The sequence below is a fragment of the Bradyrhizobium sp. CER78 genome, assembly GCF_029846235.1.
Taxonomy (GTDB): Bacteria; Pseudomonadota; Alphaproteobacteria; order Rhizobiales; family Xanthobacteraceae; genus Bradyrhizobium.
In genome coordinates this window covers 56476-111709 of record NZ_JARVWP010000021.1, presented here as the reverse complement: position 1 = coordinate 111709, position 55234 = coordinate 56476, and the positions used below count along the sequence as shown (strand labels likewise).

Annotated in this window: 57 protein-coding genes and 1 riboswitch (1 of these 58 cut by a window edge); of the genes, 22 read left to right on the top strand and 35 right to left on the bottom strand. The window is 65.3% G+C overall.

The features are described 5' to 3' along the window. Positions 1–87: 87 nt before the first annotated feature. Both QDT69_RS32300 and QDT69_RS32295 read right to left on the bottom strand, forming a co-directional pair. On the bottom strand, positions 88–363 hold the full coding sequence (locus tag QDT69_RS32300) for a YiaA/YiaB family inner membrane protein (RefSeq protein WP_279710504.1): 276 nt from the start codon (positions 361–363) through the stop codon (positions 88–90). Positions 364–419: 56 nt separating this feature from the next. Beyond that, entirely contained in the window at positions 420–1115 is a 696-nt protein-coding gene (locus QDT69_RS32295) for a PspA/IM30 family protein (protein WP_279710503.1), read from the bottom strand. 112 nt (positions 1116–1227) lie between these two features. On the opposite strand from QDT69_RS32295, the gene QDT69_RS32290 reads away from it, so the two are divergent. Continuing rightward, complete coding sequence (locus tag QDT69_RS32290; protein ID WP_279710502.1) at positions 1228–1836, top strand: TetR-like C-terminal domain-containing protein; 609 nt, start codon at positions 1228–1230, stop codon at positions 1834–1836. 330 nt (positions 1837–2166) lie between these two features. Then, positions 2167–3300, top strand: coding sequence for a fatty acid desaturase (locus QDT69_RS32285; RefSeq protein WP_279710546.1), 1134 nt, complete (start codon positions 2167–2169; stop codon positions 3298–3300). Between the two features lie 24 nt (positions 3301–3324). On the opposite strand, the gene QDT69_RS32280 is transcribed toward QDT69_RS32285, so the two are convergent. Then, a complete protein-coding gene (locus QDT69_RS32280) occupies positions 3325–3690 on the bottom strand; it encodes a cupin domain-containing protein (protein WP_279710501.1) in 366 nt (121 codons plus the stop codon). Positions 3691–3881: 191 nt separating this feature from the next. Here QDT69_RS32280 and QDT69_RS32275 point away from each other — a divergent pair, with 191 nt between their 5' ends. Further along, on the top strand, positions 3882–4277 hold the full coding sequence (locus QDT69_RS32275) for a hypothetical protein (protein WP_279710500.1): 396 nt from the start codon (positions 3882–3884) through the stop codon (positions 4275–4277). A 43-nt stretch (positions 4278–4320) separates the two neighbouring features. Here QDT69_RS32275 and QDT69_RS32270 read toward each other — a convergent pair whose 3' ends face one another. The 4 genes from QDT69_RS32270 to QDT69_RS32255 form a co-directional block, all read right to left on the bottom strand. Continuing rightward, entirely contained in the window at positions 4321–5145 is an 825-nt protein-coding gene (locus QDT69_RS32270; protein ID WP_279710499.1) for a molybdenum storage protein subunit alpha, read from the bottom strand. A gap of 14 nt (positions 5146–5159) precedes the next feature. After that, the gene (locus QDT69_RS32265) at positions 5160–5972 is read right to left on the bottom strand and encodes a uridine kinase (protein ID WP_279710498.1); all 813 of its coding nucleotides are present in this window, start codon (positions 5970–5972) and stop codon (positions 5160–5162) included. Positions 5973–6104: 132 nt separating this feature from the next. After that, the gene (locus QDT69_RS32260) at positions 6105–7409 is read right to left on the bottom strand and encodes an ATP-binding protein (protein WP_279710497.1); all 1305 of its coding nucleotides are present in this window, start codon (positions 7407–7409) and stop codon (positions 6105–6107) included. Next, positions 7406–8068 (bottom strand): response regulator transcription factor, encoded by a 663-nt coding sequence (locus tag QDT69_RS32255; RefSeq protein ID WP_279710496.1) that lies wholly within the window; start codon positions 8066–8068, stop codon positions 7406–7408. The genes QDT69_RS32260 and QDT69_RS32255 overlap by 4 nt, the downstream gene beginning before the upstream one ends. Positions 8069–8331: 263 nt before the next feature. Here QDT69_RS32255 and QDT69_RS32250 point away from each other — a divergent pair, with 263 nt between their 5' ends. The 3 genes from QDT69_RS32250 (at position 8332) to QDT69_RS32240 (ending at position 10392) form a co-directional block, all read left to right on the top strand. Further along, on the top strand, positions 8332–9087 hold the full coding sequence (locus tag QDT69_RS32250; protein WP_279710545.1) for a hypothetical protein: 756 nt from the start codon (positions 8332–8334) through the stop codon (positions 9085–9087). A 54-nt stretch (positions 9088–9141) separates the two neighbouring features. Then, complete coding sequence (locus QDT69_RS32245; RefSeq protein WP_347952177.1) at positions 9142–9537, top strand: hypothetical protein; 396 nt, start codon at positions 9142–9144, stop codon at positions 9535–9537. A gap of 87 nt (positions 9538–9624) precedes the next feature. Continuing rightward, entirely contained in the window at positions 9625–10392 is a 768-nt protein-coding gene (locus tag QDT69_RS32240) for a hypothetical protein (protein WP_279710494.1), read from the top strand. 6 nt (positions 10393–10398) lie between these two features. On the opposite strand, the gene QDT69_RS32235 is transcribed toward QDT69_RS32240, so the two are convergent. Beyond that, entirely contained in the window at positions 10399–11382 is a 984-nt protein-coding gene (locus QDT69_RS32235; RefSeq protein ID WP_279710493.1) for a zinc-dependent alcohol dehydrogenase family protein, read from the bottom strand. Between the two features lie 125 nt (positions 11383–11507). Here QDT69_RS32235 and QDT69_RS32230 point away from each other — a divergent pair, with 125 nt between their 5' ends. Beyond that, positions 11508–12083: a TetR/AcrR family transcriptional regulator gene (locus QDT69_RS32230; protein ID WP_279710492.1), complete on the top strand. Its 576-nt coding sequence runs from the start codon at positions 11508–11510 to the stop codon at positions 12081–12083. A gap of 161 nt (positions 12084–12244) precedes the next feature. After that, positions 12245–12580: a hypothetical protein gene (locus QDT69_RS32225; protein WP_347952176.1), complete on the top strand. Its 336-nt coding sequence runs from the start codon at positions 12245–12247 to the stop codon at positions 12578–12580. A gap of 24 nt (positions 12581–12604) precedes the next feature. Here the strand turns inward: QDT69_RS32225 and QDT69_RS32220 are convergent, their stop codons facing one another. The 5 genes from QDT69_RS32220 to QDT69_RS32200 form a co-directional block, all read right to left on the bottom strand. Then, positions 12605–14680 carry a pyridoxamine 5'-phosphate oxidase family protein gene (locus tag QDT69_RS32220; protein ID WP_279710491.1) on the bottom strand — a complete coding sequence of 692 codons (2076 nt, stop codon included), beginning with the start codon at positions 14678–14680 and terminating at the stop codon, positions 12605–12607. A 61-nt stretch (positions 14681–14741) separates the two neighbouring features. After that, positions 14742–15359: a glutathione S-transferase gene (locus tag QDT69_RS32215; protein WP_279710543.1), complete on the bottom strand. Its 618-nt coding sequence runs from the start codon at positions 15357–15359 to the stop codon at positions 14742–14744. 130 nt (positions 15360–15489) lie between these two features. Beyond that, positions 15490–15903: a Rieske (2Fe-2S) protein gene (locus QDT69_RS32210; protein ID WP_173638671.1), complete on the bottom strand. Its 414-nt coding sequence runs from the start codon at positions 15901–15903 to the stop codon at positions 15490–15492. Between the two features lie 222 nt (positions 15904–16125). After that, complete coding sequence (locus tag QDT69_RS32205) at positions 16126–17238, bottom strand: amidohydrolase family protein (RefSeq protein WP_279710490.1); 1113 nt, start codon at positions 17236–17238, stop codon at positions 16126–16128. A 74-nt stretch (positions 17239–17312) separates the two neighbouring features. Beyond that, positions 17313–18377, bottom strand: a complete 1065-nt coding sequence (locus QDT69_RS32200; RefSeq protein ID WP_279710489.1) for an amidohydrolase family protein — start codon at positions 18375–18377, stop codon at positions 17313–17315. Between the two features lie 235 nt (positions 18378–18612). Between QDT69_RS32200 and QDT69_RS32195 the strand changes: the two genes are divergently transcribed. After that, complete coding sequence (locus QDT69_RS32195; protein ID WP_279710488.1) at positions 18613–19092, top strand: hypothetical protein; 480 nt, start codon at positions 18613–18615, stop codon at positions 19090–19092. Here QDT69_RS32195 and QDT69_RS32190 read toward each other — a convergent pair. Then, complete coding sequence (locus QDT69_RS32190; RefSeq protein WP_279710487.1) at positions 19089–19814, bottom strand: DJ-1/PfpI family protein; 726 nt, start codon at positions 19812–19814, stop codon at positions 19089–19091. The two genes, QDT69_RS32195 and QDT69_RS32190, sit on opposite strands and share 4 nt — an antisense overlap. Positions 19815–19867: 53 nt before the next feature. Between QDT69_RS32190 and QDT69_RS32185 the strand changes: the two genes are divergently transcribed. After that, a complete protein-coding gene (locus QDT69_RS32185) occupies positions 19868–20863 on the top strand; it encodes a GlxA family transcriptional regulator (RefSeq protein WP_279710486.1) in 996 nt (331 codons plus the stop codon). Positions 20864–20909: 46 nt separating this feature from the next. Here the strand turns inward: QDT69_RS32185 and QDT69_RS32180 are convergent, their stop codons facing one another. Both QDT69_RS32180 and QDT69_RS32175 read right to left on the bottom strand, forming a co-directional pair. Then, positions 20910–21458 (bottom strand): carboxymuconolactone decarboxylase family protein, encoded by a 549-nt coding sequence (locus QDT69_RS32180; protein ID WP_279710485.1) that lies wholly within the window; start codon positions 21456–21458, stop codon positions 20910–20912. A 157-nt stretch (positions 21459–21615) separates the two neighbouring features. After that, positions 21616–22533, bottom strand: coding sequence for a LysR family transcriptional regulator (locus QDT69_RS32175; protein ID WP_279710484.1), 918 nt, complete (start codon positions 22531–22533; stop codon positions 21616–21618). Positions 22534–22645: 112 nt separating this feature from the next. Here QDT69_RS32175 and QDT69_RS32170 point away from each other — a divergent pair, with 112 nt between their 5' ends. From QDT69_RS32170 to rnk, 3 genes are all read left to right on the top strand, one after another. Further along, complete coding sequence (locus tag QDT69_RS32170; protein WP_279710483.1) at positions 22646–23212, top strand: chromate transporter; 567 nt, start codon at positions 22646–22648, stop codon at positions 23210–23212. After that, positions 23209–23739, top strand: a complete 531-nt coding sequence (locus tag QDT69_RS32165) for a chromate transporter (RefSeq protein WP_279710482.1) — start codon at positions 23209–23211, stop codon at positions 23737–23739. The genes QDT69_RS32170 and QDT69_RS32165 overlap by 4 nt, the downstream gene beginning before the upstream one ends. A 284-nt stretch (positions 23740–24023) precedes the next feature. Then, complete coding sequence (rnk, locus tag QDT69_RS32160; protein WP_279710481.1) at positions 24024–24443, top strand: nucleoside diphosphate kinase regulator; 420 nt, start codon at positions 24024–24026, stop codon at positions 24441–24443. A gap of 306 nt (positions 24444–24749) precedes the next feature. On the opposite strand, the gene QDT69_RS32155 is transcribed toward rnk, so the two are convergent. Further along, complete coding sequence (locus QDT69_RS32155) at positions 24750–24947, bottom strand: hypothetical protein (RefSeq protein WP_279710480.1); 198 nt, start codon at positions 24945–24947, stop codon at positions 24750–24752. Positions 24948–25088: 141 nt separating this feature from the next. Beyond that, entirely contained in the window at positions 25089–26153 is a 1065-nt protein-coding gene (locus QDT69_RS32150; protein ID WP_279710479.1) for a hypothetical protein, read from the bottom strand. Positions 26154–26275: 122 nt separating this feature from the next. On the opposite strand from QDT69_RS32150, the gene QDT69_RS32145 reads away from it, so the two are divergent. The 6 genes from QDT69_RS32145 to QDT69_RS32120 all read left to right on the top strand — a co-directional run bounded on the left by QDT69_RS32145 (position 26276) and on the right by QDT69_RS32120 (position 32872). After that, positions 26276–27499, top strand: a complete 1224-nt coding sequence (locus QDT69_RS32145; RefSeq protein ID WP_279710478.1) for a TetR/AcrR family transcriptional regulator — start codon at positions 26276–26278, stop codon at positions 27497–27499. Positions 27500–27797: 298 nt separating this feature from the next. Then, positions 27798–29036, top strand: coding sequence for a branched-chain amino acid ABC transporter substrate-binding protein (locus tag QDT69_RS32140; RefSeq protein ID WP_279710477.1), 1239 nt, complete (start codon positions 27798–27800; stop codon positions 29034–29036). A 158-nt stretch (positions 29037–29194) separates the two neighbouring features. Continuing rightward, a complete protein-coding gene (locus QDT69_RS32135) occupies positions 29195–30142 on the top strand; it encodes a branched-chain amino acid ABC transporter permease (protein WP_279710476.1) in 948 nt (315 codons plus the stop codon). Further along, positions 30139–31431, top strand: coding sequence for a branched-chain amino acid ABC transporter permease (locus tag QDT69_RS32130; protein ID WP_279710475.1), 1293 nt, complete (start codon positions 30139–30141; stop codon positions 31429–31431). The genes QDT69_RS32135 and QDT69_RS32130 overlap by 4 nt, the downstream gene beginning before the upstream one ends. Further along, positions 31428–32177, top strand: a complete 750-nt coding sequence (locus tag QDT69_RS32125; protein WP_050423451.1) for an ABC transporter ATP-binding protein — start codon at positions 31428–31430, stop codon at positions 32175–32177. Before QDT69_RS32130 ends, QDT69_RS32125 begins: the two co-directional genes overlap by 4 nt. Then, positions 32177–32872, top strand: a complete 696-nt coding sequence (locus tag QDT69_RS32120; protein WP_229184575.1) for an ABC transporter ATP-binding protein — start codon at positions 32177–32179, stop codon at positions 32870–32872. The genes QDT69_RS32125 and QDT69_RS32120 overlap by 1 nt, the downstream gene beginning before the upstream one ends. A 63-nt stretch (positions 32873–32935) precedes the next feature. Here QDT69_RS32120 and QDT69_RS32115 read toward each other — a convergent pair whose 3' ends face one another. Continuing rightward, positions 32936–33928 carry an AraC family transcriptional regulator gene (locus QDT69_RS32115; protein ID WP_279710474.1) on the bottom strand — a complete coding sequence of 331 codons (993 nt, stop codon included), beginning with the start codon at positions 33926–33928 and terminating at the stop codon, positions 32936–32938. A gap of 524 nt (positions 33929–34452) precedes the next feature. On the opposite strand from QDT69_RS32115, the gene QDT69_RS32110 reads away from it, so the two are divergent. Both QDT69_RS32110 and QDT69_RS32105 read left to right on the top strand, forming a co-directional pair. Continuing rightward, positions 34453–34632: a hypothetical protein gene (locus QDT69_RS32110; RefSeq protein WP_050423453.1), complete on the top strand. Its 180-nt coding sequence runs from the start codon at positions 34453–34455 to the stop codon at positions 34630–34632. 122 nt (positions 34633–34754) lie between these two features. Continuing rightward, positions 34755–35963, top strand: coding sequence for an OpgC domain-containing protein (locus tag QDT69_RS32105; RefSeq protein ID WP_279710542.1), 1209 nt, complete (start codon positions 34755–34757; stop codon positions 35961–35963). Between the two features lie 29 nt (positions 35964–35992). Here QDT69_RS32105 and QDT69_RS32100 read toward each other — a convergent pair whose 3' ends face one another. The 3 genes from QDT69_RS32100 to QDT69_RS32090 form a co-directional block, all read right to left on the bottom strand. After that, positions 35993–36169 (bottom strand): acetyl-CoA carboxylase biotin carboxyl carrier protein subunit, encoded by a 177-nt coding sequence (locus tag QDT69_RS32100; RefSeq protein ID WP_279710541.1) that lies wholly within the window; start codon positions 36167–36169, stop codon positions 35993–35995. A gap of 3 nt (positions 36170–36172) precedes the next feature. Further along, positions 36173–36316 carry a hypothetical protein gene (locus QDT69_RS32095; RefSeq protein WP_279710473.1) on the bottom strand — a complete coding sequence of 48 codons (144 nt, stop codon included), beginning with the start codon at positions 36314–36316 and terminating at the stop codon, positions 36173–36175. 144 nt (positions 36317–36460) lie between these two features. Beyond that, entirely contained in the window at positions 36461–37408 is a 948-nt protein-coding gene (locus QDT69_RS32090; protein WP_279710472.1) for a LysR family transcriptional regulator, read from the bottom strand. Between the two features lie 43 nt (positions 37409–37451). On the opposite strand from QDT69_RS32090, the gene QDT69_RS32085 reads away from it, so the two are divergent. Then, positions 37452–38060 carry an N-acetyltransferase gene (locus tag QDT69_RS32085; protein ID WP_279710471.1) on the top strand — a complete coding sequence of 203 codons (609 nt, stop codon included), beginning with the start codon at positions 37452–37454 and terminating at the stop codon, positions 38058–38060. Between the two features lie 46 nt (positions 38061–38106). Here the strand turns inward: QDT69_RS32085 and uca are convergent, their stop codons facing one another. The 13 genes from uca to QDT69_RS32020 all read right to left on the bottom strand — a co-directional run. Beyond that, positions 38107–41649, bottom strand: coding sequence for an urea carboxylase (gene uca / locus QDT69_RS32080; RefSeq protein WP_279710470.1), 3543 nt, complete (start codon positions 41647–41649; stop codon positions 38107–38109). Positions 41650–41652: 3 nt separating this feature from the next. Beyond that, positions 41653–42288 carry an urea amidolyase associated protein UAAP2 gene (locus tag QDT69_RS32075; RefSeq protein WP_279710469.1) on the bottom strand — a complete coding sequence of 212 codons (636 nt, stop codon included), beginning with the start codon at positions 42286–42288 and terminating at the stop codon, positions 41653–41655. Beyond that, positions 42285–43130, bottom strand: coding sequence for an urea amidolyase associated protein UAAP1 (locus tag QDT69_RS32070; RefSeq protein WP_279710468.1), 846 nt, complete (start codon positions 43128–43130; stop codon positions 42285–42287). The genes QDT69_RS32075 and QDT69_RS32070 overlap by 4 nt, the downstream gene beginning before the upstream one ends. After that, positions 43127–43960 carry an ABC transporter ATP-binding protein gene (locus tag QDT69_RS32065; protein ID WP_279710467.1) on the bottom strand — a complete coding sequence of 278 codons (834 nt, stop codon included), beginning with the start codon at positions 43958–43960 and terminating at the stop codon, positions 43127–43129. The genes QDT69_RS32070 and QDT69_RS32065 overlap by 4 nt, the downstream gene beginning before the upstream one ends. Continuing rightward, positions 43957–44775, bottom strand: a complete 819-nt coding sequence (locus tag QDT69_RS32060) for an ABC transporter permease (protein ID WP_279710466.1) — start codon at positions 44773–44775, stop codon at positions 43957–43959. The genes QDT69_RS32065 and QDT69_RS32060 overlap by 4 nt, the downstream gene beginning before the upstream one ends. Positions 44776–44821: 46 nt before the next feature. Then, the gene (locus QDT69_RS32055) at positions 44822–45895 is read right to left on the bottom strand and encodes a putative urea ABC transporter substrate-binding protein (RefSeq protein ID WP_279710465.1); all 1074 of its coding nucleotides are present in this window, start codon (positions 45893–45895) and stop codon (positions 44822–44824) included. 78 nt (positions 45896–45973) lie between these two features. Beyond that, positions 45974–46084, bottom strand: a riboswitch (guanidine-I (ykkC/yxkD leader). Between the two features lie 286 nt (positions 46085–46370). Continuing rightward, positions 46371–47015 (bottom strand): glutathione S-transferase family protein, encoded by a 645-nt coding sequence (locus QDT69_RS32050; protein ID WP_279710464.1) that lies wholly within the window; start codon positions 47013–47015, stop codon positions 46371–46373. Between the two features lie 4 nt (positions 47016–47019). Then, positions 47020–47760 carry an SDR family NAD(P)-dependent oxidoreductase gene (locus tag QDT69_RS32045; protein ID WP_279710463.1) on the bottom strand — a complete coding sequence of 247 codons (741 nt, stop codon included), beginning with the start codon at positions 47758–47760 and terminating at the stop codon, positions 47020–47022. A gap of 64 nt (positions 47761–47824) precedes the next feature. After that, positions 47825–49021, bottom strand: a complete 1197-nt coding sequence (locus QDT69_RS32040; protein ID WP_279710462.1) for a CaiB/BaiF CoA-transferase family protein — start codon at positions 49019–49021, stop codon at positions 47825–47827. Positions 49022–49144: 123 nt separating this feature from the next. Next, positions 49145–50017 carry an AraC family transcriptional regulator gene (locus QDT69_RS32035; protein ID WP_279710461.1) on the bottom strand — a complete coding sequence of 291 codons (873 nt, stop codon included), beginning with the start codon at positions 50015–50017 and terminating at the stop codon, positions 49145–49147. 122 nt (positions 50018–50139) lie between these two features. Further along, on the bottom strand, positions 50140–50853 hold the full coding sequence (locus QDT69_RS32030) for a hypothetical protein (RefSeq protein ID WP_279710460.1): 714 nt from the start codon (positions 50851–50853) through the stop codon (positions 50140–50142). A 79-nt stretch (positions 50854–50932) separates the two neighbouring features. Further along, entirely contained in the window at positions 50933–51502 is a 570-nt protein-coding gene (locus QDT69_RS32025; RefSeq protein ID WP_279710459.1) for an invasion associated locus B family protein, read from the bottom strand. Positions 51503–51507: 5 nt separating this feature from the next. Then, positions 51508–55234: the 3' portion of a calcium-binding protein gene (locus tag QDT69_RS32020; protein WP_279710458.1), read on the bottom strand. Its footprint extends 1304 nt past the window's final position; only the last 3727 of its 5031 coding nucleotides appear in the window; its start codon lies off the right edge, out of view — the gene reads right to left on this strand; it ends in the stop codon at positions 51508–51510.

The window sequence follows — 55234 nt, the reverse complement described above, 5'->3', positions numbered from 1 at the left end:
AGGGGATCGGGAGTTCGCGTCTTGGGACGAAATCGGCGGCTGAAGAACACCCGCCGCCTTCGTCTTGGGTCCGGCTCAGGCCACTCCTCAACCCGCCTTGGAGACTTCCATCAGCAGGCGCTCGGCCTTGGCGTCCTCGATGCGGTTCACGAGCCTGCTGCTCTCGTGGTTGTCGCGCACGGTCTTGGTCAGCGTGATGCAGGTCTGGATCAGCATCACGATGCCCATCGTCAGATAGCCCTGCATCCAGGGGCTGATCGGCAGGAAGAACACGCCGATGGCGACGAGGAAGGCGGAAGCCGCAAAGGACGCGTAGGTGAAGGTGACCCAGGCGCCGCTGTGGGGTTGGATGGTCTGGTTCATGGTCGTCTCCTTGATGTTGCGAGGTTTGAAGATGGTTCAGTTGCAGGCGTGAAATGTCAGGCGGCCGGCGGGCGCTTGGCTTTCAGCCGCGCCAGCACGTCGTCGGCAGTCGATTTCATCCGCGGACCAAAACCCTGCTCCGCGAGTTTCTCGGCGATGACGACCGGTCCCGAGGCGGTATCGATCTCGAACAGCGCGTCATCGGCCGCCTGGATCTCCATCTGCCGCTCGCGCAGCCGCTTCAGCGTCGCCTCGGCTTCCGGCAGCGTCGACTCGTAGGGCCGCGCAGCCTCGATGCCGCTCCGGCGCAGCGAACGCACCGCCTCCGAGGCACGTGCGAGGCGCCGGCCGCGATCCAGCTCGGCAATCCGCGCCTCGGCATTGGCAACGTGGCGCTTCAGCCGGGTGATTTCGGTGGCGAACAGCGTGCGCGCGGTCATTGCGGCATCGCGTTCGGCCTCGAGGTTGGCGATCGCCTGCGCGGCTTCGCGGGCGAGGTCTTCGCGGCCGCCCTCGAGCGCCGCCGAAGCGCGCACCTCGAGATCGGCGATCCTCCCGTTGGTGGCCTCGAGCCGCCGGCCCTCCTGCGCGTCGCCTGCGATGGCGAGCGCCAGCGTCCGCTTCGAGCGGTCGACCGCGGCGGCCGCGTCGCGCATCTGCTGGTCGAGGACGACCAGCGCGGTCCGGTCTTGCAGTTCCTCCTCGGCCGCCGCCACGCTGCCGCGGAAAATTGTCAAAACAGTTTTGAACATTTGATCGCTCCCTGTTATGAGCATCGCTCATGAATCTCTTGTACCACATAATGAGCATTGCTCAAGAATTATTTGAGCGGCGCTCAGCCTTGTGGTTAACGGTGGGTGAAACATGTCCAAGGCATTGGAACGACGGGCAAAACTGCGCGAAGCGCTGATCGAGGCAGCGGAACGGGCGATTGCGGCGAAAGGTCTCGGTGGCCTGAAAACCCGCGAACTGGCCCAGGAAATCGGGGTCGCCAACGGCGGCGTCTACAATCTGGTCGAGGATGTCGATGAGCTGATCCTGCGGGTCGGCTCACGCACGCTGGCCCGGCTGGACGCCTCGCTGTCGCTGGCCGAGATCGGCGGAGTGGCGGCGCCGCGCGAGATGCTGGTGCGGATCGCGGTCGCCTATTGCGACTTCGCCGCCGACAATCTCGAACTGTGGCGCGCGCTGTTCGAGCATCGCATGCAACCCGGCAAGCCGGTGCCGGAATGGGCGATCACCGAGCAGATGGAATTGTTCCGCCACATCTACAAGCCGCTCGCCGCGTTGTTTCCGCAGCGCTCGCCGGCGCAACTCGGCGTCACCGCGCGCAGCCTGTTCTCCGCCGTGCATGGCATGGTCGCGCTCGGACTGGAGCACAAGTTGATCGCCGTGCCGATCGGCCAACTACGCAGCGAGATCGCGACATTGACGCGCGCGATGGTCGACGGGCTGACGGCGAAGAAGGAGTAGCGCACGTGCCCGCACCGCCCAATGTGTCCGATGTGTGGTCAGGTCGACGGCTTGCAGGCCGCCGGACTGGCAAATTCGCTGCGGAAAATCTTCGCGCGCTGCGGTAATCTGCGCCATATCGCTTTGACCACGGATGTACTAGCTAAGTTTCAGATTTTCGCGCCCCCGCGACTGGTCGACCGGCGCGGGGTTCTCTTTGTCACACCACGCGCAATGTCCGCCGAGACCGCGACTTGAACCGTCCGCCGGTGAGACGTCCCGCACATTGCAGCAATCGAGGTCACGAGCGTGTCCACCAATATCGATCCAGAACCGCAACACGACGACATCATGTATCCGCAGGTGCTCCCGTTCCTGCTGGTCCACGTCGGGTGTCTGGCGGCGATCTGGTCGGGCGTCTCAGGGCCGGCAATCGCAATCTGCGTCGCGCTGTATTGGCTGCGCATGTTTGCGATCACGGCCGGATATCATCGGTACTTCTCGCATCGAGCTTACGCGACGAGCCGGGTGTTTCAGTTCGTCCTCGCATTCCTTGCCCAAAGCAGCGGCCAGAAAAGCGTCCTCTGGTGGGCTGCGAAACATCGACATCACCACCTTCATTCGGACACCGAGCAGGATGTGCATTCACCCCGTCACAAAGGCTTCGTGTACAGTCATCTCGGCTGGATTTTCTATCGAGAGCACGATGCAACCGACCTGACGAAAGTTTCGGACCTTGCCTCGTATCCGGAGTTGACGTGGCTGCACAAATTCGAGGTCTTGCCGGCGGTCGTGGTCGCAGGTCTATGCTTCCTCATTGCCGGATGGCCGGGGCTTCTGGCCGGTTTCTTCTGGAGCACGGTGCTGCTGTATCACGCAACGTTTTGCATCAACTCCCTCGCACATGTTCACGGACGCAAGCACTATGTGACGGGTGATGACTCCCGCAACAATTGGCTGCTGGCGCTGGTTACGATGGGTGAGGGTTGGCACAACAATCACCACGCCTACCAAAGCAGCGCGCGGCAAGGCTTCCGCTGGTGGGAGATCGACGCGACCTATTATGTTCTGGTGGCCTTGTCCTGGCTCGGTATCGTCTGGGATCTCAAGGCGCCGCCCGCGCAGGTTCTCCGCAACGAGCAACGCCTGGGATCACGTGTGATCAAGCGAACGGCCGAGCAGCTCGCTGGTCGCTTCAATCCCGAATACATCGCGCAGGCCATCAAGTCGTCGGTCCACGAAACCGGACTGTCGGTGCGAGAGGCGCTTGTCTTGTTACAGCATCGCGCCGACCTGCATCTGCCCAGCATCCCGACGCGTGAGCGGTTGCTGGCGGAAGCCCAGGCCATGTTCGCGAGGACGAGTTCATTGGACGATATCGTCGATCGTGCACATGAGCTCCTGGTGGAATCGGTTTGCCTGCTCCTGGCCGTTCCACCTGCGCTGGCCGGAGCAACCCCAAAACCGCAAGCGAATAAACGGTAGTATTTGCATCAAACCTCGCGGGCCTCACGGCTCCATCGTGTAGGCGCGCCCGGGTTCGAGCGCGTAGATGGTCAGGAAGCGCAGCGGCCGTTCCGGGTCGCAATTGCGAAACAGCGTGTGCGGAACGTCAGCGCGATCCTGCAAGGTCTCGCCGGCCCGATATTGTCGCGGGGCCTCGTCGCCATAGGCGGACTCGGCGGTGCCTTCGACGATGAAGACCACGCCGCCGACCGGATGGCGGTGCAGCGGAGCAACGCCGCCGGGCGGATAGGTCACCTCGGCAACGACGAGCTCGCGGTGATCGCCGGGCAATGCAAGACGCTCGAGGGTCTTGCGCGTCACGCCGGCAAATCCGGCCTGCCGGGCGTTTGCCTGGTTGCCTTCAGCCATGGGAACCCTTCCTTGTCATGCGAACGAATGTGTCCCGATCAGATCGGGCTGCGATGATGATGGGGACGCTTCGGCGGCACAACAAGCGCCCACGCATTTCAATACGTGTCACACAACTGAGTCGAAGTCCTTGCCACCCCTGCTCCGGCGTTGCAGGATTCCTGTGCGAAATCTTCAGCAGTGGGCCTTGCATGAAAATGAGTATCGTCACGCGGTCGTCAGGGAGAGCCGCCCTGGCGCTCGTCCTTGCAGCATCAGGTGTCACGCCGGCGCTGTCGGCGCAGGCTGTGCCGGAATGCTCGATGTCGGTGACATTGGCGGATTGGGGCGAGAACTCGACCGGCGATATCGACATCGCCTCCGGCGAAAGCTGCCAGATCCCGATCGGAATCCGCGGCACGGTGACGGATTCGTCGATCTCGCAGAAGCCGGCCTATGGCAAATTGAAGAAGATCAACCCGTCGACGTTCGAGTACAGGGCCAAGGCCAAGTACAAGGGCAGCGACAGCTTTGCCATCAAGGCGACGGGCAAGGGGCCGAAGGCCTCCGGCACCTCGGTCATCACCGTGCACGCGACGATCAAGTAATCGCGCGCCAGGCGGACCCAGCGCGCGACCATTGCATTCGGGATCAGGCTGGGCGCGCGCCGGTGCGGATGATCGATCCGACATGCTGACCGCGCAGCGCGGCGGTGAGCCGGCCGGGAGCCAGGCCGTTCACGACCTGCACGCGCTCGATGTGCCGCGCATTGGCCATCACCTCGAGCAGTGCGGGATCGAACGGCAGCGTCCCCTTCAGCTTGGCGAGATCCGCGAAGCTCGTCTCGCGCAGCAGCTGCGCCTTCTTAGCCTCGGGACCATTGGGATCGTCGGTGTAGACGCCGTCGACATCCTCCACGATGGTCAGCCCGGCGGCGCCGAGCGCATCGGCGAGCAAGAACGCGCCGGTGTCGGCCCGATGCAACGGGATGCGCGAGTTCGGAAACTCGTGATGGTGATAGGGCGGGAAGGCGCTGCCCACCACCGCGCGCGATGCGGAGAGATGGATCGCGAGCTGGCTCGCGATGGTCGGATGCTCGATATAGGACACGCCCTCCGGCGCGAGCAGGCAGCCGAGGATATGGCCGTTCTGCCCGGCCTCGCTGGCCGCGAGCGGCTGAAGCGAGCCGACCGGCAATCCGAGGTCGAGACCGACGCTGTAGAGATGGCGGGCGCGGACGCCTGCGCCGGTCAGGATCAGCATGCGGTGCTCGGGCAGCAGCGAGCGCAATTCGTCGACGATCGGCAGGATCGCCTCATGGCCGCGATCCATGATGGAGCGGCCGCCGATCTTGATCACCTGCACCCATGGCAGCAGCGGGATCGGGCGTCCGCCGGCGACGGGACGGGTGAGATCGCTGTCGAGCAGGGTCTGGCGCGCGAGCGGCGAAGCGACGTGCTTGATGGTGTCATCCATGGTCGTGTCTCTGCTCAGTTCGCGGTGATGATGGTGCCGACATGCTCGCCCGCGAGCGCGCGGGTGAGATTGCCGGGGACGAGGCCATTGATGACCTGCACCTGGCGGACATGGCGCGCGGAGGCGAGCAGATCGAGCACCGGGAATTCGAGGATCGAATCCTGCAATCCCTTTGCCTTCATCTCGGCGACCGATATTTTTGGAATGAAGGTCGCGCCCTTTGAGGTCTTCGGGTTCGCGGTGTAGAGACCGTTCTCGTCCTTCACATAAATCATCGCCTTGCAGCCGAACTGTTCGGCAACCAGGAAGCATCCGGCGTCGGTGCGATAGGGCGGGATCATGCCCTCGGCCGCGGGCCGCATCCACAGCCCGTAAGGCGGCATGCCGCTGAAGATCACGGCGTTGACCTCGGCGAGATAAAGCGGCACCGCCGACAGACCGGCGCCGCTGACCGCGGAGATGCCGTGCTTGGCCAGCAGCTGGCCGAGCATCACCGCATTCTGATCGGCGACCGAGGCGCCGAGTTGCGAGAGCACGCCGGCCGGCAGCCGAAGCCCGGCCGCGATCGAGTAGAGATGCCGGGCGCGGGTGCCGGCACCGGTCCCGATCAACAGCTTGTGCGCCTTGCGAGCCGCGACGATCTCGTCCACCAGCGGATAGACGGCGGCGCGGCCGCGGTCGATCACGCTCTGGCCGCCGATCTTGACGACCGTGGCATCCGGCAGGATGCGGAAGTCCGGCGCGGCCTCCGCTTTCGCCAAGAGCTGCGGATCGGTCAGCGACCGCTGCATCAGGAGCGCTTCAAGCTCCGCCGTGGTGTTTGCCATGAGAAACGTCCTTATCTCCAATGCGCCCGGGCATCGCTTTCGGACTGCACTGGTAGCGATAAGCGGCGCGGGTCTCAAGACGCAATGGCAATGATGCCGCGCGCTTTGCCGCATTTTGCCGGCCGCCCGGCGTTACGGATCGGCCACCGGCAGCTTGACCGTCACGCGCAGGCCCGAGCGTCCGGCGCCGGTGACATTCTCGAACAGGATCGAACCTGTGGCACGATCGACAATTCGCTTCACGATCGAGAGCCCGAGCCCCGCCCCTTCGCCGCTCGGCTGGCCGCCGCGAAAGAACGGCTCGCCGGTCCGCGCCAGATCCTGCGGCGGGATTCCCGGCCCGCTGTCCTCGATCTGGATGATCGCCATTGCGTCCTCGCGATGGACGCTGAGATCGACAGCCCCACCATTGGGCGTGAACTTGATCGCATTCTCGACCAGGTTCCGGATCGCCGAGATCAAGGACGTCGGATCACCGTTCACTGCGACCGCCTCAACGGTCGCAAAACCGAGATCGATGTTGCGCGTCGCCGCCTCCGGCAGCAGATCGGCGACGACGCCCTTTGCCATCTTGTCCAATTCCACCGCGGTGTTCACGGTGGACGGCGCGGCGTCCTGACGCGCCAGCGCCAGAAGTTGCTCGAGCAGATGCTTGGTGCGCCGCATGCCGCTCTTCAACGCATCGAGCCGGTCGCGCGTCTCCGCGGGCATGTCGAGCGAGGCGAGATTTTCCGCCTGCAAACTCAGCGCGGTGACCGGCGTTCGAAGTTCATGGGCCGCGTCGGCGATGAAGCGCCGCTGCTGATCCATCATGACGCGCGTCCGCCGGAGCAACCCGTTGATCGAGCCAAGGAACGGCTGCAGCTCGCTTGGCGCGCCGGTCGCCGGCAGCGTGCCGATGTCGTCCACCCTGCTCGCGTCGAGATCGCCGGCGAGGCGCAACATCGGCCGGAACGATCGGGCGATCACGAATGCGGTCATCAGCAGCAGGCATGGCACCAGCGCGGCGATCGGCAACAGCGTGCGCACGGCCATGTCGCCCGCGATCTCGGTGCGGATCTCGGTCTGCTGCGTCACCGCGAAGCGGCTGCCGTCCGGCCGCGTCCGAAGCAGCACGCGGACCGGCTGTCCGTGATAGACGTCATTGTGCAGCCCATCCGTCAGACCCCACAGCCGGCGATCATCAGTGGCGCCGCGCGACGCCTCGCCCAGCTCGACGACGGCAACCTCGGCTTCGGCATCGACACCGGTGACCGGGCGGCTCTGCCGGAGCGGAGCGCTCAGCGCAAAGCTGCCGATCTGGATCAGGACGGAGTCCTGCATCTCGATCGCTTCGCTGTAGGCCCACCGGTACGCCAGGATCCCGCCGACGGCGCCCGTCAGCAGAATAATCGCCGTGAGTCCGACGAACAGGCGGCCGCGCAGCGATCCCATCATCTCGAACGATCCACCATCCATCCGACGCCGCGCACGTTCCTGATCGCGCCGGCGCCGAGCTTTCTGCGCACCGCGTGGATCAGGAATTCGACGGCGTTGCTCTCGACCTCCTCGCTCCAGCCATAGATCTGGCGCTCAAGCTCGGCGCGGGACAGGATCGTTCCCGGGCGATTCAACAGCGCCTGAAGCAGAGCGAACTCGCGCGCGCTGAGCACGGCTTTTTCGCCGCAGAAGTCCGCTTCCCGCGTCGCCGGGTCGAGGTGAAGCTCGCCGTTGGTCAGCACCGGCGGCGCCCCGCTGCCCTCGCGCCGCAGCACCGCCCGCATGCGCGCCAGCAATTCCGCGATCTCGAACGGCTTGACCAGGTAGTCGTCGGCGCCGAGATCGAGCCCCTGGATGCGATCGTTCAGCGCGTCGCGCGCGGTGAGAATGATGACGGGAAGGCGCATGGAGGTCGCGCGGATCGCCTTGAGGACGTCGAGGCCATCGGTCAATGGCAGTCCGAGATCGAGCAGCGCGATGTCGTAGGTCTCGCTGCGGCTGGCCTCGATGGCGAGATCGCCATCGCGCACCCAGTCGACGGCATAGGCGGCATCCCGCAACGCCTCGACGACGGCGGCGCCGATCATCCTGTCGTCTTCGACCAAGAGCACACGCATCGCCTGGCAATCCATCCCGATCCACACCGGGGGTGACCCGGCGAAACTGCGTCGCATCGCTCAACGCGCGACACAAGCGCGATCATATCAGCTTCGACTTAGCCGGAACTTAGGGCTTCCGGCGCCTGCGTGGCGGCCACTCAGCCCGGCTAAGCCGGAGCTAAGTCTCGCAGGGCACGCTCCGTGTCGAACCCGGCGGAACCGCCGGCGATCTCACAGCGGAGTTCACCACCGTGCAGGTTACCCGACGCCTCGGCCGCAGCATGCTGAACAAGGTGCCCGAAGTCACCCTCGTCTTCTGGCTGATCAAGATCATGTCGACCACGGTCGGCGAGACCGGCGCCGACTATCTCGCCGTCCATGTCGGCCTCGGAACAAGCGTGACCGGCCTGATCATGGCCGGGCTGCTTGCGGCCGTGCTGGCTCTCCAGCTGCGAAGGGACCGTTACGTGCCATGGATCTATTGGCTGACGGTCGTGCTGGTCAGCATCGTCGGCACTCAGATCACCGATGTGCTGACCGACAAGCTCGAGATCAGCCTCTACGTCAGCACGGCCGTCTTTGCGATCGCGCTGGCCGCGACCTTCGCAATCTGGTTCGCGCTCGAGCGGACGCTGTCGATCCACAGCATCGTGACCACGCGGCGCGAATTGTTCTACTGGGCCGCGATCCTCTTCACATTCGCGCTCGGCACGGCGGCGGGCGATCTTGCCACCGAAGCGCTGGGCCTCGGCTTCAACGTCGGCGTCCTGGTGTTCATGGCGCTGATCGCAGGCGTCACTGCGGCCTACGCGCTCGGCGCCAACGAGGTGCTGGCGTTCTGGATTGCCTACATCCTGACCCGGCCGCTCGGCGCCTCGTTCAGCGACATGCTGTCGCAATCCCGCGACTATGGCGGCCTCGGCTTCGGCACGATCTACACCAGCCTCGCCTTCCTCGCAGTGATCATCGCGCTGGTCGGCTGGCTGTCGTTCGAAGGCGGCAGCGAACAAAACCCCGAAGCATCGCCCGGCGCATGAATAGGTCGCGTCCAAGAGGACGCCGGCCGAAGCCCCCCCAACAGGAGAACCATGATGAACAGAACGATACTCGCACTTGCCGCAATCCACGCTCTCGTGGTGACTTCACCATTCCCGCATGCGAGCGGAGGCCTGACCCTGCTGCCGCGCGCGCAAGCGGCCGCATCCAAACTCGGCGATCTCGCGCCGTTCCGCAGCATCGCTGCCGACGTCGCTGAAATGGTCGACAAGAATGACCTCGCCGGCGCCAAGACGCGGATCAAGGATCTCGAGACCAAATGGGACGAGGCGGAAGCCGGTTTGAAGCCGCGCGCGGCCGCGGACTGGCACACGGTCGACAAGGCGATCGATCGTGCGCTCGAGGCGGTGCGTGAGACCAATCCGGACGCCGCCAAATGCAAGAAGGCGCTCGCCGAATTGCTCTCGATCATGGACTCGATGAAGGCCTGATCTCTCCGTCCATCATTCGACCACCCGCCGGCGGTATCGTCCGCCGGCGATGTCTCTTGAAGTGACGAATCTTGGAGTGACCACCCCATGGATATGCTGCTCGACAACGCCACCGAGGACCGCGCGGGCAAGGTTCCCGCCGTCACGCTCGGCTTCTGGATCATCAAGATTCTCGCCACGACGCTCGGCGAGACCGGCGGCGACGCGGTCACGATGTCGATGAATCTCGGCTATCTCGTCGGCACCGCGATCTTCGCGGTCATCTTCGTTGCTGCCGTCTCAGCACAGATGGCGGCAAGGCGCTTTCATCCGCTGCTCTACTGGACTGTCATCATCACGACCACGACGGTCGGCACGACCTTTGCCGATTTCGTCGACCGCTCGCTCGGGATCGGATATCTCGGCGGCTCGTCGCTGCTCGCCGCACTGCTCGTTGCATCCCTCGCTGCATGGTATCGCACCATGGGAACGGTCTCGATCGCATCGATCGACAACAAGGCGGCCGAAACCTTCTACTGGATCACGATCCTGTTCTCGCAGACGCTGGGCACCGCGCTCGGCGACTGGATGGCCGACTCTACCGGCCTCGGCTATGGCGGCGGCGCCATCGTGTTCGCCGCCGGCATCGCCATCGTCGCCGCGGCCTATCTCTGGACCCGGGTGTCGCACACGGTGCTGTTCTGGATCGCGTTCGTCCTGACCCGGCCGCTTGGCGCGACCGTCGGCGATTTCCTCGACAAGCCGCTGGATCACGGCGGCCTCGCGCTCAGCCGCTACACCGCATCCGTTGCTCTCGCCGCAGCGATCGCGGCTCTGGTCTTCATCCTGCCGCAACGCGCGGGCAAGCACGCGTGAGTTCGATCAGGCCTGGTTCGGCGTGAAGATGACCTTGCCCTTGAATGCCGACGCCTGCGCGATCGCCTGCGAAAAATCCTCCAGGCGATAGGACCCGACCACCGGCGCGCTGATCGCCCCCGAGGCGACCATCGGCACGAGATGGTCGTACATCGTGGCCATCGCGTCATCGGTTGCGGTCTTGCTCCAATGGGCGAGCCAGAAGCCGCGCACCGACACCTCGTTGAAGATCACGCTCAAGGCCGAGCCGGAGAACGGCTGTCCGCTCATCGCGCTGTAAATGACGAGGACACCCTTCGGCGCCAGGCAGTTCATCAGGTTCAAGGCCGACGAGCCGCCGACGACGTCGAGCGCGAGCTGGATCGGCGCCTTGCCGGTCTCCTTGGCGACGCGTTTGGCGAGATCCGGCCCGTCGACCAGCACGATATCGCCGCCGACCGCCTTGACCTCATTCACGACCTCCTCGCGGCGGACGATGTTGACCGTCTTGAGGCCAAGCGACCTAGCGATGGCGATCACCGCGCGCGCCGTCGCCGAATTGGCGCCGTTCTGGATCACCCAGCCGCCGCGTGGGATTTTGACGAAATCGGTCAGCAGCAGATAAGCGGTCGCCGGATTGACCGCGATCATCGACAGCTGCCGGATGTCGGCAGTCTCTGGCAACGGACGCTGCCAGGACGGCGCGAACTTGAGCCGTTCGGTCCAGGTCGGGATCATGAACGGAACGAGCGTGCGGTCACCTTCCCTGAGGTTCTTGACCTGCGCCCCCGCGGCGATGACGCGCCCGACGCCCTCGATCCCGAGCGTCGCCGGCGGCGTCGGCAGATAGCCGTAGCGTCCGGCCATGATCATGAAGTCCGAGTTGTTGATCGGCGCGGCCTCGACCGCGACCACCACTTCGTTCGGCCCGGGGCTGCCGACATCAGGCACCTCGTTGAGCTTCACCACCTCCGCCGGACGTCCGAACGCAACAACCTGAACCGCCTTCATGGCATCATCTCCCGATTTTATTCTGTACTTATAGGTACAGAATCAAGGCGGCGTCAATGACTGGAGATTACTTCACAGCAAGGTGAAGGCTTCACATCGGACGCGAGAGTACATAAAACAGCGCCATGGCAAGGCCGCGCAGCTTCGATCCGGACGACGTCCTGGAAATCGCCCGTCAGGTATTCTGGCAGAAGGGGTTTCAGGCGACCTCGCTCGACGAGATCACGGCCGCGAGCGGGATCGCGAAGCCGAGCCTTTACGCGGCGTTCGGCGACAAGCACGCCCTGTTCCTGCGCGTGCTGGACCGCTATCACGACGGCATCCTCGGCTGGGCCGAGCGCACCCTGGCGCAGCCGGGGCCGGCCCGCGAGGCGATCAGGCAGTGGCTGACCGGCTTCATCCCCTATTGCTCGGGTGAGAAGGGACAGCGCGGCTGCCTGTCGATCAATTCGGCGACCGACGGCTCGCTCGATCAGGCCGCGCTCCGCAAGAGCATCGAGCGCTACAACCGGCGGCTCGAAGAGCTGCTGCGCACGCGGCTGCGCGCCGACCGCGCGCAGTTCAAGAAGGGCTTCGATCCCGACATCACCGCGCACACGGTGATGGTGGTGCATGCGGGGCTGATGGCGCTCGCGCACCAGACGCCGGATTCGAAGCAGGTGAAGGCCGTGATCGAGCAGGTAATGGGCCTGCTCGCCTGACCTTGTCAGCACTGCGTTCCCCCCGCGCCCGCTGTGCCTCTCATGAATGTGATTTATATGATAAATATCATCTATTGATGAAATGAACTCTGTGACCATTTCCGGATTGGCAGACACGGGCTTCCGGAACTGGGAACCAGATGAACAGATCGTTTTGGCGTATGACGCTTACTGTACTCACCGTCCTGCTGCCGATGCCGGCGATCGGTCCGGCCCGGGCCCACGATCATCAGCATCCCGAACTCAACGGCTGGTATGAGAGCCTGCACAGCGGCAAGGGACCCTGCTGCGACGGCACCGACGCGACGCGCGTCGACGACGCCGATTGGGACACCAAGGACGGCCACTACCGCGTGCGCCTCGAGGGCGAGTGGGTCGACGTTCCCGACGAGGCCGTCGTCACCGGCCCCAATCGCGCCGGCCACACCGTGGTCTGGCCGTATTACCTGAATGGTCACCCGAGGCCGCGCTGCTTCATGCCCGGCAGCATGGGTTGATCAGGCGCCGCACGGGCTCAGCGATCAGAGATCAAGCTGGATCCGGTCGTCGCCTTCCGCCTCCGGCTTTGCCGGCACGGCGCAGCAGATCAGGACCTCGTCATCAGCCACCTCGGCGGTCGGCTCCTTCACATAAGTGACAGACCCCGCCTGCAATCTGGTTCGGCAGCTTCCGCAATTGCCTTCCCGGCAACTGAACACAGGACTGAGGCCGCGCGCTTCGGCCAACTCGAGCAACGTGCCGGATTCCGGCGTCCAGCGCGCTTCCTTCAGGGACACGGTGAAAGCGACCGGGACCGGCGCGGTCGCGGGCGGCCGGCGCGGCGGCGCCGCGCTGACGGCGTCGGGCTTCCTCGCCAGCGACGATGGCCCGAAGGCTTCGGCGTGAATCCTGTTATCGGCAATGTTGTAGCCGCGCAGGGCATCATAGAGCGATTGGGTGAACTGCGGCGGGCCGCACAGATAGAAATCGTAGTCGTTGAACGGCAGGACGCGCGACAGCAGCGCCATGTCGATCCGTCCCGAGGCGTCGTAGTCGGTGCCCTGCTCGGCGCCAGCGACGTCACTCAGCACGCGAATGATCCGGACTGCGCCGCCTGCGGCCTCAGCCAGTTGCTGCAATTCGTCGCCGAACGCGCGGTCCGCCTTCGTACGCGCGGCCTGGAGCAGGAAGGTCGGCCGGATGCCGCGGGTACGCAGCCCCTCATAAACCACATGGCGCAGCATCGCGAGCAGCGGCGTGATGCCGACACCACCGGCGAGCAGCACTGCGGGCCGCTTCTCGCGCGCATCGATGGTGAAGCCGCCGCCCGGCGCACGCGCCTCGATGATGTCGCCGACACGGATGTGGCCATGCAGATGCTGCGACACCGCGCCGTCACGCTTCACGCTGATGCGATACATGCCATCCGACGGCGCGACCGACAGCGTGTAGGTGCGAATGATCGGCTTGTCGGCGCCGGGGAGCGCGATGCGGATCGGCAGGTGCTGTCCCGCCCGGTGCGGCAGCCGCCCCGCGCCGTCATCCGGCAGCAGATGAAACGAGCGGATCGAGCGGCTCTCGTCAACGATCTTGGTGACCTTGAACGGACGCCACTGCGTCGCAAGCTTGGTTGCCCGAATGCGATCTGCGGCCTGCGTCCAGTCGCTGGTCATCAGCGCATTCGGCGACCAGCCCTCGGCCCGGAACGCCCAGCGCAGCGGCAGCGCGCCGCGCCTGCGCACCACGCGACGGGCGCGAAAGCTCCAGAGCCGTTCGGCGCCCTGAAACGCCGCGATCTCCGGCGAGTCCAGGATCACCTCGGCGTCACCGGTCAGTTGCAGCATGTCGCCGGTTTCGAAATCGACAAACGCCAGCCCGGCCTTGCCGTTGATCAGGATGTTGCCGAGCGTGTTGAAGAACAGATTGCCGGCGAAATCCGGGATCGTCAGCGTGCCGTCGGCGGCGACGCGAACGAAGCCCGCTCTGCCGCCGCGATGCGACACGTCGACCTGACGGCGGTCCTCGCGCTCGGCATAGGACGCCACGAAGAACGTGTCCGCCGCCGCGATCATCTCGCGCGCGCCCTGATCGAGCGTCGTGCTCGTCTCGATCGCTCCGCTGAACGGCTGATCCGGCTCGCGCACGAAGGCGAAGTCGCGGAGCTGGATGTACTGCGGGCAGTTGCCAAAGCTCTGATCGAGCTCGAAGCTGAGCGCCTTGCCCGACGATGCGCGGAGCAGCCCGTTGGCACGGTTGCGGCGCCGCGTGTGCAATTCTATGCCCAGCAATGCGATGGCGTCGTCCTCGCGCATGCCGTCGCTGACGGGATCGCTGACGTCGGGCCGCGCATCGATCTCGAGACTGCGCGGTGTCGGCGATGAGATGAAGCCGGGCCGGCCGGCCAGCAATGAGGCCCATGCGTCGCCGCTGCCGTCGACGCTGCCGACCACGATGAAGGGAATCTGCGCGAAGAAGTCGCGATGCTGGTCGGGCATGAAGTCGCGCACCGCGCGCTGGCCGACGGCCTCCATCTTCTCGGCGACGCCGGCCCGCTGCTGCATCGCCCTTTCGCCGGCATGCCAGGCCGACAGCTTGCTCTTGGTTCGCCTGTCGCTCATCTCGTCGCCCTCCCTTCTCGGGATTGGACGGGCGTGCCCGCGGGCACGCCCGATCAGCACATCACGCAGCCGCAGCCAGACCGACCGGGGTCTTGGCGAAGGGCACGAAGCCCGGCAATGCCTCGATCCGGCGCAGGAACGCGTTGACGCGCGCATAGCCGGAGAGATCGACGTTGCCCTCGGGCGCGCTCGACAGATAGCTGTAGAGCGCCACATCGGCGATCGTCGGCTGCGCACCGACCAGCCAATCGCGATCGGCAAGATGAGCTTCGAGCCGCTTCAGCATCATATGCGCGCGGGCGATCACGTCTTCCGGATTGAACTTGGCGCCGAACACGGTGACGAGTCGCGCCGCGGCGGGTCCGAACGCGAGATCGCCGGCGGCAACCGACAGCCAGCGCTGCACGGCGGCAGCGCCCTTCGCATCCTGCGGCAGCCAGTCGGTGCGGCCGAGCTTGGTCGCGAGATAGACCAGGATCGCGTTGGAGTCGGGAATGATGGTGCCGCCATCGTCGAGCACCGGCACCTGGCCGAACGGATTGAGCGCGAGGAATTCCGGCGTCTTCTGCGCAGCGGACCCGAGGTCGACGTCGACCAGTTCGTGCGGAATTCCGAGCAGGGAGATGAACAGGCGCGCGCGGTGCGCGTGGCCGGAGAGCGCGAAGTGATAGAGCTTCATGGTGCCGTTCCTGATGTCGTGGACGGGACCATTCCCGACCGCGACCTCAAGATGGTCCATTGCAGCCGCTATTATAATTAGCGTCGACGGAACTTCATTATTGCAATAATCGCAACAACGAGACGCGCCGTCAAACCTCGACGATCACGTAATTGTCCTCGATGTGCACCGGGAACGTCTCGGCGACATACGGCCCCTTCTGCAACTCCGCGCCGCTTTCGACCGCGACCGGATAGGAGCGGATCCTGAACCGCTTGGGGTCGAACCAGGACTGGCCGTTGCGCATGTCGAATTCCCAGCCGTGCCACGGACAGCGCAGCATCTCGCCGACACGGTCGCGCTGGTAGATGCCGGGCTCCGGCGAGGTCAGGCGCGCCACGCAGGCCGCCTTCTCCAGCGGTGCGCCCTCATGCGGACAACGATTGAGCAGCGCGAAGAACTCGCCATTGACGTGGAACACGACGATGTCGCGGCCCTCGAGGCCGAACACCTTGTTGCCGCCGGCAGGAATCTCGCTGGTGCGCGCGACGATGTGACGGGTCATCGGAATCCTAGCGTATCGACCGCAACGGCGGTGCGCTCCCTCGCCCCGTTTTTACGGGGAGAGGGTTGGGGTGAGGGGCAGTCTCCGCACATTCGGAGATAGTCGTGCTTGCGGAGACTCCCCCTCACCCGGATTGCATCTAACGATGCAATCCGACCTCTCCCCGCAAGCGGGGCGAGGTGAAGTGGAGCCCGCGGCTGAATCGGAAGCAACGTCATCTTCCTAGAACTTGTAAACCGCGCGGGCATTGCTGTTGAATATCTTGCGCCGCTCGGCGTCAGTCAGCAGCGTCTTGAAGGCGTAGCGCGCGTCGTCGTAGTCCCAATGCGGATAGTCCGACGAGAACAATAGCCGGTCGATGCCGACCCATTCGATCAGCTGACGCAGATGCTTGGCTTCATCGGGCTCGTCGATCGGCTGGGTGGTGAACCAGAAATTCTGCTTCACGTACTCGCTCGGCTTGCGCTTCAGATGCGGCACCTCGCTGCGGAAGCGCTCGAAATGCTGGTCCATCCGCCACATCGTTGCGGGAATCCAGCCGAAGCCGCCCTCGATGAACACGATCTTCAGTTTCGGGAAGCGCTCGGGCACGCCTTCCAGCACGAGGCTCGTGAGGTTCGAGGCCACCGTGTGCGCGTTCGACTGATGCTCCTCGCAGTAATAGGACGGCCAGCCGCCGCCGGTCGGCGCGTGCCCGCCATAGCCGCCGACATGGATGCCGAGCGGCAGATCGAGCTCCTGCGCGCGCTCATAGATCGGCCAGTAGCGGCGGCGGCCGAGCGGCTCGTTGGCGCGCGGCGAGACGTTGATCTGGATGTATTCGCCTGATTTGGCGCAACGCTCGATCTCGGCAAGGCCGAGGTCACTGCCGTCCTGCCCGACCAGGATCGAAGCCTTCAGCCTGGGATCGCGATGCGCCCAGAACGCCAGCTGCCAGTCGTTGATGGCGCGCTGGATCGCTGCGCCGAATTCCAGGTTCTGCTGCGAGAAGATGAAGAGGTCGAGCACCTGCAAAATGCCGAACTCGACGTCGAATGGATCGAGATGCTGCTTGCGCATGAAATCGAGATCGGAGCCGGGCACGCCGCCGGTCGGCGGCCAGGCATCGCGCCGCGCGATCAGGGGCGAGGAGCGCGGATACGGCGTGGTGCCGATATAGGGCGTGCGCAGATGGCTGCCGTATTCCTTCAAATGCTGCTGCCAGCGCTTCGGCAGGAATTCGTTGAGGTCGCTGTGCGAATGGATGCTCGGGTGGATATCGCAATCGATGATCCTGAGCCGCGTCGCCGCGGTCGTCTCCTGGTCGAGCATCGGGCGGTCGATGACGTCACTCATGCGATCCTCCATTTTGTTTGGCGCATGATCTCGTCGGAAAACCGGTTCCCACTTTTCCGGATCATGCGCGCGAACTACGAATTCAGCTTCAGACGCGGGAACGTTTCAATCGGGTTGTCCTCGCTCATCCGCTTGACCAGGCTCTTGGGCAGATGCGGCGGGATCGGATCGTCTCCGTCGAACTGCCAGTGCGGATAGTCGGACGCGAACAGGAACATCTTGTCGGAGCCGATCTGGTCGATGATGTCGGCAACGCTTGTTGCATCCATCGGCGCATCGAACGGCTGCATGGTGACGCGGAAATGCTCGCGGATGATCGCGGCCGGCTCGCGCTCGACCCACGGCACCTCGACGCGCACGCCGCGCCAGGTCTTGTTGGCGCGCCACATGAAGGCCGGCAGCCAGCTGACGCCCGATTCCATCAGCACCACGGTCAATCCGGGATACTTTCCGAACACGCCCTCATAGATCAGGCTTAGCGTCTGCGCCTGGAACGCCTGCGCTTCGGCGAGATAATATTCGTAGCGGTAGGACGGCCAGCCGATCGAGCTCGGCGCGCCGCGGTAGGCGCTGCCGGCGTGGATCGCGATCGGCAGCTTGTATTTCTCAGCGGCCTGATAGATCGGCCAATAGTGGCGCCGGCCGAGCAGCGTCTCGTTTTGCGACGGCACCAGCACCGAGACGAAGCGGTTGTCACCGGCGCGGCGCTCGATCTCCTCCACCGCGAGATCCGGCGCCTGGATCGGCACCACGATCGAGGCGCGCAGCCGCGTGTCCTTCGCAAGCCACTCGGCCGCGATCCAGTCGTTGATCGCCCGGCAGAAGTCCGCCGCCATGTAGGAATCGAACACCGCCTGCGCGCCATAAACGACGTTGCAGATCGCGTGGCTGGCGCCGAGCTGGTCGAACGCGCCGCGCTGCACCATGGCAAGGTCGCTGCCCGGCTTGCTGCCATCGGCCGGCCGCCAGTCGGCACGGCCGGACAGCGGCATCGACGGCGGATAGGAATTGAGGTCGAGCCCGTCGATGGCGCGGCTGACCACTTGTTCCTTCCAGTGATCGCTCAGATAGGGCAGCAGCGTGGTGCGCGTTCCCCCCACCGCGGGATGGATGTCGCAGTCGATGCGCGTGGCCGCCATGGCGTTCCTCGAATGGATCTTCTTGTCATCATTGTTGGCGGCATCGCTGCCGCAGAGGGGACTGTGACGCCGATGGCGCGTTCGCGCAAGCCGATCCACGCGGGGCCGCCCTGCCATCAACGCGCACCGCCTCTCACGCGAAGTTGCGGGATGGCATGTGAAGGACGTCACCTATTGAAGCTGCGAGACGTGCTAGCGATTCCGCGCCGCGGAAAGCGCCACACAGGAGACGGGAATGAGACTGGGCCGACTGATGATCTTCGCATGTTCGTTGCCGCTGGCCTCGTCAGCCGCATGGGCCGCGCCTGCGACCACGTCCGGCTCGGTCGCGCTGGCGCTGGCCGGTGTGGTGGCGCCCTATTCCTCGCTGCCGGCCAAGGAGAAGAAGGCCGTCGCCGCGTTCTTCAACGGCGACAGCGATGTCCACATCGCCAGGAAGATCACCGTCGCCGCGGACAAGGTCGTCTGCCGCGCCAGCAATGTCGACATCACCTCGCGTTCCTGCGCGCTGACTTTCGGCAGCAGGACCTACACCGTGAGGGGACGCGAAGCCAACGCGATCTACGCCACCGTGGCGCTCGCCGGCGTGCCCGGCGACGGCGCCGCCGGAACGATCTACGAGGCGCTGTCGAAACTGTCCTGCACACTCGATCCCAAGGTGATCAAGGACAAGGCCGGCGGCGGCGCCGACTGCAGCTTCGAGCCGGGCAACTAAACGGCGCGCTCGGGTTCCGGCACGACAACGCCGAGCCTCGCGGCCACGCGGCGCGCGGTCTCTTCCCGCTGCGCCGTGATCGCACGCGTCGCGTGCCGCGTCTGCTGCAGGATCTCCGGCGGCGCGGTTTCGGGCGTGCCGCTGTTGAAGGGCGGCTCCGGCGCATAGGCCATGTAGAGCTGGATCACCCGCGCGGCATCATCGCCGCGCAATTCCGCCGCGAGCCGCAATGCGCCATCGATGCCTGCGGTGACCCCGGCGGCAAAGACAAAGCTTCCGTCGACCACCACGCGCGCATTGACGGGCGTAGCACCGAAGTACGGCAGCAGATGGAACGAGGCCCAATGCGTCGTCGCCCTGCGTCCCCTCAACAGGCCGGCCGCGCCGCACAGCAGCGCGCCGGTGCAGACCGAGAAGATGTGGCAGGCCCCTGCCGCCTGCTCGCGGATCCAGCCGAGCACCTCCGCGTCCTCCATCACGGCTTCCTGACCGAAGCCGCCGGGCACATGCAGCACATCAAGCGGCGGCGCATCGGCGAGCGTCGCATCCGGCGTCAGCCGCAATCCCTTGAGGTCGCGCACCGGTTCCATCGTCCTGGCGTAGATGCGGTAGGTCGAATTCGGAATCCGCGACAGCACCTCGAACGGACCGGTCAAATCGATTTGATCGACACCTTCGAACAGCAACGACCCGATCCGTAAGTGGACATCATGAGCAATCATTGGGCTCTCCTTGCGCTATGGACAAAGCACATCTAGCGCGGCACGTTTCCGCGATGACGCCAAAGCCCCCACATTCTCCGCCAAAAGACCGTCGCCTGATCGAGGTGCTGGCTTATCCGGCGGTGCAGTTGCTCGATGTGACCGGACCTCTGCAGGTGTTCGCGTCCGCCAACGCAATGATGGCCAAGGCCGGCAACGCGGAGCCTTACGAAGTCCACGTCGTCGCCAAGGACGGCCGCATGGTCCAGGCGTCGGCCGGCGTCGGGCTCGCGGTTAATCCATTGCCGGCCATCGGCAGTGCGGTCGACACGCTGATCATTCCGGGCGGCGACGGCGTCAACGCCGCGGCGGCCGACGACATCCTGGTCGACTGGGTGCGCAGACGCGCGGGAGATGCACGCCGCACCGCATCGGTCTGCACCGGCGCGTTCCTGCTCGCCGCGTCAGGCGCGCTCGACGGCCGTCGCGCGGTGACGCATTGGGGATTTTGGGAAGAGCTCGCCGCGCGCTTTCCCGAGGTCCGCGTCGAGTCAGATCCGATCTTCGTGCGCGACGGCACGTTCTGGACATCGGCCGGCGTCACATCGGGCATCGATCTCGCATTGGCACTGGTCGAGGACGATCTCGGCCGCGCGACAGCGCTTGCCGTCGCCCGCTATCTCGTGGTGTTTCTCAAGCGCCCGGGCGGGCAGGCGCAGTTCAGCGAAGTGCTGTCGTTGCAGACCGCCGACGACAGGTTCAGCGCGCTGCATGACTGGATCGGCAACCATTTGGCCGACGACCTCTCGCTGCCGACGCTGGCGCAACAGGCCGGCATGAGCGAGCGCAGCTTCAGCCGACACTACGCCGAGGCGACCGGGTTGACGCCGGCTCGCGCGATCGAGCGGCTGCGGGTCGAGGGCGCCCGGCATCTGCTGTCGGAGACGCGGCTGCCGATCAAGCGCATCGCCCAACGCTGCGGCTTCGGCTCCGAGGAGACCATGCGCCGCAGCTTCCTGCGCTTGCTCGCGACCACGCCGCAGGACTACCGCGCCAGGTTTGCTGGATAGAAGGGAAGCGCACGCCGGCCGATGGTCGGCGCGCAGTGTTTGATACTCAGCCATTCCAGGCATGCGCCTGCAAGCCCGCTTCCAGCGGCGGGTTGGTCACGCTGCCGGTGTAGTTGGTGATGGTCGACGCCGCCACGATGGTGATCACTTCGAGCAGCAATTCCTTGCCGAACCCGGCCGCCAGGAACTGCTCCGTGTCCTGCTCGTCGAGCCGCCCGCGCTTCTCGATCAACGTCCGCGCCAAGGTCGAGAGCGCGCCGAGCTGCTTGTTCGCGGGCGAACGGCCGGCCCGCATCGCGTCGACATCGGCCGCATCGAGGCCCGCCTGCAATGCGAGCGCGGAATGCAGCGCGACCGCCCAGGTGCAGCGATTGGTCACCGCGTCGGTGAGCAGCACGGTCTGGATCTGCTGCTCGGAGAAGCTGCCGCCATGAACCTTGTCGAAGATGCCGATGAAGCTCTGGATCAGCACAGGTGACGTCGCCATCGCCGCTGCGAGGTTGGGGATCATGCCGAACCGCGCCTCGGCGTCGCGCAAGGAAGGTTTCGATGTTTCAGGGGCGGTGTCGAGCGTATGGACAGGAAAACGTGTCATTGGAACTGCCTCTCACTGTGTTGGTTGAAACCCCCTGCCGGCCATCGATGCGAGCAACCAGGTTCGATGAGAGCTATCTAGACGTGCCCGGACGCGAGGGTTCGCCAAACTCCCCACATTCCGCGCCACTCTGGCGGCACGTCGCTGCCGGCCGGCGTCAAACGCCTGCGCCGTCCTTCACCCGCCGCGTCACGATGCCGAGCAGGCGGCCGAGCGTGCCGCCGGCGGGGCCCTTCTTGCGCGCCAGTGCGAGCGGCGCGACCAGGCCTGTGGCGCGGTCGAGGCGGAGATAGGAGACGCCCGCGGTCTCCAGCCGTGCCATCGATTCCGGCACGATCGAGATGCCGAGCCCTGCGGCAACGAGGCTCAGCGTCGACACCATCCGCGTCGCCTCCTGCGCCACTTTCGGGCTGAAGCCCGCCGCGCGGCAGGCGGCGATGATGCTGTCGTAGAGGCCCGGCCCGGTCGGGCGGCGGTAGAGGATCAGCGACTCGTCGGCGAGCGAGGCCAGCGAAATCCGCCGGCGCGTGTCCTTGCGGGCGCGCGGATGATGATCGGGCAGCGCGACCAGCATCTCCTCGTCGAGCAGATGCATGATGGTGAGATTCTCCAGCCGCTCGCTCGGCGAGCGCACGAACGCGGCATCGAGCCGATCAGCCTCGACGGCTTCGATCAGCTCGCCGGTCGAGGCCTCTTCCAGCGACAATTTGATCGCCGGCGCATGCTCGCGCATCTCGCGCATCACGCCGGTGACGAAGGGATGGAACGCGGCCGAAGAGGTGAAGCCGATGGCGAGCTGGCCTTCCTGGCCGCGGCTGGCGCGCCGCGCGGCTTCCACGGCAAGCTCAGTGTCGCGCAGGATCGCGCGCGCCTTGCCGACGAAGGCGCGGCCGGCGGCTGTCAGTTCGACCCCGCGCGGCTGGCGGCGGAACAGCGGCGCGCCGATCGCAGCTTCCAGCGCGCGGATCTGCTGGCTCAGCGGCGGCTGCTGGATGCCGAGCCGCGCGGCGGCGCGGGTGATATGGCCTTCCTCGGCGACCGCGACGGCATAGCGGAGATGGCGCAGCTCGATCATCAGGCGATCCATATGCAATAGGTATGAAAATTCCTTTATCCATATATTGGATATTTGGCACGCGGCCAACTAGACTCGGTTCAAGAACGAACGAACCGGAGCCGCTCCGCCGATGGACGCCATACCCGCCGCACAGACCACCAAGCATGTCGCACCTGATGTCGGCGAGTTGTTCACGGGCTTCTTCATCCTCGGACTGACCGGCTTCGGCGGCGTGCTGCCGCTGGCGCGCCACATGATGGTGGAGAAGCGTGGCTGGCTCTCCAGTGCCGAGTTCACCGACCTGCTCGGGCTCTGCCAGTTCCTGCCCGGCGGCAACATCATCAACATGTCGGTCGCGGTCGGGCTGAAGTTTCGCGGCATTCCCGGCGCGCTGGCTTCGATCCTCGGCCTGATCGCGGTGCCGACTGCCGTCGTGATCGGGCTCGGCGTGATCTACAGCCAATTCGCCAACGATCCGGTGGTGCGTCATCTGTTCGGCGGTCTGGCTGCCGCCGCCGCCGGGCTCCTGATCTCCACTGCGATCAAGATCGCCTGGCCGTTGCGCCGCGATGTGCTCGGCCTGTTGATCGGCGCGCTCTGCGTGCTGGCGATCGCGGTGTTCCGGCTGCCGCTGCTGCCGACACTGTTGACGCTGGCGCCGCTCAGCATCTTCTTGCGCGCGAGGCAGGCATCATGACTGCAACCCTCGTCACGCTCGCGCTGATCTTCGCCGAGCTCTCGCTGCTCGCCTTCGGCGGCGGCAACACCATCCTGCCGGAGATGCAGCGCCAGGTGGTCGACATCCATCACTGGATGACGGCGCAGGAATTCGGCGCGCTGTTCGCGCTGGCGCAGGCCGCACCCGGGCCGAACATGATGGTGGTCCCGCTGGTCGGCTGGCATGTCGCCGGCTTCTCCGGCGTGCTGGTGACCTCGCTCGCCAAGTTCGGGCCGTCGTCGCTCGTCACAGGCTTCGCGCTGCGGCTCTGGGAACGCTTCAAGGACCGGCCGTGGCGGAAGACCGTGCAGGCCGGGCTGGTCCCTGTCACTGCCGGCCTCGTCGCCGCCAGCGCCATCGTCATCACCCATGCTTCCGTCTCGAGCTGGGGCACCATCCTGATCGCGGCCGGCGTCGCGATCGCCACCACCACGACCCGCATCCATCCGCTTCTCGCGCTTGCCGCCGGTGCAGTGCTCGGGCTCACCGGCATCGGTCAGCCCTGACGCGCGGCGCGTGCGCGCTTTCGCCGCAATGGATGCGGCGTCGCCAGCGGCTATGTTGATGGTGCCATGATCGACATGTTGAGCATCGACACCCGCATTGCGCGCCTCGGCTTGCGCGCCGGACGTCTGCACGCAGGCACTTAGCCGGCCGGCGATCGCACGCCGTCCGGATTCTCGACGTCGTCGACTCATAACGCCATCAAATCATTCGTCCCGCCGTGTCGCGCGAAGCATTCGCGCGCCGGCGCCATCGCGCCTTCGATCAACCGCAAGGTCAAACCGACATGACCCAAAACATTCAGAATAGCTTTACCGCAGCTGCATTGCCGCCGATCGTCATCACTGCGAGCGAGGCGCATCGCCTCAGCGCGCTGGCCGATTCCAGCATGGCGGTGTTCCCGCGCGTGGCCCAGTTCCTGGCGCGCGAGACCGACCGGGCGCAGGTCGTTGCCGACGACGCCGACCTGCACGACGTGGTCCGCATGGGCTCGCGCGTGCGCTATCGCGACGACGAGACCGGCGACGTCAGGGAAGTCGTGCTGGTGTATCCGCACGAAGCCGACATCGCGCTCCGCCGCATCTCGGTGCTGACGCCGGTCGGCGCCGCGCTGATCGGATTGTCGGTCGGCCAGACGATTGATTTTCAGACACCGAGCCATCAGACGCGTGCGGTGACGATTTTGGCGGTGGCGCATCAGGGCTAGCGGCACGGCATCGCGATCGGTGACACATACGGCGTGAGGGTGCCACCGGCGGGTAGACTCCCTCCCCCCTTGCGGGGGAGGGTTGGGGAGAGGGGTGCCACACGGCAGGCTCTCGCAACATCTCTGCGGCACACAATCAACGTTGTGAAAGCGGCGCGCACGTCGATCATCTCACTCGGGGCCACCCCTCTCCCCACCCTCCCCCGCAAGGTCCCCGCAAGGGGGGAGGGAGCCTGACTGGTGTGCTCACCTCACTTGGGCAGGGCGCGATATGCGAGCGCTCGGCAAGTGCTCGGCGACCACGGCTCACGCCGCGAGATGGCAGCTCTGCCCCATCTCGAGGCCGTGCCGGCGGCCGCGCGCGATGCCTTCGGCGATCGCTTTCACGACAAGCTCGGCGTCGTCAGGTGACAGGTAATCGAGCGGCTGCCAGGCGCGCAGGATGTCGCGCGCGCGATCGAGGTCGCCATAGATTGCAAGGCGAGGAGGCGATTTGTTCAGCATGTCGGTGGCTCCGAGCCGCAGCTCCGCCAGCCTAGCTCAACTAACCAGGCCGAGCCATGCGTTCGCGAGTCGCGATTTCGCGCTTTGCCGATCGCCGATGCATGGCGAGGGCGCGCTTCGCAACCCTCGCCATCAACGCGATTACTCCGCGCCGGAGCCGCCCTGCACGATCTTCTCGTTCAGCTTCTGATCGACGGTCTCGACGGTGCGGTCGATCTCGGCGCTGGGGTTGCCGAGCTGGTGCGAGATCAGCTTCACCAAGAGGTCGACGCGCTCGATGAACGGCGCGCCGGCCGCGACCGCGCGGGCCGCCGACGACGGCTTGAGCAGGCTTTCCGCCGCCTTGGCATATTTCGCGAACGGCACCTGATCGGCCGGGTCGGCGCCGAGCTTGCGCGCGATGCCGTCGACATGGTCGTAGATCGCCTGCGAGCGGTTGAGATCGCCGTGCACGGCGTCGCGGATCGATTGCGGCTCAGTCGGCGTGATGCAGCGGTAGTTGCCGGTCAGCAGCATCGACCATTTGGCCAGCGGCACGAATAGCGAGTCAAATACTTTCAGCTTCACCGGAACGTCCTGGCCGGCGAGCGTCACCGCATCGATGTCGGCTTCCAGCTCGCGCAGCACCTTGTTGTGCTTGTCGTCGGCGAAGGCGGAGGCCTTGAAGTTGGTCGGCAGGCCGACATGCAGCACGTTGGCCTTCTCCTCCGGCGGACGGAACGCTTGCGGATCCGGCGAGCACAGCGTGACGAGACCCGGCTCGAAGCGTTCCCACACCTGCGCGTTGGTGTAGGCCTCCTCGAGGTCCATGCCGGCGAGCGCGGGGATCCGCTTCAGATACGGCAGCGGCGGCATGTTCATGATCGACAGGCACGGCAGCTTCGCCGCCGCGATCTTGATCATCAGCACCCGCACCGTGTGGTTGGTGTATTGCGGCTCCTGCATCGCAAGACCGACCATGTCGTAGCGCGACACGTCGACATCGGCGGGCGTGACGGCGTCGAGCTTGCCCGGCAGGTCGCGCGAGAAGATCGAGCGATGCTCCTTCTCGTCGCGCAGCTTGATCCGCACCTCGGTGCCTTCGCGGTTGATCAGGTCAGCGGTGTTCTTGCGGCACACCAGGGACACATTGTGCCCCGCCATCAAGAGCTTGGTCCCCAGCAGGGAGCCGTAGGAGGCCCCAAGAATCAGAATGTTACGCGCCATGCTCTCTCCAAAAGACCGCTGGTGTATGGTATGCCACCGTCTATCGCAGATCGACAAGCGGCTGCCAAGCGGATTATCTCGCGTGCGGATTATCGTTCCGCGATCAGGAAGGGCATTCGAGCTTGCAAGTCGCCGCCGACCCGACGGACCGGGCTGAAGAAATCCTGGTCTCAGCTTCCCGCCTGTTTGCCCGCCACTCCTATGCCAACGTGACGATGGAGCAGGTCGCGGCGTCGGTTCGGGCCGTGCCGGGCGCGCTGTACCACTATTTCCGCGACAAGGAAGACCTGATCTTCCACTGCTATCTGCGGGGCCTTGCGATCTACCGGCACGAAATCGAAGCGGCCGCCGAGCCAGGGATCGACGGGCTCGAGATCGTCAGGCGCTTCGTGCGCGGCCGGCTGCGGCCTGAAGGCCAGCGAATGATCCTGTTCACCGATATCGATGCGCTGGCCGCACCCTACAGCAGCGAGGTCCATGCCAAACGCTGGCGGAACGCCGCGCTGCTGGCGAATATCCTGGAGCGAGGCGTGGTGGACGGCTCGATCGCCTGCGACGAGCCGCAGCTCACGGCAGTGGCGCTGATCTCCATCCTGGACTGGGTGCCGTTCTGGCTGTCCGAACGCGACTACTACACGCGGCAACAGGCGATCGACGCCATCGACGACATCATCACGCACGGCGTGTACCGGCGCGAGATCGCACTTCCCGGCATGCCCGAACCGCTCAGCCTTGAGCCTTTCCTCGCGTCCCGCGCGGCAATGAACAAGCGGGCGGCGAAGTTCGACAGGATGCTGTCGATTGCGTCCGACAGCTTCAATCGCAGGGGCGCGTCGGGCACGTCGCTCGAGAGCATCGCTGCCGATGCGGGCATCACCCGCGCCGGCATCTACTATCATTTCAGCGAAAAAGAGAGCCTGCTGCTGGCTTGCCTGCGACGCGGGCTCGCCGGCGAGGTCAGCATTCGCGAGCACCTGCAGGAGCACAGCCTCGGGGCGTTCGACCACATCGTGCAGAGAATCCGCCTGCTGCTGATGCTGCACGACACGCCCTGCGGCCCCAAGGCGACCTACCACAACATCAACTATCTCAACGACGCTGATCGGAAGGAATATGTCGGCCAGGTGCTGGCGACGATCCGGCGAGACCAGGACAGCTATCAACGCTGGATCGACGAGGGTCGCTTCCGCCGCATCGATACATATTTCGCCGAGCGGATTTTAACCGGCATGGGGCATTGGTATCCGATCTGGTTCAAGACGCGGCGTGACTGGTCTGCCGTCGAGATCGCCGATCACTTCGCGCGGCTCTTCCTCTCGGGCCTCAAGCCGCGCCGGCCGGCTTGAATCGCCAATTCGCGTGCCGCCGCTATAATGCCTCCCGGACCAGGCTCGTCTCGCCGGAATTCGGACGACGTCGGTTCCAAACGAGCTGGCGAACGCCTCATCCAAAAGTTTACTTGCGGTTCAAATCTACGCCGGATCTCGCGGCACCTCGAAACATTTATAGCCTATAACATTATAATACCTCGCGCGAAAACTTGACGCAGTATTCAAAGCGAAAGTTGCGGAGGCTCGGCAATTGAGGTTATGAGACGGCTTCGATCGCTGAAGATCAAGAAACACGAGCAAGGGAGAAAGCAGGATGCGTAGGCTGATCGTTGCTGCCACGGCAGCACTGACGGTGTTGGGAGGCGCGGCGTCCGCGCAGGAATCCATCAAGATCGGCTACATCGATCCGCTCTCCGGCGGCGGCGCCAGCGTTGGCGAAGGCGGCCTGAAGACGTTCCAGTATCTCGCCGACGAGTTGAACGCCAAGGGCGGCATCCTCGGCCACAAGGTCGAGATCGTTCCGCTCGACAACAAGACCAATCCGCAGGAAAGCCTGGTGCAGGCGCAGAAGGCGGTCGACGCCGGCGTCCACTACATCACCCAGGGCAACGGCTCGTCGGTCGGTGCTGCGCTGGAAGACTTCGTCACCAAGCACAATTCGCGCAACCCCGGCAAGGAAGTGCTGTACTTCAACTATGCCGCGGTCGATCCGAGCATGACCAACGAGAAGTGCAGCTACTGGCATTTCCGCTGGGATGCGAACTCGGACATCAAGATGGAAGCGCTGACCAACTACATGAAGGGCCAGCCGTCGATCAAGAAGGTCTACCTGATCAACATGGACTATTCGTTCGGCCAGTCGGTGCGCACGGCTGCGCGCAAGATGCTGGGCGAAAAGCGGCCCGATATCCAGGTCGTCGGCGACGAACTGCACCCGATGCTCAAGGTCACCGACTTCTCGCCCTACATCGCCAAGATCAAGGCGTCCGGCGCCGACACCGTCGTGACCGGCAACTGGGGCCAGGACTTCGCGCTGCTGCTGAAGGCGGCGGCTGACGCCGGCCTCAAGGTCAACTGGTACACCTATTATGCCGGCGGCGCCGGCGGACCGACCGCGATCAAGCAGACCGGTCTCGAGAACCAGGTGTTCCAGATCAGCGAAGGCGTGCCGAACTCCGGCAACAAGGCGGCGATGGATTTCGAGAAGGACTTCCGCGCCAAGACCGGCATTTCCGTGTGGTATCCGCGCGCGGTCAACGAGATGCGGATGTTCAAGGCGGCCGCCGAGAAGGCCAACTCGATCGACCCGGTGAAGGTCGCAGCCGCGCTCGAAGGCATGAAGTTCGACGTGTTCGACGGCGGCGAGGGCTTCATGCGCAAGGACGATCACCAGTTCTTCCAGCCGATCATCATCTCCTCGTTCGGCTCGCTGGCCGACAAGACCAAGGAGCCGTTCGACGAGGAAAACACCGGCTGGGGCTGGCACATCGTCTCCAAGATCGACACCGCGCAGACGATGCTTCCGACCACCTGCAACATGAAGCGGCCCTGATCGGCTCCTTCCATCATTCCGGGGCGGTCCGCAGGACCGACCCCGGAGACCAAAGATTCCGGGTTCGATGCTTGGCATCGCCCCGGAATGACTGGTGATAAATTTCCTTCGACAGGTCTTTGATCACGTGAACCGTTCCCAGCTCAAACGGGTGCCCCGTGGCTGAACTCATCGTCATCTCGACGCTTAACGGCGTGCTGTTCGGCATGCTGCTGTTCCTGCTGTCCAGCGGACTCACCGTCATCTTCAGCATGATGGGCGTGCTGAACTTCGCGCATGCCAGCTTCTACATGCTGGGCGCGTTCTTCGGTTATCAGCTCACCCGCTGGATCGGCTTCTGGCCGGCGCTGGTGATCGCGCCGCTGCTGGTCGGCGTGGTCGGCATGGGCGTCGAGCGCTACGGCCTGCGCAACACCCACAAGCACGGCCATGTCGCCGAGCTGCTTTTGACCTTCGGACTTGCGTTCGCGATCGAAGAGATCGTCTCGATGATCTGGGGCAAGAGCCCGGTCGACTACCGGGTCCCGGCAGTGCTCGACTTCCCCGCCTTCACCATCTTCTCCACCAATTACCCCGCCTACAAGATCTTCATGCTTGTGGTGTCGGTCGTGATCTTCATCGCACTGCTGGTCACCTTGAAGCGGACGCGGGTCGGCCTCATCGTGCAGGCCGCGCTGACTCATCCGAGCATGGTCGGCCATCTCGGCCACAATGTCGGCCGCGTGTTCATGCTGGTGTTCGGCGTCGGCAGCGCGCTGGCGGGTCTTGCCGGCGTCATCGCCGGTCCCTCGCTGGTGACGCAGTCCGACATGGCCGCGCTGCTCGGCCCGATCCTGTTCGTCGTCATCGTGTTCGGCGGCCTCGGCTCGCTGCCCGGCGCCTTCATCGCCTCGCTGCTGATCGGGTTGATCCAGACCTTTGCGGTCGCGCTCAACGGCTCGCTCGCCAGCGTGTTCGGTCCGCTCGATCCGAGCCTCGGCCCCTCGCCGCTCACCGACATCTGGAACGTCACGATCGCGCAGATCGCGCCGATCCTGCCCTATCTGCTGCTGGTGCTGGTGCTGATCTTCCGCCCGATGGGCCTGTTGGGGACGCGCGAGTCATGACGGACGCTCCCACGCCCTCCCTCGCCGCGGCCAAGCAGGAGCCCGGCGGCGTCCTCGGCTTCTATGGTGTCTGGCTGCTCGCAGCCATAGCGCTGGTCGTGCTGCCGCTGATCTTCTCCTCCGGCGGCTCGCTGACCTCGTTCTGCCTGATCGGCATCGCGATCATCTTCGCGCTGTCCTACAACATCCTGCTCGGCCAGACCGGGCTGCTGTCGTTCGGCCACGCCGTACAGTACGGCCTCGGCGGCTTCCTCGCCGTGCATGTCATGAATGCGGGTGCCAATCACAACTGGCCGATCCCGCTGCCGGTGATCCCGCTGGTCGGCGGCATCGGCGGCATGGCCTTCGCGCTTTTGGTCGGCTGGGTCATGACAAAGCGCGCCGGCACGGTGTTTGCGATGATCTCGCTCGGCATCGGCGAGCTGGTCGCCTCGTCGTCGCTGATCCTGCGCAGCGTGTTCGGCGGCGAATCCGGCATCACCACCGACCGCACCTCGCTGATGCCGATGTTCGGCTGGACCTTCGGGCCGCAGATCCAGGTCTACTATCTGATCGCGTTCTGGGTGCTGGTCTCGGCGATCGCGATGTACGCGCTGACCCGCACGCCCTTGGGCCGCATCTGCAACGCGGTGCGCGACAATCCGGAGCGCGTCGAGTTCATCGGCTACGATCCGCACGTGGTGCGCTATCTCGCCTACATGTTCGCGGGCTTCTTCGCCGGCATCGCCGGCGGACTGACCGCGATCAATTTCGAGATCGCCAACTCCGCCTATCTCGGCGCCACCCAATCGGGCCTCGTGCTGTTCTCGGCGTTCATCGGCGGCACCGCCTATTTCTTCGGTCCGATCCTCGGCGCCATCCTGGTCACCTATCTGCAACTCGGGCTGACCAGCGTCACCTCGGTCTGGCAGCTCTATTTCGGCGTCATCTTCATCGGCATCGTGATGTTCGCACCTGGCGGCATCGCCGGCATCCTGATGAAGCACCGTCCGCTGATCCGCGCCGGCACGCTCGGTACCGTGATCCCGTCCTATCTGGTCGCGGTGATCCCGACGCTGGCGTTTGCGCTCGGCATCATCCTGACCATCGAAACCGTCGCGCGCTTCTCGGGCGGCGACGTCATCAACCTGCTCGGCATCCCCTTCGTCGCCACCGCGCCGACGACCTGGGCGGCCGCCGCGGTTCTGGTGGTCGGCGGCTTCCTGGTCGCGCGCATCACCTGGCGGCGCGTTGCCGAGGCCTGGGACCGCGCCGCGACGGTGGCCCGTGATCGGGGGTATCTCGCATGACCGCTGCCATCCAAGTCAACGCCGTCGAGAAAAGCTTCGGCAATGTCCAGATCATCCGCGACCTCAACTTGAGCGTCGCCAAGGGCGAGCGTCACGCCATCATCGGCCCGAATGGCGCCGGCAAGTCGACGACGTTCAACCTGATCAGCGGCCACATCAAGCCGACCTCGGGCGAGATCCGCCTGAACGGCGAGGTGACCTCGGGCCTGCGGCCGTTCGAAATCAACCGGCGCGGGCTGTCGCGCTCGTTCCAGGTCACCAACGTGTTCGCCCGCATGACGGTTTGGGAGAACGTCCGCTGCGCCGTGCTGTGGGCGACCGGCCACCGCTATGCGTTCTGGAAGAACGTCGACAGTCTGCCCGAGGTGAAGCAGCGCACCGCGCAGATCCTCGACGATATCCATCTCAGCCATCGCCGCGACGTGCCGGCGGGCTTGCTCACCTACGCCGAGCAGCGAGAGCTCGAGATTGGCATCACGATCGCCGGCGGCGCCAGCGTCATCATGCTGGACGAGCCGACCGCGGGGATGAGCCACGCCGAGACCGAACGCGCCGTCGCGCTGATCCGCCGCCTTACCGAGGGCCGCACGCTCGTGATCGTCGAGCACGACATGAGCGTGGTGTTCGGCCTCGCCGACCGCATCTCGGTGCTGGTCTACGGCCACATCATCGCCTCCGGGACCCCTGAGGAAATCCGCGGCAACCCGAAGGTCAAGGAAGCCTATCTCGGCGAGGAGGTCGACTGATGCTCGAAGTCAGGAATCTTCACGCCTATTACGGCAAGAGCCACATCCTGCAGGGCGTCGATCTCGATATCGCCGCAGGCGAGGTGGTGAGCCTGCTCGGGCGCAATGGCGTCGGCCGCTCGACCACCGTCAAGGCGATCATGGGCGAGGTACCGCCGCAGGGCACCATCCGCTTCAAAGGCCAGGACATCGCTGGCCTGCCGAGCCACAAGATCGCCCGCCTCGGGCTCGGCTACGTGCCGGAGCATCGCGACATCTTCCCGAGCCTGACGGTGCGCCAGAACCTGATCCTCGGCATCAAGGACCCGCGCCGCCCCGGCAAGTGGCGGCTGCAGGAGATGCTCGACATGTTCCCCAACCTCGCCCGCCGCGCCGACACGCCGGCCGGCGTGCTGTCGGGCGGCGAGAAGCAGATGCTGACCACCTGCCGCACCCTGCTCGGCGATCCCGAATTGATGATGATCGACGAGCCGACCGAAGGACTGGCGCCGCTGATCGTGCAGCAGGTCGGCGAGCTGATCGCGCGGATCGCGAAAGCCGGCGTCGCCATCCTCCTTGTCGAGCAGAAGCTGTCGATCGCGATGAAGATCTCGAACCGGGTCTACATCATGGGCCACGGCCGCGTGGTGTTCGAAGGCACGCCAGAGCAGCTCAAGTCTAACGCCGCCATTCGCGAGGAATGGCTCGAGGTGTGAGGCGGACAGCCTCCACAATCCGCGAACATCGGCTGTTGGACTACGCAGGCGCCTCTTTCTCGATCAGAGTCGCGCGGCTCCCCTCGATTCCTTGCGTCCGAACCGAACGCCGCGCGGTGAATCGCCGAAGCGAGCCCGGAACAAGCGGTTGAAATGCGAAACGTCCGAGAAACCCACCTCCAGCGCGACATCGGAGATTCGCCGACGGCCGGCATCGGACCCGGTGAGCAGCTGGAACGCCCGTTGAAGGCGCAACTCATTGAGGCGCTCGGTGAACGATGATCCCGACGACGCCATCAGGCGCTGCAGATAGCGGGACGAGATGCCCTGCCCGCGTGCGGCCGTCTGAACGCTAAGTCCGGGCTCCTCGAAGTGGTGGGCGATGTAGTCGAGTGCTGCACTCTGCCGCGCAGCTACGACGGCGCTCGCACTGCTCTCGCCCAACGCAGGACACTCGTCGATTGCGAGCGCGACGAGATCATGGATGTGGCGCACGACCGTCTCACGAAGTCCGGGAGCGCTCAGGGCTCCCGTCTTGAACACCGACTTCAGATATGCCGTGAACAAGCGGAATGCTTCCGTTTGGTGCCGGATCGGCCGCATGGCCAGGCCTTCCACATCCGTCACGCGTTGCGCAAGCGCCGCGCGTGGCACGGCCAGGCCGAATTGCAGTCCTTCGACATAAGTCACGCTGACGGGCTCGGAATGCAGAATTGCGATCGCATCGGTGCCGCGAAGCTCAACGTCCTCGCCGCACTGCGACAGCCGACTTCTCGCGGACGAGCAGACGATGACACCAATGGAGTCATCGCCATCGGCAAGGTTCGCTCGCAAGCGCGCGAAACGCATGGACGTGCCTTTCAGCGCGAGCGTACGCAAGCCCTGAACCGCGTGCAGCGACGCATCGGCCTGGAACGGAACGTCCGATAGAGGTTCGATATCGGCGTGCACGATGCATCGTGCAAAGTGCTCGCGCCATAGCGGGACCCGGATACGCTCCGGATGGTCGCGCGTCGAAAATCGATACGATGAAAAATCGGCTGCGTCCGTAGCCATGGGGACCTCCAGCCTTCACAAAACATCAGAACGGAATGCTGCGGCAGGCCGCAGCCACTATCTGCATTTTGCAATTCACGCACCGACCTAAGCTCGATCCGTGCGCATGAGTCCAAGAAGCCACGCTACCGGTCTGCTAGTCTCACTCGCCTGTGATTGATGCTGATGTGAACTGGTTCACTCGGTGATCAGGATATTCCGGATATAAAATTTGTGAAAGTCGCAGCCATATTTCTCCTTTAAGAGGAGGCGGTCGCGACAGCTCTATTTATAATTGCTGCCATCGGATTGAGTTTGGATATTCCTAGCAACGTGCAAAGCGAAAATCAGCTTTACGAACTTGCTGGCGGATCGATCGAACTCAAGGAACTGCGGGCAGGCAGGTATTGTGAAATCGAGTCTATTTTTGCTGCCATAGCGACATCGCTGGCAGACATCCCCGGCACCGCTTTTTGCCGCCGGTTGAAATGGTCGAAATCTGTCACGTGGGAAGTTAACCTCAGTGATCAAGAAGGCGTTCGATCATGCCCACCATATTCGATATGCTTTATCATGAATACTGTCGCGCCCGCCTCGCCGAGATGCGGAAGCAGCTTTTGATACCGGTCATCGGCGAAATCATGCAGACGCCGTCGGAAGACAGCGATCCTGCCGGCCCCCGTGATTGCGACTGGCCGACGAAAACGTCGCCGACCCTCGGGTAGCCGGAGCACATAATCCCAAGAGTTGACCGGAGGCTGGACCGGCACGCGCGCCTCGGACCATCCGAGCGCCCCATGGGCCATTGCCCGATGAGGCCGTGTGCGCACGCCGGACAGATCGACAAATGCATGATCGAACACATAGCTCGAAGCGATTGATCGGCGAAACTCCGCCGGAGTTCAGATCGACCGGCCGCGACCCGCGCATCGATATCTGTCGCGGCATCGCGTTATGGTGGATCTTTCTCGATCACATCCCGAACAACGTCGGAAGCTGGCTGACGCTGCGCAACTACGGCTTCTGCGATGCCGCCGAGATATTCATGTTCATCTCCGGCGTCACCTGCGCGCTTGCTTACGGCAGGGCGTATCAGCGCGAGGGCTGGAGGCACATGATCGGCCGTTCGCTGCGGCGGGGATGGGACATCTATGCCGCCTTCCTGCTGCTGACGCTCGCCTGCGCCATCCTAGTCTACCTCGCAGGCAGCGATCGCCTTGCCGACGCGAGCAATACGCGGATTCTACTCGAGTACCCGGGCGGGACACTCGCACACGCCGCGGTCTTGCAGTACCGCCCGGTCAATACCGATGTCTTGCCGGTTTTTGTGATCTGTCACGTCTTGTTCGCACCGCTGTTGTGGCTGCTGCTGCGCGCGCCGAACGTGACGCTCGGCCTTTCGTTGTTGCTCTACGGACTGGTGCACATCTTCGGATGGAGGACTCCTGCCTGGCCCGACGGCGCCTGGTTCTTCAATCCAATGGCCTGGCAACTCCTCATTGTGCTGGGCGCATGGTACGTCATCGCCGGGCAAAAGATCCGAAGCTGGGCGACATCGCGCACTGCGCTCGTTCTCGCCGTTCTCTATCTGGCGCTCGGCCTGATCCTTGCACTGGGTCGGGACATCAAGCCGCTGGCTCCTTTGACGGACCTGCTGTTTCCATTGGACAAATCGAATCTCAGCCCGTTGCGGCTGCTGCATTTCCTGGCCCTTGCGATCGTTGCGTTGCGGCTCGTTCCGCAGAACTGGCGAGGACTATCGACGCCGGTGCTGCGCAGCGCGCGGTATTGTGGCGAGAACTCGCTGCCGATCTTTTGTCTCGGGGTTCTGCTGGCACTGGTCAGCCAACTTGATCTGTTCGACATATCGAACTGGCCTTCGATTCAAATCGCCCTCAGTTCTGTGGGAGTCTTGCTGATGATCGTGCTCGCGACGCTGCTGGATGCGCTCGGCACCCGGCGCGAACGGAAAGTTCGGGATCGCGCAGGCCGGACTGCTCTTGGCCAGTCTCGGAACGCACGCAACGTCCGCGTCCATGCCGCCTTTGAGGGCTGAGGGACGTTGCGCATCCTTGCGTGTCCGCCTTAGCCCGGCCTGATCAACGCCACGACATCCCCAGCACGCAACGTCTGCCCCGGCTTCACCGGCACCGACGCGATACGGCCTACCGCCGGCGAGAGCACCGAAATCTCCATCTTCATGGACTCGATGATGGCGAGCACGTCGCCGGCCGCGACCTTGGCACCCTCCTCGACCGGGATCTTCTAGATGTTGCCGGGTACTTCGGAGAAGGCGCCGATTTGGCCATCGGGAATGCCGGTCGCGACGGCGCTCGCATCGACCGATTCGGCCGGCGCCTCGTCGAGCGTCATCTCACGCCGGCGCTGGCGCTCGACATCGAATGCCACCTGCTGGGTCGCCTTGAACGCAGCGATCGACGGCCACGCGTTGTCGGGGCCGAGACGACAGGCTGAATGTGCTGGCCAAGCCCGCGGCCACGCTGCTCAAGCACGCTTGAAACGCCACGTCCGGGCAAAGCGGCACGGATCGGGTCAGGCCGGAGCGCGGGCGGGCTTCCTGTATTCCGCGGTCTCGGCGCGAACCAGCTCGCAGAATTCAAGCGCAAGACGGCTGCGCGGCCGTTGCGACGGAAACAGCAGCACAGTGGTGAGCTCCAGCCGCGGCGTGAACGGCTTGAGCACGATCCGGGCGCTGGCAAAATCCCGCGCCACGACAGGATCGACGATCGAGAAACCCAGCCCCTGCGCAACCAGAGCGCAGCGCTGCATACTGTACTGAATCTCCGCCACCGTTCTGACCTCGGCCCCGGCGTCTTCGAAGGCACGCTCGAGGCGCGATCGGTGCGGCGCGCCAGGTGCCGGGGCAATCATCGCCTCGCCGTGCAGGTCCTTCGGCATGATCAACCGCTTGGACCGCAGCCGGTGCTGACGCGGCAGCACGCAGACGGCGTCGGTCGTCATCAGCAGTTCGTCATCGACCGCCGCAAAGCCCGACTGGGGTCGTGCCAGCCCGACATCGCACTGGCCTGCAGCAACCAGACTCCAGACCCGTTCAGGACTATGCACGGCGACCGACAACATGATGCCAGGGTTCTTCCTGGAGAATTTGCTGACGATCCGCGGCATCAATGAATAGGTGAATGCGGGAAGGCAGGCGATCCTCAGCGTCCCGCTGCCCCGCGCGCGAATGCCGCGCGCCGCACGCGCCAGATACTCCAGCCCGGCTTGGTTGCGCTCCACCTCATGCAGGAATATCTCGCCTTCCGGCGTCAACGTGACGCCGCCTCGTCCGCGTTCAAACAGCGCGAAGCCGATCTCGCGCTCCAGCCGCGCGATGGCGCGACTGACGAAGGGCTGCCCGATCCGCAGGCTCAGGGCCGCCTTGGTGATTCCGTTGTGACGCACGACCTCGCGAAACAGGTCAACGTGTCTCGGATTCAGGGCATGACCAATCTGCATATGAACTGCCATTTCGGTCATTTGACGGCATATTGGTTCGGTGCGTCAATAGGGCATGCAATTCGTGGACAACCATGCCGCCTTGGCCACCGACCGCATCCTGCTGACCAGGATCCACGGTTCTGAAGTCTCACGGGTAAAGCCGCTCGGGGACCCCGGCATGCTTCGGCAGCTCGATCGCGGCGGCTCCGGTCAGGCGGCGGCGGCGCGCGCGGCGGCCACGCTGAGCTGCGCGAACGTCGCGGCCGCGCTTGCGATCGAGGACGCCGAGTCCGGCGACATCATCGGCCTTACCGCTTTCGCAGCACTTGAGCCGGAGGAGAAGCGGGCGACGCTTGCGCCGATCTGGAGCAGCGGACGATTGGACGAGGTCCTGCTCGTGAGTCATGTCGCGCATCTTATGACGCGGCATGCTTTCGAGGTGCTCGCCGTCGAGCGGGTCGAGGTGCATCTGGATTGGCATCTGCGACGTACGCTTGAGCTCTACACCGGCCTTGGCTACCACTGCGAAGGACGGCTTCGCGCCTATTTTGCTTGCGATGAGGGTCCATCCGCCGACGCTGCGGTCCTCAGCGTGGTGCGCTCCGGATGGCCTGCCATCGCCGACCGACAGCGCCGGCTCCTCGCCAACGAGGCGTGGCGAGGTCGGCTTCCGTCCGATCGTCCCCCATAGTGCAACGTCGGGGACAGGACCGCAGCAGATCGCTCGTGACGTGGAACTATTCCGGCCGGATCAACGACACGACATCCCCCGCGCGCAACGTCTGCCCCGGCTTCACCGGCACCGACGCGATGCGGCCCGCCGTTGGCGAGAGCACCGAGATCTCCATCTTCATGGACTCGATGATGGCGAGTGTGTCACCGGCGGCCACCACGGCGCCCTCCTCGACCAGGATCTTCCAGATATTGCCGGGCACCTCGGAGAACGCTCCGACCTGGCCATCGGGGATACCCGTCGCTGTCGCGCTCGCATCGACCGATTCCGCCGGCGCCTCATCGAGCTTCATCTCGCGCCAGCGCTGACGCTCGGCGTCGAACGCCGCCTGCTGCGTCGCCTTGAACGCGGCGATCGACGGCTGCGCACCGGCCAATGTTCTGGCATAGTCGGAGTAGGAGAACTCGCCCTGCTCGATCCTGATGTCGTATTGCCCGTGCGGAAATGCGGCGCGCGCGTCCAAGAGCTCGTCGGCGTCGACCGGGAAGAAGCGGATCTTGTCGAAGAACCGCAGCAGCCAGGGATGGCCGGACTCGAACACCGGCGTCGTGCGCCAGCTGTTCCAGACCTGGATGGTGCGGCCGAACAGCTGGTAGCCGCCCGGCCCTTCCATGCCGTAGATGCACATATAGGCGCCGCCGATCCCGACCGCGTTTTCCGGCGTCCAGGTCCGCGCCGGATTGTACTTGGTGGTCACGAGGCGATGCCGCGGATCGAGCGGGGTCGCCACCGGCGCGCCAAGATAGACGTCGCCGAGGCCGAGCACGAAATAATCCGCGTCGAACACGATGCGGCGAACATCGTCCTCGCTGCCGAGGCCGTTGATGCGCCGGATGAACTCGACATTCGACGGACACCACGGCGCATCTGACCGCACCAGCTCCTGATATTTGCGCATCGCAAGCTCGGCCTGCGGATCGCGCCACGACAGCGGCAGATGCACGGTGCGGCTCGGCACTCGCATCGCATCGACCGGGGGCAGTTCACGCTCGATCTTGCGCAGCACGTCGAGCAGTTTTCCGCGTGACAGCGCCGTGCCGTCATAATGGATCTGCAGCGAGCGGATGCCGGGCGTCAGATCGATCATGCCGCCGAGCTTTGCCTCTTCCAGCGCCTGCGCCAGCACATGCACGCGCAGCCGCAGCGCGATGTCGAGCTCCATCGGACCATATTCGACCAGGAGATTGTCGTCGCCGGCGCGGCGGTACACCACCGGGATCGGACCGTCATCATTGCGGCCGACAATGGCCGAACCGAGTTCGGACGCACGCAGCACCGTGGGCCCGGCAACCGGATCGTCGCGTTTCACCGGCACGAAGCGCGCGGTGTCGCCCGGCCGGAGTTGGCCAACCTTCCAGAGCTCGTCGCGCGCGACCACCGCCGGACAGACGAAGCCGCCGAGGCTCGGGCCGTCGGGCCCGAGGATGATCGGCATGTCGCCGGTGAAGTCGATCGAGCCGACCGCATAGGCATTGTCGTGGATGTTCGACGGATGCAGCCCGGCCTCGCCACCATCGGCCCGCGCCCAGCGCGGTTTCGGCCCGATCAGCCGCACGCCGGTGCGGGCGCTGTTGAAGTGCACCTCATAGCTCGACGCGAACAGGGTCTCGATGTCCTCGTCGAGAAAAAAGTCCGGTGCGCCATGCGGGCCATAGACCACGCCGATCTGCCACGCCGATGTGAGCTCCGGACGCTCGTCCGCCGTTGCGCGTCGCGGCGTTGCCAGGCCCGAGGCCTCAGCACCGATATGCAGCACATCACCGGCCTTCAGCGCGCCCGTCGCATGGCCGCCGAACGCACCGAGCGCGAACACGGCGCGCGATCCGAGGATCTCGGGAACATCGATGCCGCCGCGCACGGCTAGGTACGTGCGCTGGCCCGGGCCCTTGATGCTGCCGATGACCAGCGTCTGGCCTGCACGTAGCGCGACCGGCTCGTCGTAGGCAATCTCGGTGCCGTCGAGCGATGCCTTCATGCGCGCGCCCGAGAGCGCGACGATCGCATCTGAATTGAAGCGCAAGGTGGGCCCGTTGACGGTCAACTCCAGTGCGGTCGTTTCTTCCGGATTGCCGACCACACGGTTGGCAAGCCGAAACGACCTCTCGTCCATCGGGCCGCTCGGCGGCACACCGACATGCCAGAGGTGCAGCCGGCCGGGCAATTCCTGCACCCCGCTCTGCGCGCCTGGCGCGACGACGTCGATGGTGCGGGGACGATAGGCGAATTCGCCGAGCACGCTGGTCGCCACGTGCCCGCTGCGGAACACGTCGGATGCTGCGATCGCGCGCAGATAGTCGAGATTGGTCTCGATGCCGGCGACGACCGTATCCTCGAGCGCCTGCGTCAGCTTCGCGATTGCGGCCTCGCGCGTCTCGGCGGCAACGATGATCTTGGCCAACATCGGATCGTAGAACGGCGTCACCTCGGTGCCGGTCTCGATCCATCCGTCGATCCGCGCATCCGGCGAGAAAGCGACCTGCGTCAGCCGGCCCGCGCTCGGGCGGAAGCCGGCGCCCGGGTTCTCGGCATAGAGCCGCACCTCGATCGCCGCGCCCTTGGGCGCCAGCGTGCCCGCATGCGCCAGCACGTCCTCGCCAGCCGCCTGCCGGATCATCCATTCGACGAGATCGACGCCCGTGACCTGCTCGGTGACGGGATGCTCGACCTGGAGGCGGGTGTTGACTTCGAGGAAGTAAAACTCCTCACGCGCGACGTCGTAGATGAACTCCACGGTCCCGGCGGATTCGTAAGCGACGGCTTTGCCGAGCGCTACCGCGGCCGTGTGCAGCCGTCGGCGGGTCTCGGCCGTGAGCCCCGGCGCGGGCGTCTCCTCAAAAACCTTCTGGTTGCGCCGCTGCAGCGAGCAGTCGCGCTCGCCGAGCGCCACCACGTCTCCCTTGCCGTTGCCGAAGATCTGCACCTCGATGTGGCGGGCTCGCGCAACGAACCGCTCGAGATAGACCCGAGCATCGCCAAAACTCGCCCGCGCCGTGCGCTGCACGGATTCGAAGCGCTCGCGCAGCGTCGCCATGTCGTGGCAGAGCTGCATGCCGATGCCGCCGCCGCCCGCCGTGCTCTTCAGCATCACCGGAAAGCCGATCATGTCTGCTTGTTGCACCGCCTCGTCGATGGTCTCCAGCAGGCCGGAGCCCGGTAGCAGCGGCACGCCGCTCCGCTCCGCGATTTCACGCGCCTTGTGCTTGAGGCCGAAGGCGTCGAGATGCTCCGGCCGCGGCCCGATGAACCTGATGCCGTGCTCGGCGAGCCGCTCGGCGAAGCGGCGGTTCTCCGACAGGAAGCCGTAGCCGGGATGCACCGCCTGCGCGCCGGTCGCAAGGCACGCCGCCATGATGGCATCGACGTTGAGATAGCTTTCGGCGGCAGGCGCCGGACCAACGCGCACCGCCTCGTCGGCCTCGAGAACCGGCCGGGTGAAGCGGTCGGCATCGGAATAAACCGCGACCGAAGCGATGCCCATTTGGCGCAATGTTCTGCCGATCCGCCCGGCGATCTCGCCGCGGTTGGCAATCAGGACCTTGCTGAACATGCCTCACGCCTCCGGCTCGAAGATCGTGACTTGCACCGGCGTCGGAAAGAAACCGTTGCAGGGATTGTTGATCTGCGGGCAGTTCGAGATCAGGCACAGCACGTCCATCTCGGCGACTAGCTCGATGGCGTCGCCGGGCTTGGAGACGCCGTCGACCACGGTGAAGTTTCCGGCGGGATCGATCGGCACGTTCATGAAGAAGTTCAAATTCGGCACGATGTCGCGCTTCGACAGGCCGTATTTCGCGGCTTCCAGCACAAAGTTCTCGCGGCAGGCGTGCTGGTAGCGGGTCTGGTGCCCGAACCGCACCGTGTTGCTCTCGCAGGAGCAGGCGCCGGCCGATGTGTCGTGCAGGCCGCAACTGTCGGCGGTGACGCGCAGCATCACGCGGCCTTCGTTGGACATGATCCTTGTGCCGAGCCCGACATAGGCCGAGCCCTGTGCGCGCAGCGTATCCTGGCCGCTGTAGCGCTCGCCGAAATCATCGGCACGGTAGAACAGCGTATCGACCGCCTGCTGGCCGTGGGTATCGGTGATCCGCAGGGTCTGGCCCTTGCGGATGATGGCCGACCACGGCTTGCGTGCGGGAATCTCGACGTCGAGGACGACCCGGCCGGTCCGAACGGATTGCGTGGTCATCGCGCGGCTCCTTCCAGGATTTCGCCGAGATAGAGCGCGTTGTTCTCATAGGCGCGAACCGCCTCCGCGGTCGCGGTGCGGCAAAGATCGTCCGCCGCCGGCACATCGGCGCGGTAGCGCACGATTTCCACGCTCGCCTGCGGATAGGTCGCAGCAGGATCGAGCGGATGCGGACAATTTGACAGCGCGATCAGCAGATCCATCTCGGCGCGCAGATCGACGAAGTCGCCCTGCTGCCTGCGTTGCTCCGACCAGACGAACTTGCCTTCGGCGTCGATCGCAACCGGCGCGAAGAAGCTGACGCAGGGATGCACGTCGCGGCGATCGAGCCCGAGCTTGCTTGCCGCGAGAATGAAGTTGTCGCGCGTATTGCGGAAATTGCCGTCGCCGTAGCGTGCCTGGTTGGTCGCAGCCGTCGAGCCGCCCACCACGGCATCATGCGCGGCGCTGGTATCCTCGGTGATGCCGAGCAGCGCACGCCCCATGTCGGATAGCAGCACCCGTCCCTTCTGCAGCCGCGCCGCCCACTGCACCTTGATGGTGTCGGCGTGGTTGAGCCGTTCACTGGGATCGGCCGCATTCCAGGCGAGCAGGCTCACGGTCGACGTCCCCGACGTGTTGACGATCCGCAGCGTATCGCCGCGGTTCAGCCGCGTGGTCCAGTACCAGCCGGCCGGGATCACCTCGCGATGAATGATCTCATCAGTGGGGATCGGCGCGCCGTCGCGCGACGTGGGCGACGGCAACGCGCGCGGCGCATGCTCCTGCCCCGCCGCTTTCAGCTCATTGTAGCGTCGGGTGTGCGCCGCGACCTCGGCCTTCTGTTCCTCTGTGAGGATCATGGTTGCTCCTTCAAGACGAGAGCGCCGGGCCGTCCCGGCTGATGCTCCTTGCCTGACCGGGTCGTCCCGGCCGGAGCTGATTGAACCGATGACCGCAGCTCCGCGCTGCGGCGCGGGAAGATTTCGAGGTCGCGCGACACCGTGGCGCCGTAGCGCTCGCGCTCCTCGGGCCGGTTGCGTGACCGCTCCAGCGCGATCACCCGCGTCGCGAGTCCGAAGGCCTCGCTGAGGTCGTGCGTCACCATCACGACGGTGAGATGGGTCTCGTTCCAGAGCCGTTTCATCAACAGGTGGATGTCGGCGCGGATGCCCGGATCGAGCGCGCCGAACGGCTCGTCGAGCAGCAGGATCTTTGGACCGCGCATGATCGCCTGCGCCAGCGCGAGGCGCTGCTGCATGCCGCCCGACAATGCGGACGGATATTTGCTCTCCTGACCGGCGAGCCCGACCTCGGCGAGCAGCTTCATCGCATCGTCGGCGGCGGCGCGGCGCGCGATGCCGAACAGGCGGGCGGTGAACTTGGCATCGCGCAGCTCGCGGCCGAGCAAGACGTTCTGCAGCACGGTGAGATGCGGAAACACCGAGTAACGCTGAAACACCACGCCGCGATCGGCATCCGGTTCGCCGGGCAGCGGCTTGCCGTCGACCAGGATCCGGCCGCGGCTCGGCTGCTCCTCACCGAGCAGCATGCGCAGCAGTGTGGTCTTTCCGCAGCCAGACGGGCCGACCAGCGCGATGAAGGCGCGCGGCTCAACCTCCATCGTGATGCGCTCGAGCACGATGTGGTCGCCATATTCCTTCCAGACGTCGTCGAACCGGATTGCGCTCATTCCGCCCTCACCGAGGCAAACCAGGGAAACGCCTTGCGTTGCAGGACGCGCAGGCCGACATCGATCAGGAATGCGAGCAGCGTGATCCAGGCGACGTAGGGGATGATGACATCCATCGCGAGATAGCGCCGCACCAGGAAGATCCGGTAGCCGAGACCGGAATCGGACGCGATCGCCTCGGCCGCGATCAGGAACAGCCACGCCGGGCCGAGCTGCAGCCGCAGCACGTCGATCAGCCGCGGCAGGGTTTGCGGCATCGCGACGCGCAGCGCGATCTGCCAGGTCGAGGCGCCGAGCGTCTGCGCCTTGACGATCTGCTCGCGCGGCAGCTCCTGCACCTTCATGGCGAGATCGCGAATCATGCAGGGCAGCGTCCCGATCACGATCAGCGCGATCTTCGAGTTTTCCCCCAACCCCATCACGATGAACAGGATCGGCAACAGCGCCAGCGGCGGCACCATCGAGGTGACAGACACGAACGGACCGAGCAAGGCATTGGCGCCCGGCAATAGCCCGATCACGATGCCGAGCACCAGCGCCGCCACCGTCGAGATCAAAAGCGCCGACCCCAGCCGCCCGAGGCTGGCGACGGTGTCGGAGGCCATCAGATAGCTGCCGGTGCGCGGGTCGACCTCGAACGCCATCTGCTTGACCGCCTGCACCATACTCGGCAGCGCCGGCAGCAGCTTGTCGTTCGGGTTCTGCGCGAGCCGCGCGCTGGAGCCGGCGAAGTAGGCGATTGTGACCAACAGGAACGGTAGCGCGAGCAGATAAAATCGCGTCTGCCGTCCCGGCCGTATGTTCACAAGTCGCATCGTCGGCTCCTGCGTGAGGATCGCGCCGTGGCGTCAGAGCTTGCTCTCAGAGCTTGCCTTTGGCGGCTTCGTCCATGTAGGTCGGGTCGAAGCGCAGCTTGACGTTCGCCTTGTCGCCCAGCACCGACTTGTCGGCGAGCTCGATGCCGACGGCATCGGCCGATTTCGCGCCCTTGCCGAGCAGATCCTTCTCGAACAGGAACTTGCGGACCCGATCCATGGTCGCTCCAACGGTCTTGCTGCGCGTAAAGGCTTCGGCGTCGGTTGCCTTGTCGAACAGTTTGGTGGTCGAGAGCTGGCTGTCGAACCCGGCGAGGTCGGTGCCGGAGGCCTTGGCCATCGCCTCCTTGGCGGCCTTCGCGGCGGGATCGTTCGCCGTCATCCTGGACAGCGTCTCGTACCAGATGCCGACCAGCGCCTTGGCGAAATCCGGATTGTCCTTGGCAACCGCGGTGTTCACCACCATCAGGTCCATGATCTCGCCGGGGATCTGCGAGGAGTCGAACACTTTCCTGGCGTCGGGCGAGCCGAGGATTTCCGTCACGATCGGATTCCAGGTCACGACTGCATTGACATCAGGCGTCTTGTAGGCGGCCGCGATGTCGGCATCTGACGTGTTGACGACCTTGACGTCCTTCTCGCTCAGCTTGCTGGTCTCCAGCGCCCGCGCCAGCAGATAGTGCGACACCGAGAACTCGACCAGATTGACCGTCTGTCCCTTGATCGCGGCGAGGTCGGACTTGTTCTTCAGGATCACGGCATCATTGCCGTTGGAGAAGTCGCCCATCACGACGGCTGTCGTGTCGACGCCGCCGGCCGCTGGGATCGACAGCGCGTCCATGTTGGTGATGGTGACGGCATCATAGCCGCCCGCGGTGTACTGGTTGATCGATTCTACGTAGTCGTTGAACTGCTTGACCTCGATCGTGATGCCGTATTTGTCGGCCCACTTCTTGACGATGCCAGTGTCGGCCGCATAGCCCCACGGCATCCATCCGACATAGATCGACCAGGCGACCTTGAAGCTTTTCTTCGGCGCGGCGTCGGCCGCAGGCGCGGCCGCGAGCACGACCGCGCAGCCGATGACAACAGAGCGAAGGAATAAAGAGAACTTGTTCATTGCCGATCCCTCTTGCGAAACTTCACAAAAAGGGACTGGCGAAAAGACCATCGCTCCGCCAATCCCTTGGCTGACGAGGTCTCCCGGGCTTTTATCCCGCCGTGCACCTGCGGGGATGTCTCCCCCGCAAGCGGCTGCTCTCGGACCAGCATCTTGCCTGGCAAGATCGGAACCCTAGCGGCCAACTCAGCTTCTTCGATGCACGAGGCGTGCCACAGAGCCGGCGTTTGAATTTCATAGGATTTTCCAACGCGCGTCGTTCGACGGCAAAGGCGCTCTGCTCAAAAACTGCGCAGGCCTGCCCACAAATGGCTCTGTCATTTCATCGGCGTCATCAGCAGGATGACATCAAGGGGGATGTTCGATGCGTAAGCTCTTGAGTGCCCTATGCGGCAACCTCTGGCGTGGCCTGCACGGCCGCCATGGTCTTGCGCCGACGTGCGATGCCGGCGGCGCAAGGCGGTGATAGGACCGGTCAGATCTTCACGGTGTTGACCGCGACACTCTCCTTGTAGGCCGGCCGCGCAGTGACGCGGTCGAGATAGGGTGTGGCGACATCGCAGACCCCGACGCCGTAATCGATCGCCCACACCAGGCAGGTCGTCAGCAGGATGTCCGCGCTGGTGAACTGATCGCCCATCAGATATCTGCGGCCATCCGACAGCGCGACTTCCACGTGCCTGAGTTGCTGGCGGAAGTATTCCGCGGCCTTACCGACCACGTCGGGCGCATGGCCATAGATATGCGCAAGGCCCTGGAGGCCGTGGCGGCGCATCACATAGAGGCTGGTCGAGTCCAATTCGGCCACGATGAAGAAGCACCATTCCAGCCAGCGCGCGAAATCGCGGGCTTCGACCGGCACCAGCGAAACATCGGGATTGGAATAGGTGCGCGACAGGTAGGCGACGATCGCGGCGCTCTCCCCGATCGTGAAGTCGCCGTCCTGCAGCAGCGGTATCTTCTGGCGCGGGTTAAGCAGTGTGTATTCCGGCGTCTTGGTTTCGCCCGAGCGCGGCAGGATCGGCTTGCAGCGATAGTCCAGTCCCAGTTCGTGCAACGCCCAATGGGCCCGGATCGTCCGCGATGTCCCCACGCCCCACAGCGTCAGCGTCTCCGGCATGGCATCACCATTTCTCGACCGACGGCCGCAGATCGAGTTCATGGCTCCAGCCATCGCGGCTTTGCTGGTGCACGAACCAGTAGGCCTCGGCGATCGAGGATGTCTTCGTCAAGGAATCCGGCGGGATGCCTGACGCGTCGATGCCCCTGTCGGCCATCCGCTGGTGAATGGCGGGGCTGTCGACACCGGCATCGATCAGGAGATGGGCGACATGGATGTTCTTCGGCCCGAGTTCGCGCGCCATTGCCTGGGCCACGGCGCGCAGGCCGAACTTCGCGGACGCAAAGGCCGCAAAGCCGCTGCCGCCGCGCACGCTCGCGGTCGCGCCGGTGAACAGCATGGTGCCGCGACCATGCCGCAGCATGTGCCGCGTCGCCTCGCGTCCGACCAGGAATCCGGCCATGCAGGCGAGCTCCCAGGCCTTGAAGAACAGTTTTTCGCTGGTCTCGTGCAGGTCCTTCTTGACGTTCGAGCCGGCATTGAACAGGCAGACCTCGATCGGCCCGATCTCGCGCTCGACCCGCTCACACAACTCCTGCACCTCGCTCTCGCGCCGCGCATCGACGGCGAATGCATGCACCTTGCCCCCAGCGCGCGTCAGTTCCTCCACCAGCCCGCTGGATTTCGCCGGATCGCGCCGCGCGATGCACACGGAGTAGCCGCCGGCGGCGAACCGCCGCGCGACCGCGGCGCCGATCGCATCGCCCGCGCCAACCAGCAAGGCAGTCTTGTTCGTCTCGGCCATAGGACATCTCCCACCGACGGTAGTTCTTCAGTTCGACAATGCTGACGTTGCGCGGCGCGGCCGTTCAGACCGCGCGTACGGCCTTCTGCGCGATCATCGCTTCGATGGCGCCATCGCTGTAGCCGAGATCGCGCAGCACCTGTCTCGTGTGCTGGCCGATGCGCGGCGCCGGGCCGCCGATCGCCGCGGCATCGACCTCGAAGCGCGCCGCGGGCTTCGGCTGCCGCACGGTGCCGACGCCGGGCTGCTCCAACTCCGCGATCAGCCCACGGGCGACCACCTGCTCGTTGGTGATGATTTCGCCGCGCCGCAGGATCGGCGCGCACGGCACGTCGGCTGCATCGAGCCGCGCCAGCCATTCGGCGGTGGTATGCTTGCCGATATAGTCCTGCATCTTGTTGATGCGCGCCGTCGCATTGACCGAGCGCGAGGCAGGCGTCGCAAAACGCTCGTCCGCAGCAAGCTCCGGATCGCCGGTCGCCTTGCAGAAGCCCTGCCACTCCGAATCGGAGATCGTGCCGCAGGTGAGATAGCCGTCCGAGGTCTGGAACACGAGATCGGGACGATCGTTCGGATCCGACGCGGTCTGCTCGCGGCCGACCACCGTGTATTGCATCATGCTTTCGGGCCAGAGATAGGCGATCATCGCATCGAGCATCGCCACCTGGATGTGCTGGCCGCGGCCGGATTTCTCGCGGGCATACAGCGCCGCCGTGATCGCCTGCGCGGCATAGACCGCCGTCGTCTTGTCCGCGACGATGGTCCGGATCATCTGCGGGCGGTTGGTGACGGGCTGCGCCTGCACATCGCAGAAGCCCGACAGCGCCTGCACGATGGGGTCATAGACGCGCTTCTTGGCATATGGCCCGTCTTCGCCGACGCCGCTGATCGAGACATAGATCAGCCGTGGATTCTTGCTGCGCACCTCGTCCGGGCCGAGCCCGAGACGTTCCATCGTGCCGGGCCGGAAATTCTGCACCAGCACGTCGGCCTCTCGAACCAGCTTGCCCAGCACGTCGCGGCCGGCATCGGTCTTCATGTCAATCGAAAGCGAGCGCTTGCCGCGGTTCGACGAGATGAACAGCGCCGAGAACTCGCCGGTCTTGTCGACATTGGCCCGGCTGCGGCGGGTGATGTCACCGCCGATCGGCTCGACCTTCAGCACATCCGCGCCCTGGTCGGCGAGAAACATCGTCGCGAACGGGCCGGAGACGACGCCGGTCAGATCAAGTACCCGAACTCCCGCCAATGGCCCTGACATGCGTTGCTTCCTTCTCCGATGCATGGACGCGACCCATTCTCGATCGCAACCACCCCGGCTTACGACGGCGCAGCCCCAGACGCTTGCGGGAAAACGCCGCGACTTGCGGAAAAGCGCCGAAACTCAGGCCCGGCGCTGCTGCCGGAACACGGATGGGCTCATGCCCGTGGCCTGCCTGAACGCCGACGAGAAATGCTGGGCGTGGCTGAAGCCCGACGCCAGCGCGATGCTGGTCAGGCTTTCGTCGGTGTCGCTGAGGCGCCGCTTGGCCGCTTCGATACGCAGGCCGAGCACATAGCGATGCGGGCTGGTGCCCGTGCTCTCCTGGAACGCGCGCAGGAAATGCCGCTTGCTCAGGCCGGCGACATCCGACAGCGCCGACAACGAAATCGTCTCGCCGAGGTTTGCGCGGACGAACTCCTCGATCCTCCGTAGTTTCAGCGCCGGCAGTCCGCCGCGGCTCAGCGGCTTCGGAGCCTCCACGCCGCGCGACAGCCGCGCCATATGGGCCAGCGCCTGGCTGGCCCAGCCCTCGGCAAACAGATCGAACAGATTGTCGGGCGTGGCGACTTCCTGGCTGAGCTCGGCGAGACCGCGGGAGAGCTGGTCATGGCCGAACGCAATCGCCGGCCGTTCAATCAGGCCGTTGAGACGGCTTTGCACAAACAGCGGATCGAGGAAGACGACGACATAGTCGAAGGCCGGTCCGACCGACCATTCCCCCTCGATCTCGGTGCCGGCGGGGAATAGCGCGAGATTTGCTGTTTCGGAAAATTCATGTTCAACCGGTCGGCCATTGATCGTGGCCTGCAACCGCGAGCAGCCGTTGCGGAACCAGAACAGGGTCAGTTCGGGCTGGCGGAAGTGCCAGTTCATGCGGGGCCGGGAGGTCCGGCTGAGCAGCTCGACCCTGATCGGCTCTGACTTGGCGATGACCGAGGACACGAGCTCCCCGCCGACGTGGCGGACAAACCGCTCCGGACGCGCTTCCTCCATGGGACATCTCCTCCGCGTTTGGCACGGATGGTAAGTTCCAAATCAGAATTGACTATCCGACGGCGGAAATCCAGCCCCTTTGATAGCTGATCGCCAAGATGTTAGCCGGGCGGAGACGACGTTTACCCCGCGACCCGCAGCGCGGTCACTGCGACGCAGGCATTGCCGAACGGAATCAGCACCACCTGCGCGCCGTTCGGCAGTGCGATCGTCGCGAGTTCACCGAGCGCGCCGCTTTGCCCGTTGAGCTTGGCGAGTTCGGCGGAAACCGTCGAGCAGTTTTCCGCCCGCGGCGTCACCCGCACCAGATTGCCTTCGCAGGACGACCCGACCGGTGCGGCAAACACGATACCGGCGGCCTGCTGGGCCGTATTGCCCTGCGCGGCTTGATTGCCCTGCGGGGCCTGGTTGCCCTGCGGGGCCTGGTTCGGTGCGAGCGAGACCAGCGACTGTACCGAATGCGAATTGCCGGCCTTGGCGTCCCACTGCGACTGCGCGGTGTAGTTGGAGTTCATCGCAAGACCGCGGCCGAGCGTCCCGAACAGATTGGCGCAGGTCACGATGTTGCCCTGCCGCGCGTGCTCGTCGAACACGGTCGGCTGCTGTCCCGCCTGCTGCGGCTGAACGGATGCCGCTGCAGAGGGTGGCGTCTGCGCCTCCGGCGCACGCGACTTGTGCGGCTGCGGCTTGGCAGCGGCGGCAGGCTTCTTGGCCGGCGCCGGTGCAACAGGCTGCAACGGTACCGGCTGCGCCTGCTGCGCATAGACCACGACGCCGGCGGCACCGAGCGCGGCCACGACGACCGCAACAAAGATCAATCCAAGGGTGCGCCGCATCGACCATTCTTCCTTTTCACTTCGCACTTCAGTCTCGAGCCGGATACCGGAATTCCACATCCGCATGTCCGACCTCGCTTCATTTGAGTTTCGCCAGCACGCCGGACAGTCCGTCCAGCGGCGCCTCCAGCATGATCGGCCCGCTCTGCGGAAGCGGATAGGACACGAGGCACGGCGTCGCGGCGCGGATGTGTCGCTTCAGCACGTTGCCGATCGCGATCGTGGCGAAGCAGAAATTGGCGTCGCAGCGATCGGTCTGCGCGACGATGCGATCGGGACTGTCACCCATCGCGAGCTCGATCTGCGCGCCGGCCCCGGCGGCCGCGGGAATCCGCATCGCCATCAGCGGCTTGCCGTCGGCGGTCGCAATCAGCGACCAGTTGAACGCGACCGCGCCCTGCGCATTGACGATCGTCTGCGTGACGTTGCAGACCCGGCGCTTCGATTTCAGGCTCTCGTCGCAGATCAGGGTCCAGTTCTTGAACGGCTGGATCATCCGCCTGAACTCGCCGAGCGTCTCGCCTTCCGGCACCATGACGTCCGATGGCTTGACGGCGTAGGCGGCCGGCGGCACCGACTGCGCGTCCGCGCCCGCCGCCTCGCCGAGCCAGATCGCCAAAACCAGGCACGCCAGCCGCCTCGTCGCCATCAGGGTCAATTGAGCGTCAGGCTCACGCCGGCGCTGACGCCCCATTCGCTTCCGGCGGTCGTCGCGGCCGCGTTGGTGCGCAGCCGGCCGTTCTCGCTGGTGTAGCCGATGCCGAAGGCGAGCGCGCCCTGGCTGCGCCAGACGCCGCCGCCAGCCGATGCGCTGATCTTGCCGGGCCGGTCGTCATAGCGCAGCGATGCCGCCGCCATGCCGATCGCCGCCGCGCGCCAGGCGTCCTGCCGCACCTCGCCGATCTGGCCGTTGAGTTGCTGGAACGCGCTGTTGAGCTGGTTGACGTTGACCGCATCGGTGCCGGCGACGCCCGCCGCCACGTTGCTGATGGTCACCGGCCCGCTGCTGCCGCTGTTCAGCGTCACCCTGTTGGTGGTGTTGCCGGCGGCATCGGTGTCGTAGCGGATCGAGCTCGACGCAACCGCCTGCAGCTGGCTCACATTGACCGCGTCGGTCGCAGCCGAGCCCGCGGCGACATTGGTGACGCGGCGTTCGGCGCCGGACGAGCCGACCGACACTTCACCGGTCGCAACCCCGGCGACGGACTTGCCGACAACAGGCGTGTAGGCCGCATCGCTGAGATTTGCCGTGGTGGTCGAGTTCGCACCGAGCGCCAGCGAGTTGGCCGCCGTTGCCTTGGCGCCGGCGCCGATCGCGACCGAATTGTCGGCCGAGGCGGCGGAGCCGTTGCCCATCGAGATCGCGTTGGCACCGCTTGCGACCGATTGCGGTCCGATCGCGACGCTCTGCGCACCGGTCGCGATGGAATCCGCCGCCGTCGAATTGGCGTGGAAATACTTGATGCCACCGCCGCCGCCACTGATGTTGTTGACGGTGTTGTAGAGATTGCTGAGCGACACATTGGTGGCCCACAGCTGTGAGCCGTTGATCGCGTCCGTCGAGGTCGCGGTGATCTGGCCCGCGGCGACGTTGGTGATGGTGCGCTCCGCACCGGCGCTGCCGACGCTGACAGTCGACGTCGGATTGGTGCCGGCGAAATTGTAGGTGGTGCCGCCGATCGACGTGCTCGCGGTCTTGACCACCGTGGAGGTGGTCGAATTGGCGCCGAGCGCAACGTCGCCGGCCTGCGCCGTCGCCTTGGCATTCGGGCCGAGCGCGACACTGGTCGGGTTGGTCGTCTGGGCTCCGGCGCCGATCGACACCGATTGGATGCCGCTCGCCTGCGCATTGGTTCCGAACGCGATCGAGTCGGCGAAGTTGGACACCGAATTCTGGCCGATCGCGATGCCGCCGGGCGCGGTCTGGGCCACGGTGGCGCCAAATCCCATGCCGATGCCGTTGTCGCCATTGACCACGGTCTGCGGTCCCACCGCGACCGAGTTGTTGCCGACCGCGAGCGAGTCGGCGAGCGTCGAGTTGGCGTGGAAGTATTTCGTCGTCGTGGTCGCGAACGATGTCAGCGCGCCGGTCAGCTGCCGCACGGTGACGGCGTCGCTGCCCTGGGTGCCGTCGGCCACGTTGGTGATCTGGCGATAGCTCGCCGCATTGCCGACCGACACCGCGCCGAGCAGCGTGAGATCGGTGGTGTTGTAAGGAATGATGGTGCCGCCGATGGTGCCGGAAGCCGGCGCGAGCGCGCGGTTGGAGATCGAGCCCGAGCCGATCGCGACGCCGTCGGCGACAGTGGCCTGGGTGTTGAAGCCGAGCGCGGTGGAATTCGCCGCCGTCGCCGACGCGGCGACGCCCGCCGCCATCGAGTTGACGCCGGTCGCGCCGTTGTTGTTGTAGTTGGCCTTCTGGGTGCCGCCGTCGTTGACGCCGTAATAATGCGTCAGGCCGTTGCTGACGATGGTCGAGAGGCTGTCGATCGCCGAGGTGGCGGCAAACAGCTGCGAACCGTTGATCGCATCGGTCGAGCCATTGCTGATCCGTCCCGCCGCGACATTGGTGATGGTGCGCTCGTTACCGACGGTGCCGACGCTGACCGTCGAGAGCGGGTTGTTGCCAGCGAAAGCATAGTTGGTGGTGCCGATGGTGATGCCCGCCGTCTTGACCGCCGTTGCCGTCACCGAACCCGCGCCGAGGGCGACGTCGCCGGCTTGCGCACCAGCATTCGCGAGCGCACCGAGCGCGATCGAATTGGCCTGGCTGGCCGTCGCGGACGAACCGCCGGCAAAGGAGCTGGTGCCCGATGCCGTCGCAAGGGGGCCAACGGCGGTGGATGCAAAGCCTGACGCGGTGGTCTGAGTGCCGAGAGCAATCGAATCGCGACCGGATGCCTTCGGACCGCCGCCGAAGGCGTCGCCGATCGCGATGGCGCCATCATTCGTGGCTTGCCCCGCACCGATGGCAATCGCCCCGGTCAGCGGCTGATTGCTGAGCGACGCCGCAAGCGCGCCCGAACCGAGTGCCGTGTCGGATGATCCCCGGGCCGCGGCGCCGGTGCCGACCGCAACACTGCTCGCGCCGGCGGCACTCGCACTGACGCCGGACGCCAGCGCGTTGGCGCCGGTGGCTCCGGCGTTGTTGTAGTTGGTGTCCGTTCCCGGCGTCGTGCTGTTGACGCTGTAGTCGTGGATGGCGCCGGCGGCGATCTGGCTCGTCAGCGTATTGGCGACGCTGTAGAGCTGCGAGCCGTTGATGGCATCGGTCGAGGCCTGCGTGATCCGGCCAGCCGCCACGTTGGTGATGGTGCGCTCGGCGCCGACCGCGCCGACGCTGATCGTGGATCCGGGCGTGGTGCCGGCGAAGTTCCCATACGTGATGCCGTTGACAACGGCATTTGATGTGTGGACCGCGACCGCGGTGACGCTGCCGGAGCCGAGCGCGACGTCACCGGAGCTTGCCGCCGCCGTTGCGCCATTGCCCAGCGCGACATTGCCTGCGAGACCGGCGGCACCCGCGGTGGAGCCGTTGCCCAGCGCGACGGAGCCCTGGCCGATCGCCTTGTTGTTGTTGCCGATCGCGACGGCGCCGGCGGCCTGGTTGGCGGCGGTGGCACTTGCGGTGCCGTCGCTGTTGGCGATGTTGTTTGCGCCGCCGGTGAAGGCGCCGGTGCCGCTGGCATAGCTGGGATCGCCGATTGCGACGGCGCCGTTGCCATAGGCGACGTTGTTGGCGCCGATCGAGACCGCCTGGCCGCCGGTCGCCACCGAGTTGGTGCCCACGGCGACGGAATTCGCGGAATTGGCGGCGGCATTGTTACCGACGGCGATCGCGCTCTGCGCGGTGGCGCTCGCGGTGAGGCCGATCGCGACGGAGGCTTGGCCGGTCGCCGAGGCGGTATCACCGATCGCAGTGCTGGAGGAGGCCGTCGACTTGGCCGCATTTCCGACCGCGATGCTGTGGACGCTTGCCGCATTGCTGAAGGCGCCCAGCGCGACCGCCTCCTGGTCGCCACCGGCCGCGCCCCAGCCGAGCGCTACAGCCCCCTGGCCGGCGGCGCGCGCGTTGGGGCCGACGGCGGTCGCGACGCCCGCCGCAAAAGTGGCGTCGCCAAGCGCGGTAGCGGCCTGCCCAGCCGCATTGGCCCCGCTTCCCAGCGCCGTCGCGCCCGAATAGTTCGCCTGAGTGCTGGCACCGATCGCCGTCGCGGCCCCGGCGCCGGGCGCGTTCGTGCTACTGGCAAGGGATCCCGCACCCACCGCAATATCGCCAATGTTGCCCGTGGCCGCGGTATTTCCGATGGCGATGGCGTTCGCGCTCGGTGCGCTGGCGGCGTTGCCGAGCGCCACCGTACTTGTGCCGGCCGCGCTGGCC

Bases quoted from the DNA above. Each gene is read 5' to 3' on its own strand.
- QDT69_RS32180 (WP_279710485.1), bottom strand. From the start codon at position 21,458: ATGACACGTTTTCCTGTCCATACGCTCGACACCGCCCCTGAAACATCG.
- QDT69_RS32050 (WP_279710464.1), bottom strand. From the start codon at position 47,015: ATGCCGGAGACGCTGACGCTGTGGGGCGTGGGGACATCGCGGACGATC.
- QDT69_RS32060 (WP_279710466.1), bottom strand. From the start codon at position 44,775: ATGCGACTTGTGAACATACGGCCGGGACGGCAGACGCGATTTTATCTG.
- QDT69_RS32210 (WP_173638671.1), bottom strand. From the start codon at position 15,903: ATGACCCGTCACATCGTCGCGCGCACCAGCGAGATTCCTGCCGGCGGC.
- QDT69_RS32065 (WP_279710467.1), bottom strand. From the start codon at position 43,960: ATGAGCGCAATCCGGTTCGACGACGTCTGGAAGGAATATGGCGACCAC.
- QDT69_RS32290 (WP_279710502.1), top strand. From the start codon at position 1,228: ATGTCCAAGGCATTGGAACGACGGGCAAAACTGCGCGAAGCGCTGATC.
- QDT69_RS32230 (WP_279710492.1), top strand. From the start codon at position 11,508: ATGGCAAGGCCGCGCAGCTTCGATCCGGACGACGTCCTGGAAATCGCC.
- uca (WP_279710470.1), bottom strand. From the start codon at position 41,649: ATGTTCAGCAAGGTCCTGATTGCCAACCGCGGCGAGATCGCCGGGCGG.
- QDT69_RS32075 (WP_279710469.1), bottom strand. From the start codon at position 42,288: ATGACCACGCAATCCGTTCGGACCGGCCGGGTCGTCCTCGACGTCGAG.
- QDT69_RS32105 (WP_279710542.1), top strand. From the start codon at position 34,755: ATGCATGATCGAACACATAGCTCGAAGCGATTGATCGGCGAAACTCCG.
- QDT69_RS32150 (WP_279710479.1), bottom strand. From the start codon at position 26,153: ATGGCGCGTAACATTCTGATTCTTGGGGCCTCCTACGGCTCCCTGCTG.
- QDT69_RS32295 (WP_279710503.1), bottom strand. From the start codon at position 1,115: ATGTTCAAAACTGTTTTGACAATTTTCCGCGGCAGCGTGGCGGCGGCC.
- QDT69_RS32115 (WP_279710474.1), bottom strand. From the start codon at position 33,928: ATGGCTACGGACGCAGCCGATTTTTCATCGTATCGATTTTCGACGCGC.
- QDT69_RS32275 (WP_279710500.1), top strand. From the start codon at position 3,882: ATGAAAATGAGTATCGTCACGCGGTCGTCAGGGAGAGCCGCCCTGGCG.
- QDT69_RS32300 (WP_279710504.1), bottom strand. From the start codon at position 363: ATGAACCAGACCATCCAACCCCACAGCGGCGCCTGGGTCACCTTCACC.
- QDT69_RS32110 (WP_050423453.1), top strand. From the start codon at position 34,453: ATGCCCACCATATTCGATATGCTTTATCATGAATACTGTCGCGCCCGC.
- QDT69_RS32245 (WP_347952177.1), top strand. From the start codon at position 9,142: ATGAACAGAACGATACTCGCACTTGCCGCAATCCACGCTCTCGTGGTG.
- QDT69_RS32215 (WP_279710543.1), bottom strand. From the start codon at position 15,359: ATGAAGCTCTATCACTTCGCGCTCTCCGGCCACGCGCACCGCGCGCGC.
- QDT69_RS32250 (WP_279710545.1), top strand. From the start codon at position 8,332: ATGCTGAACAAGGTGCCCGAAGTCACCCTCGTCTTCTGGCTGATCAAG.
- QDT69_RS32130 (WP_279710475.1), top strand. From the start codon at position 30,139: ATGACGGACGCTCCCACGCCCTCCCTCGCCGCGGCCAAGCAGGAGCCC.
- QDT69_RS32240 (WP_279710494.1), top strand. From the start codon at position 9,625: ATGGATATGCTGCTCGACAACGCCACCGAGGACCGCGCGGGCAAGGTT.
- QDT69_RS32205 (WP_279710490.1), bottom strand. From the start codon at position 17,238: ATGAGTGACGTCATCGACCGCCCGATGCTCGACCAGGAGACGACCGCG.
- QDT69_RS32090 (WP_279710472.1), bottom strand. From the start codon at position 37,408: ATGACCGAAATGGCAGTTCATATGCAGATTGGTCATGCCCTGAATCCG.
- QDT69_RS32030 (WP_279710460.1), bottom strand. From the start codon at position 50,853: ATGCGGCGCACCCTTGGATTGATCTTTGTTGCGGTCGTCGTGGCCGCG.
- QDT69_RS32120 (WP_229184575.1), top strand. From the start codon at position 32,177: ATGCTCGAAGTCAGGAATCTTCACGCCTATTACGGCAAGAGCCACATC.
- QDT69_RS32155 (WP_279710480.1), bottom strand. From the start codon at position 24,947: ATGCTGAACAAATCGCCTCCTCGCCTTGCAATCTATGGCGACCTCGAT.
- QDT69_RS32260 (WP_279710497.1), bottom strand. From the start codon at position 7,409: ATGATGGGATCGCTGCGCGGCCGCCTGTTCGTCGGACTCACGGCGATT.
- QDT69_RS32055 (WP_279710465.1), bottom strand. From the start codon at position 45,895: ATGAACAAGTTCTCTTTATTCCTTCGCTCTGTTGTCATCGGCTGCGCG.
- QDT69_RS32035 (WP_279710461.1), bottom strand. From the start codon at position 50,017: ATGGAGGAAGCGCGTCCGGAGCGGTTTGTCCGCCACGTCGGCGGGGAG.
- QDT69_RS32285 (WP_279710546.1), top strand. From the start codon at position 2,167: ATGTATCCGCAGGTGCTCCCGTTCCTGCTGGTCCACGTCGGGTGTCTG.
- QDT69_RS32070 (WP_279710468.1), bottom strand. From the start codon at position 43,130: ATGATCCTCACAGAGGAACAGAAGGCCGAGGTCGCGGCGCACACCCGA.
- QDT69_RS32280 (WP_279710501.1), bottom strand. From the start codon at position 3,690: ATGGCTGAAGGCAACCAGGCAAACGCCCGGCAGGCCGGATTTGCCGGC.
- QDT69_RS32235 (WP_279710493.1), bottom strand. From the start codon at position 11,382: ATGAAGGCGGTTCAGGTTGTTGCGTTCGGACGTCCGGCGGAGGTGGTG.
- QDT69_RS32225 (WP_347952176.1), top strand. From the start codon at position 12,245: ATGACGCTTACTGTACTCACCGTCCTGCTGCCGATGCCGGCGATCGGT.
- QDT69_RS32220 (WP_279710491.1), bottom strand. From the start codon at position 14,680: ATGAGCGACAGGCGAACCAAGAGCAAGCTGTCGGCCTGGCATGCCGGC.
- QDT69_RS32270 (WP_279710499.1), bottom strand. From the start codon at position 5,145: ATGGATGACACCATCAAGCACGTCGCTTCGCCGCTCGCGCGCCAGACC.
- QDT69_RS32255 (WP_279710496.1), bottom strand. From the start codon at position 8,068: ATGCGTGTGCTCTTGGTCGAAGACGACAGGATGATCGGCGCCGCCGTC.
- QDT69_RS32190 (WP_279710487.1), bottom strand. From the start codon at position 19,814: ATGATTGCTCATGATGTCCACTTACGGATCGGGTCGTTGCTGTTCGAA.
- QDT69_RS32175 (WP_279710484.1), bottom strand. From the start codon at position 22,533: ATGATCGAGCTGCGCCATCTCCGCTATGCCGTCGCGGTCGCCGAGGAA.
- QDT69_RS32265 (WP_279710498.1), bottom strand. From the start codon at position 5,972: ATGGCAAACACCACGGCGGAGCTTGAAGCGCTCCTGATGCAGCGGTCG.
- QDT69_RS32200 (WP_279710489.1), bottom strand. From the start codon at position 18,377: ATGGCGGCCACGCGCATCGACTGCGACATCCATCCCGCGGTGGGGGGA.
- QDT69_RS32195 (WP_279710488.1), top strand. From the start codon at position 18,613: ATGAGACTGGGCCGACTGATGATCTTCGCATGTTCGTTGCCGCTGGCC.
- QDT69_RS32165 (WP_279710482.1), top strand. From the start codon at position 23,209: ATGACTGCAACCCTCGTCACGCTCGCGCTGATCTTCGCCGAGCTCTCG.
- QDT69_RS32025 (WP_279710459.1), bottom strand. From the start codon at position 51,502: ATGGCGACGAGGCGGCTGGCGTGCCTGGTTTTGGCGATCTGGCTCGGC.
- QDT69_RS32125 (WP_050423451.1), top strand. From the start codon at position 31,428: ATGACCGCTGCCATCCAAGTCAACGCCGTCGAGAAAAGCTTCGGCAAT.
- QDT69_RS32045 (WP_279710463.1), bottom strand. From the start codon at position 47,760: ATGGCCGAGACGAACAAGACTGCCTTGCTGGTTGGCGCGGGCGATGCG.
- QDT69_RS32185 (WP_279710486.1), top strand. From the start codon at position 19,868: ATGACGCCAAAGCCCCCACATTCTCCGCCAAAAGACCGTCGCCTGATC.
- rnk (WP_279710481.1), top strand. From the start codon at position 24,024: ATGACCCAAAACATTCAGAATAGCTTTACCGCAGCTGCATTGCCGCCG.
- QDT69_RS32040 (WP_279710462.1), bottom strand. From the start codon at position 49,021: ATGTCAGGGCCATTGGCGGGAGTTCGGGTACTTGATCTGACCGGCGTC.
- QDT69_RS32140 (WP_279710477.1), top strand. From the start codon at position 27,798: ATGCGTAGGCTGATCGTTGCTGCCACGGCAGCACTGACGGTGTTGGGA.
- QDT69_RS32170 (WP_279710483.1), top strand. From the start codon at position 22,646: ATGGACGCCATACCCGCCGCACAGACCACCAAGCATGTCGCACCTGAT.